General features: G+C 67.7%; 56 protein-coding genes, 4 tRNA genes and 1 pseudogene (2 of these 61 only partly in view). 27 read left to right on the top strand and 34 right to left on the bottom strand.

Annotation, left to right across the window (positions count from 1 at the left end):
* Together B161_RS19235 and B161_RS20080 are read left to right on the top strand one after the other, a co-directional pair.
* On the top strand, window positions 1-107 hold the 3' portion of the coding sequence (locus B161_RS19235; protein ID WP_018633319.1) for an aa3-type cytochrome c oxidase subunit IV. It extends 46 nt beyond the left edge of the window; 107 of the gene's 153 nt are visible here — the last part of the coding sequence; its start codon lies off the left edge, out of view; it ends in the stop codon at window positions 105-107.
* Window positions 108-116: 9 nt separating this feature from the next.
* Entirely contained in the window at window positions 117-896 is a 780-nt protein-coding gene (locus B161_RS20080; RefSeq protein WP_018633318.1) for a succinate dehydrogenase assembly factor 2, read from the top strand.
* A gap of 22 nt (window positions 897-918) precedes the next feature.
* Here B161_RS20080 and B161_RS0110315 read toward each other — a convergent pair.
* The 3 genes from B161_RS0110315 to B161_RS0110305 form a co-directional block, all read right to left on the bottom strand.
* Window positions 919-1,003, bottom strand: a tRNA-Leu gene (locus B161_RS0110315).
* A gap of 93 nt (window positions 1,004-1,096) precedes the next feature.
* Window positions 1,097-1,606: a PaaI family thioesterase gene (locus B161_RS0110310; protein ID WP_018633317.1), complete on the bottom strand. Its 510-nt coding sequence runs from the start codon at window positions 1,604-1,606 to the stop codon at window positions 1,097-1,099.
* The gene (locus B161_RS0110305) at window positions 1,603-2,049 is read right to left on the bottom strand and encodes a PaaI family thioesterase (protein ID WP_018633316.1); all 447 of its coding nucleotides are present in this window, start codon (window positions 2,047-2,049) and stop codon (window positions 1,603-1,605) included. The genes B161_RS0110310 and B161_RS0110305 overlap by 4 nt, the downstream gene beginning before the upstream one ends.
* A gap of 148 nt (window positions 2,050-2,197) precedes the next feature.
* Between B161_RS0110305 and B161_RS0110300 the strand changes: the two genes are divergently transcribed.
* Both B161_RS0110300 and B161_RS0110295 read left to right on the top strand, forming a co-directional pair.
* On the top strand, window positions 2,198-3,196 hold the full coding sequence (locus B161_RS0110300) for a P1 family peptidase (RefSeq protein WP_018633315.1): 999 nt from the start codon (window positions 2,198-2,200) through the stop codon (window positions 3,194-3,196).
* A 63-nt stretch (window positions 3,197-3,259) separates the two neighbouring features.
* Window positions 3,260-3,336 (top strand) — tRNA-Arg (locus B161_RS0110295).
* Between the two features lie 272 nt (window positions 3,337-3,608).
* Here B161_RS0110295 and B161_RS0110290 read toward each other — a convergent pair.
* The 5 genes from B161_RS0110290 to hemC form a co-directional block, all read right to left on the bottom strand.
* Window positions 3,609-3,684: transfer RNA gene (locus B161_RS0110290), tRNA-Thr, on the bottom strand.
* Window positions 3,685-3,856: 172 nt separating this feature from the next.
* Window positions 3,857-5,365, bottom strand: a complete 1,509-nt coding sequence (locus B161_RS0110285) for a heme biosynthesis protein HemY (protein ID WP_018633314.1) — start codon at window positions 5,363-5,365, stop codon at window positions 3,857-3,859.
* Between the two features lie 40 nt (window positions 5,366-5,405).
* Entirely contained in the window at window positions 5,406-7,349 is a 1,944-nt protein-coding gene (locus tag B161_RS20205) for a COG4223 family protein (RefSeq protein WP_018633313.1), read from the bottom strand.
* Window positions 7,350-7,479: 130 nt separating this feature from the next.
* Window positions 7,480-8,196, bottom strand: a complete 717-nt coding sequence (locus B161_RS0110275) for a uroporphyrinogen-III synthase (RefSeq protein ID WP_018633312.1) — start codon at window positions 8,194-8,196, stop codon at window positions 7,480-7,482.
* A 17-nt stretch (window positions 8,197-8,213) separates the two neighbouring features.
* Window positions 8,214-9,152, bottom strand: a complete 939-nt coding sequence (gene hemC, locus B161_RS0110270; protein WP_026310353.1) for a hydroxymethylbilane synthase — start codon at window positions 9,150-9,152, stop codon at window positions 8,214-8,216.
* Between the two features lie 103 nt (window positions 9,153-9,255).
* Here hemC and tsaD point away from each other — a divergent pair, with 103 nt between their 5' ends.
* Window positions 9,256-10,356 carry a tRNA (adenosine(37)-N6)-threonylcarbamoyltransferase complex transferase subunit TsaD gene (gene tsaD, locus B161_RS0110265; RefSeq protein ID WP_018633310.1) on the top strand — a complete coding sequence of 367 codons (1,101 nt, stop codon included), beginning with the start codon at window positions 9,256-9,258 and terminating at the stop codon, window positions 10,354-10,356.
* Between the two features lie 27 nt (window positions 10,357-10,383).
* Window positions 10,384-10,671 (top strand): YciI family protein, encoded by a 288-nt coding sequence (locus tag B161_RS0110260; RefSeq protein ID WP_018633309.1) that lies wholly within the window; start codon window positions 10,384-10,386, stop codon window positions 10,669-10,671.
* A 144-nt stretch (window positions 10,672-10,815) separates the two neighbouring features.
* Here B161_RS0110260 and B161_RS0110255 read toward each other — a convergent pair whose 3' ends face one another.
* Window positions 10,816-11,244 carry an H-type lectin domain-containing protein gene (locus B161_RS0110255; protein ID WP_157755605.1) on the bottom strand — a complete coding sequence of 143 codons (429 nt, stop codon included), beginning with the start codon at window positions 11,242-11,244 and terminating at the stop codon, window positions 10,816-10,818.
* Window positions 11,245-11,606: 362 nt separating this feature from the next.
* Here B161_RS0110255 and B161_RS0110245 point away from each other — a divergent pair, with 362 nt between their 5' ends.
* A complete protein-coding gene (locus tag B161_RS0110245; protein ID WP_018633306.1) occupies window positions 11,607-12,035 on the top strand; it encodes an Hsp20 family protein in 429 nt (142 codons plus the stop codon).
* A gap of 45 nt (window positions 12,036-12,080) precedes the next feature.
* On the top strand, window positions 12,081-12,332 hold the full coding sequence (locus tag B161_RS0110240; RefSeq protein ID WP_018633305.1) for a DUF1150 family protein: 252 nt from the start codon (window positions 12,081-12,083) through the stop codon (window positions 12,330-12,332).
* A gap of 334 nt (window positions 12,333-12,666) precedes the next feature.
* Here B161_RS0110240 and B161_RS0110235 read toward each other — a convergent pair whose 3' ends face one another.
* From B161_RS0110235 to B161_RS17775, 10 genes are all read right to left on the bottom strand, one after another.
* The gene (locus tag B161_RS0110235) at window positions 12,667-12,987 is read right to left on the bottom strand and encodes a 2Fe-2S iron-sulfur cluster-binding protein (RefSeq protein ID WP_018633304.1); all 321 of its coding nucleotides are present in this window, start codon (window positions 12,985-12,987) and stop codon (window positions 12,667-12,669) included.
* A gap of 89 nt (window positions 12,988-13,076) precedes the next feature.
* A complete protein-coding gene (locus B161_RS0110230; protein ID WP_018633303.1) occupies window positions 13,077-14,168 on the bottom strand; it encodes a LacI family DNA-binding transcriptional regulator in 1,092 nt (363 codons plus the stop codon).
* A 122-nt stretch (window positions 14,169-14,290) separates the two neighbouring features.
* The gene (locus B161_RS0110225; protein WP_018633302.1) at window positions 14,291-15,379 is read right to left on the bottom strand and encodes a 2'-deoxycytidine 5'-triphosphate deaminase; all 1,089 of its coding nucleotides are present in this window, start codon (window positions 15,377-15,379) and stop codon (window positions 14,291-14,293) included.
* A gap of 143 nt (window positions 15,380-15,522) precedes the next feature.
* Window positions 15,523-15,599 (bottom strand) — tRNA-Pro (locus B161_RS0110220).
* A gap of 403 nt (window positions 15,600-16,002) precedes the next feature.
* Window positions 16,003-16,671, bottom strand: a complete 669-nt coding sequence (locus B161_RS19225) for a MerR family transcriptional regulator (protein ID WP_018633300.1) — start codon at window positions 16,669-16,671, stop codon at window positions 16,003-16,005.
* Window positions 16,646-16,954 (bottom strand): integration host factor subunit alpha, encoded by a 309-nt coding sequence (gene ihfA, locus B161_RS0110205; RefSeq protein WP_018633299.1) that lies wholly within the window; start codon window positions 16,952-16,954, stop codon window positions 16,646-16,648. The genes B161_RS19225 and ihfA overlap by 26 nt, the downstream gene beginning before the upstream one ends.
* Before the next feature lie 107 nt (window positions 16,955-17,061).
* Window positions 17,062-18,048 (bottom strand): beta-ketoacyl-ACP synthase III, encoded by a 987-nt coding sequence (locus tag B161_RS0110200; RefSeq protein WP_018633298.1) that lies wholly within the window; start codon window positions 18,046-18,048, stop codon window positions 17,062-17,064.
* The gene (plsX, locus tag B161_RS17780; protein WP_018633297.1) at window positions 18,045-19,148 is read right to left on the bottom strand and encodes a phosphate acyltransferase PlsX; all 1,104 of its coding nucleotides are present in this window, start codon (window positions 19,146-19,148) and stop codon (window positions 18,045-18,047) included. Before plsX ends, B161_RS0110200 begins: the two co-directional genes overlap by 4 nt.
* A 168-nt stretch (window positions 19,149-19,316) precedes the next feature.
* Window positions 19,317-19,526: a 50S ribosomal protein L32 gene (gene rpmF / locus B161_RS0110190; protein ID WP_018633296.1), complete on the bottom strand. Its 210-nt coding sequence runs from the start codon at window positions 19,524-19,526 to the stop codon at window positions 19,317-19,319.
* A gap of 201 nt (window positions 19,527-19,727) precedes the next feature.
* Window positions 19,728-20,363, bottom strand: coding sequence for a YceD family protein (locus B161_RS17775; RefSeq protein WP_018633295.1), 636 nt, complete (start codon window positions 20,361-20,363; stop codon window positions 19,728-19,730).
* Between the two features lie 249 nt (window positions 20,364-20,612).
* Here B161_RS17775 and B161_RS18915 point away from each other — a divergent pair, with 249 nt between their 5' ends.
* Window positions 20,613-21,179 (top strand): outer membrane protein assembly factor BamE, encoded by a 567-nt coding sequence (locus tag B161_RS18915; RefSeq protein ID WP_157755604.1) that lies wholly within the window; start codon window positions 20,613-20,615, stop codon window positions 21,177-21,179.
* 108 nt (window positions 21,180-21,287) lie between these two features.
* On the opposite strand, the gene B161_RS0110175 is transcribed toward B161_RS18915, so the two are convergent.
* Window positions 21,288-21,557 (bottom strand): BolA family protein, encoded by a 270-nt coding sequence (locus tag B161_RS0110175; protein WP_018633293.1) that lies wholly within the window; start codon window positions 21,555-21,557, stop codon window positions 21,288-21,290.
* A 141-nt stretch (window positions 21,558-21,698) separates the two neighbouring features.
* Here B161_RS0110175 and B161_RS17760 point away from each other — a divergent pair, with 141 nt between their 5' ends.
* The 11 genes from B161_RS17760 (at window position 21,699) to B161_RS0110120 (ending at window position 33,407) form a co-directional block, all read left to right on the top strand.
* Entirely contained in the window at window positions 21,699-22,502 is an 804-nt protein-coding gene (locus B161_RS17760) for a J domain-containing protein (protein ID WP_018633292.1), read from the top strand.
* Window positions 22,503-22,630: 128 nt separating this feature from the next.
* Window positions 22,631-23,242, top strand: a complete 612-nt coding sequence (locus B161_RS0110165) for a GbsR/MarR family transcriptional regulator (RefSeq protein ID WP_018633291.1) — start codon at window positions 22,631-22,633, stop codon at window positions 23,240-23,242.
* A gap of 1 nt (window position 23,243) precedes the next feature.
* Entirely contained in the window at window positions 23,244-24,881 is a 1,638-nt protein-coding gene (gene cydD, locus B161_RS0110160; protein WP_018633290.1) for a thiol reductant ABC exporter subunit CydD, read from the top strand.
* Window positions 24,878-26,575, top strand: coding sequence for an amino acid ABC transporter ATP-binding/permease protein (locus B161_RS0110155; RefSeq protein WP_018633289.1), 1,698 nt, complete (start codon window positions 24,878-24,880; stop codon window positions 26,573-26,575). Before cydD ends, B161_RS0110155 begins: the two co-directional genes overlap by 4 nt.
* Before the next feature lie 90 nt (window positions 26,576-26,665).
* Window positions 26,666-28,276 carry a cytochrome ubiquinol oxidase subunit I gene (locus B161_RS0110150; RefSeq protein WP_018633288.1) on the top strand — a complete coding sequence of 537 codons (1,611 nt, stop codon included), beginning with the start codon at window positions 26,666-26,668 and terminating at the stop codon, window positions 28,274-28,276.
* A gap of 6 nt (window positions 28,277-28,282) precedes the next feature.
* Window positions 28,283-29,440, top strand: coding sequence for a cytochrome d ubiquinol oxidase subunit II (cydB, locus tag B161_RS0110145; RefSeq protein ID WP_018633287.1), 1,158 nt, complete (start codon window positions 28,283-28,285; stop codon window positions 29,438-29,440).
* Between the two features lie 66 nt (window positions 29,441-29,506).
* Window positions 29,507-29,656 (top strand): cytochrome bd-I oxidase subunit CydX, encoded by a 150-nt coding sequence (gene cydX / locus B161_RS0110140; RefSeq protein ID WP_018633286.1) that lies wholly within the window; start codon window positions 29,507-29,509, stop codon window positions 29,654-29,656.
* 64 nt (window positions 29,657-29,720) lie between these two features.
* Entirely contained in the window at window positions 29,721-30,299 is a 579-nt protein-coding gene (locus B161_RS0110135; protein WP_018633285.1) for a DUF2585 domain-containing protein, read from the top strand.
* Window positions 30,300-30,449: 150 nt separating this feature from the next.
* The gene (gene adh, locus B161_RS0110130) at window positions 30,450-31,970 is read left to right on the top strand and encodes an aldehyde dehydrogenase (RefSeq protein ID WP_018633284.1); all 1,521 of its coding nucleotides are present in this window, start codon (window positions 30,450-30,452) and stop codon (window positions 31,968-31,970) included.
* A 148-nt stretch (window positions 31,971-32,118) separates the two neighbouring features.
* Complete coding sequence (locus tag B161_RS0110125; protein WP_026310350.1) at window positions 32,119-32,481, top strand: DUF779 domain-containing protein; 363 nt, start codon at window positions 32,119-32,121, stop codon at window positions 32,479-32,481.
* Window positions 32,482-32,567: 86 nt separating this feature from the next.
* A complete protein-coding gene (locus tag B161_RS0110120) occupies window positions 32,568-33,407 on the top strand; it encodes an arginase family protein (protein ID WP_018633282.1) in 840 nt (279 codons plus the stop codon).
* Between the two features lie 9 nt (window positions 33,408-33,416).
* Here the strand turns inward: B161_RS0110120 and gltX are convergent, their stop codons facing one another.
* Window positions 33,417-34,745: a glutamate--tRNA ligase gene (gltX, locus tag B161_RS0110115; protein ID WP_018633281.1), complete on the bottom strand. Its 1,329-nt coding sequence runs from the start codon at window positions 34,743-34,745 to the stop codon at window positions 33,417-33,419.
* 208 nt (window positions 34,746-34,953) lie between these two features.
* On the opposite strand from gltX, the gene fumC reads away from it, so the two are divergent.
* Both fumC and B161_RS0110105 read left to right on the top strand, forming a co-directional pair.
* The gene (gene fumC, locus B161_RS0110110) at window positions 34,954-36,348 is read left to right on the top strand and encodes a class II fumarate hydratase (protein ID WP_018633280.1); all 1,395 of its coding nucleotides are present in this window, start codon (window positions 34,954-34,956) and stop codon (window positions 36,346-36,348) included.
* A gap of 4 nt (window positions 36,349-36,352) precedes the next feature.
* Window positions 36,353-36,553, top strand: a complete 201-nt coding sequence (locus B161_RS0110105) for a DUF4169 family protein (protein WP_018633279.1) — start codon at window positions 36,353-36,355, stop codon at window positions 36,551-36,553.
* Window positions 36,554-36,596: 43 nt separating this feature from the next.
* Here the strand turns inward: B161_RS0110105 and B161_RS20200 are convergent, their stop codons facing one another.
* Window positions 36,597-37,895: an SH3 domain-containing protein gene (locus B161_RS20200; RefSeq protein ID WP_018633278.1), complete on the bottom strand. Its 1,299-nt coding sequence runs from the start codon at window positions 37,893-37,895 to the stop codon at window positions 36,597-36,599.
* A gap of 180 nt (window positions 37,896-38,075) precedes the next feature.
* Here B161_RS20200 and xth point away from each other — a divergent pair, with 180 nt between their 5' ends.
* Together xth and B161_RS20290 are read left to right on the top strand one after the other, a co-directional pair.
* Window positions 38,076-38,858, top strand: coding sequence for an exodeoxyribonuclease III (gene xth, locus B161_RS0110095; protein ID WP_018633277.1), 783 nt, complete (start codon window positions 38,076-38,078; stop codon window positions 38,856-38,858).
* A pseudogene (locus tag B161_RS20290) lies at window positions 38,855-39,178 on the top strand (GFA family protein); the annotation flags it as partial. The gene xth and the pseudogene B161_RS20290, both read left to right, overlap by 4 nt.
* Window positions 39,179-39,289: 111 nt before the next feature.
* On the opposite strand, the gene B161_RS17755 reads toward B161_RS20290, so the two are convergent.
* The 3 genes from B161_RS17755 to lepA form a co-directional block, all read right to left on the bottom strand.
* On the bottom strand, window positions 39,290-40,408 hold the full coding sequence (locus B161_RS17755) for a glycosyltransferase family 4 protein (RefSeq protein ID WP_040789536.1): 1,119 nt from the start codon (window positions 40,406-40,408) through the stop codon (window positions 39,290-39,292).
* Window positions 40,409-40,580: 172 nt separating this feature from the next.
* Window positions 40,581-40,964 (bottom strand): lysozyme inhibitor LprI family protein, encoded by a 384-nt coding sequence (locus B161_RS0110085; RefSeq protein WP_018633275.1) that lies wholly within the window; start codon window positions 40,962-40,964, stop codon window positions 40,581-40,583.
* A gap of 331 nt (window positions 40,965-41,295) precedes the next feature.
* Complete coding sequence (lepA, locus tag B161_RS0110080; protein WP_026310349.1) at window positions 41,296-43,095, bottom strand: translation elongation factor 4; 1,800 nt, start codon at window positions 43,093-43,095, stop codon at window positions 41,296-41,298.
* 122 nt (window positions 43,096-43,217) lie between these two features.
* On the opposite strand from lepA, the gene B161_RS0110075 reads away from it, so the two are divergent.
* Window positions 43,218-43,667, top strand: coding sequence for a PaaI family thioesterase (locus B161_RS0110075; protein ID WP_018633273.1), 450 nt, complete (start codon window positions 43,218-43,220; stop codon window positions 43,665-43,667).
* Between the two features lie 95 nt (window positions 43,668-43,762).
* Here the strand turns inward: B161_RS0110075 and gpt are convergent, their stop codons facing one another.
* Window positions 43,763-44,254 carry a xanthine phosphoribosyltransferase gene (gpt, locus tag B161_RS0110070; protein ID WP_018633272.1) on the bottom strand — a complete coding sequence of 164 codons (492 nt, stop codon included), beginning with the start codon at window positions 44,252-44,254 and terminating at the stop codon, window positions 43,763-43,765.
* 403 nt (window positions 44,255-44,657) lie between these two features.
* On the opposite strand from gpt, the gene mscL reads away from it, so the two are divergent.
* Window positions 44,658-45,080, top strand: coding sequence for a large conductance mechanosensitive channel protein MscL (gene mscL, locus B161_RS0110065; RefSeq protein ID WP_018633271.1), 423 nt, complete (start codon window positions 44,658-44,660; stop codon window positions 45,078-45,080).
* A gap of 72 nt (window positions 45,081-45,152) precedes the next feature.
* On the opposite strand, the gene B161_RS17750 is transcribed toward mscL, so the two are convergent.
* The 3 genes from B161_RS17750 to B161_RS0110050 form a co-directional block, all read right to left on the bottom strand.
* Window positions 45,153-45,575, bottom strand: a complete 423-nt coding sequence (locus B161_RS17750; RefSeq protein ID WP_240471604.1) for a thioredoxin domain-containing protein — start codon at window positions 45,573-45,575, stop codon at window positions 45,153-45,155.
* 275 nt (window positions 45,576-45,850) lie between these two features.
* Window positions 45,851-46,411 (bottom strand): NADPH-dependent FMN reductase, encoded by a 561-nt coding sequence (locus B161_RS0110055; protein ID WP_018633269.1) that lies wholly within the window; start codon window positions 46,409-46,411, stop codon window positions 45,851-45,853.
* Between the two features lie 83 nt (window positions 46,412-46,494).
* Complete coding sequence (locus B161_RS0110050) at window positions 46,495-47,445, bottom strand: ring-cleaving dioxygenase (RefSeq protein WP_040789872.1); 951 nt, start codon at window positions 47,443-47,445, stop codon at window positions 46,495-46,497.
* Between the two features lie 231 nt (window positions 47,446-47,676).
* Here B161_RS0110050 and B161_RS0110045 point away from each other — a divergent pair, with 231 nt between their 5' ends.
* On the top strand, window positions 47,677-48,510 hold the full coding sequence (locus B161_RS0110045; protein ID WP_018633267.1) for an aldo/keto reductase: 834 nt from the start codon (window positions 47,677-47,679) through the stop codon (window positions 48,508-48,510).
* Window positions 48,511-48,544: 34 nt separating this feature from the next.
* On the opposite strand, the gene B161_RS0110040 is transcribed toward B161_RS0110045, so the two are convergent.
* From B161_RS0110040 to tolB, 5 genes are all read right to left on the bottom strand, one after another.
* Entirely contained in the window at window positions 48,545-48,907 is a 363-nt protein-coding gene (locus B161_RS0110040; protein ID WP_018633266.1) for a hypothetical protein, read from the bottom strand.
* Between the two features lie 25 nt (window positions 48,908-48,932).
* The gene (locus B161_RS0110035) at window positions 48,933-49,187 is read right to left on the bottom strand and encodes a DUF2312 domain-containing protein (protein WP_018633265.1); all 255 of its coding nucleotides are present in this window, start codon (window positions 49,185-49,187) and stop codon (window positions 48,933-48,935) included.
* A 114-nt stretch (window positions 49,188-49,301) separates the two neighbouring features.
* A complete protein-coding gene (locus tag B161_RS0110025) occupies window positions 49,302-51,560 on the bottom strand; it encodes an NADP-dependent malic enzyme (protein ID WP_018633263.1) in 2,259 nt (752 codons plus the stop codon).
* A 218-nt stretch (window positions 51,561-51,778) separates the two neighbouring features.
* Complete coding sequence (argC, locus tag B161_RS0110020; RefSeq protein ID WP_018633262.1) at window positions 51,779-52,810, bottom strand: N-acetyl-gamma-glutamyl-phosphate reductase; 1,032 nt, start codon at window positions 52,808-52,810, stop codon at window positions 51,779-51,781.
* 137 nt (window positions 52,811-52,947) lie between these two features.
* Window positions 52,948-54,082: the 3' portion of a Tol-Pal system beta propeller repeat protein TolB gene (gene tolB, locus B161_RS0110015; RefSeq protein WP_018633261.1), read on the bottom strand. Its footprint extends 191 nt past the window's final position; the window shows 1,135 of its 1,326 coding nt (coding positions 192-1,326); its start codon lies off the right edge, out of view; it ends in the stop codon at window positions 52,948-52,950.

Below are 54,082 nucleotides of genomic sequence, written 5' to 3'. Positions count from 1 at the left end.
AGATCGCCGAGCAGGAGCGCACTTATGGCGGCTTCGTGAAGGCCTGCGCCATCGTCATCGGGATTTCGTCCTTCATTCTGCTCTATCTGGCCGCCTGCGTGGCCTGAGGCCGCGCCATGGCCGAGGAAAGCCCCGCGCTGATTCCCGAATTGGACGTGAGCGATCTTGATCGGTCGCTCGCGGTTTATCTGGGCGCGCTGGGCTTTTCGCTGCGCTACGCCCGGCCCGAGGAGCGCTTCGCCTATCTGACGCGCGGCGCGGTCCATCTCATGCTCGAAGAGGCGGCGGGGCCGGGGCGACGCTTCCATGAGGCGCCTCTGGAGCGGCCTTTCGGGCGCGGGATGAATCTCCAGATCCGCGTCGAGGACGCGGCGGCGCTTTACGAAAGCGCCCGCGCGGCCGGTCTGGAGATCCGCCTGCCTCTGGAGGCGCGCTGGTATCGCCGGGGCGCGGAGGAGGCGGGGAATCTGCAATTCCTCCTCGCCGATCCCGACGGCTATCTTTTGCGTTTCTTCAGCGATCTGGGGAGCCGCCCGCTCGCCGCATCCTCCATTCAGGACTCCGCCATGCCTTCCGCCGGAATCACGCCCGAACTCGCGCCCGAAAGCTTCCCCGAGACCTCGCCTGAAGCGCGGGTCAAACGTCTGAAGATCCGGGCCTGGCGGCGCGGCATCCGCGAGATGGATCTGATCCTCGGCCCCTTCGTCGAGCAGGAGGGCGACGCGCTCTCGGCCGCCGAGCTGGACGCGCTGGAATCGCTGATGGAGATCCCGGATCTGCTGCTCTACGACTGGTTCAACGGGCGCCAGCCCCCCGAGCCGCCTCATGACGGGCCGCTTTTCCTGCGCATCCGCGCCTATATGGCGGCGGGCGGCGCGGAGATCTCGCGCGAATAAGGCTTCATCCGGAGGAAAAGCTTGGTGCGGGTGGTCGGGGTCGAACCGACACTCCTTTCGGAACCGGATTTTGAGTCCGGCGCGTCTACCAATTCCACCACACCCGCACAGGCGAGGCCGGGCCGCAGCCCCCTCGAAACGCCCGCGCATATTAGGGATTCGCAAGGCGCCGTCAATGCGAAAACGCCGCCTTCCTCGGGCTATTCGGCGGGCGGCGTGAGCAGAAAATGGCCATGGGCCGCCGCGATGGGATTCTCGCGCGTCTCCTGCCACGCCTCGACCCAGAAATTCGCCACCCGACGCCCCTGACGCAGAATCCGCGCGCGGGCGTAGGCGTCCACGGGGCGTCCGGGACGCAGATAATCGATGGAGAAGTCGATGGTCTTCGGCGCGAAGATCCGGGCGGAAGGCGGATCGCGGCCTTCCTGCTCGGCGGCGTCGAGCCGGGGCTGAAGCCGGCTCCACGTCACTTGCGTCATGGCGGCGATCTCCAGAAAGGCGCCGACCGCTCCGCCATGCAGAGCCTTCTTGATCGGATTGCCGATCAGGCTCGGGCGATAGGGCAGAACCGCCGTGAGTTCGTCGCCGCGCCGCTCGAAGCGCACGCCGAGAAAGACGATGTAAGGGATCTCCTGCGCCAGAGCCTGCAAGGCGGCTTCGCGGCGGGCCTCGCGGAGCTGAGCCTCCTCAAGGATCGGGGGGGCGGTCATGGGGCGGCTCCCTCAAGGATGAAGGCGGCGGTGGCCGTGGCGATGGGTTTGTCCTCGGCCTCGGGATGATAGGCCGTGGCCTGCACGAAGGCCACGCTGCGCGTGGCGCGATGGCAGCGCGCGCGGGCGACCACCTCGCGGCCCGGCGTGGCGGGGCGCATATAATCGATGCGCAGATCCAGCGTGGCGGCCGAGGCGGGGCGCGTCCGCGAGAGCATCGCCGCCAGACCGCAGCAGGTGTCGAGCAGCGTGGTGATGAGCCCGCCATGGATCACGCCGGTCTCCGGGTCTCCGACGAGCCGCGGATCATAGGGCGCGCGCATCACGGCGTGGTCGGTTTCGGCCTCCAGAACCTCAAGGCCCAATTCCGCCGCGTGAGGCAGAGCCGTGATCAGCCCGAGGGCGCCGTTGAAGGAATCCTTCAGATCGCTGGGTTCGGTCATGCGCCCATCTCCTTGCTTCGCGACGCAGCATAAGGGCCTTCAGGAGAGAGTGGCAATCCTGACGTGAGGCGGAGAAGGAAGGAAAGCTCTTTCCACTCCGCCGGGCGGGGCTTAGCCTTCCGGCGCCCTTTGAGGAAGGAGAGCGATCATGCGTCCCGGACCGCGCAATCTCATCACCGACGTGGCGGGCCTCAAGGTGGGCTCCGCCGAAGACGCCGCCCTGCGCAGCGGCGCGACCGTGCTGACGGCGGAGACGCCTTTCATCGCGGCGGTCCATGTGATGGGCGGCGCGCCGGGGACGCGGGAGACGGATCTCCTCGCGCCGGATAAGCTCGTGACCCATGCGGACGCTCTGGTTTTGTCGGGCGGCTCGGTCTTCGGGCTGGATGCGGCTTCGGGCGTCGTGGACGGCCTGCGCGCCATGGGCCGGGGCTTCGCGGTGGGACCGGTGCGGGCGCCCATCGTGCCGGGGGCGATTCTCTTCGACCTGCTCAACGGCGGCGATAAGGATTGGATCGAGAATCCTTATCGCGCTTTGGGCCGCGCCGCTCTGGAGCGGGCGGGCGAGGATTTCGCGCTCGGCTCGGCGGGGGCCGGATTCGGCGCGCTGACGGCGGATTTCAAGGGCGGGCTCGGCTCGGCCTCCTGCCTTCTGGAGAGCGGGCTTACGGTGGGGGCTCTGGTCGCGGTGAACAGCCTCGGCTCGACGGTGGTCGGCGAAGGGCCGGAGTTCTGGGCGGGGCCTTGGGAGATGGCGGGCGAATTCGGCGGGTTTCCTCCGGCGCGGCGCTTCGATCCGGGCTTCGAGCCCTCGCCGACGAAGCGCCAAGGCGAGGCGACGACCATCGCCGTGGTGGCGACGGACGCCGCCCTCACGCAGGCCGAGGCTCTGCGCATGGCGACCGCCGCCCATGACGGCATGGCGCGAGCGATCTCGCCGAGCCACACGCCTTTCGACGGAGACCTGATCTTCGCGGCCGCGACGGGCGCCCGCGCGCTGAAGGAGCCGGATCGGGACAGGTTTTTATTAGGCCATGCGGCGGCGGTTTGCCTGTCGCGGGCCGTGGCGCGGGCGATTCATGAGGCGCGGAGTTTTCCGGGCGATCTTCAACCCTCTTGGCGAAGCCGTTTTGAAGCGAATCCGTGAAAAAACGCGCCGCCTGACGCATTGCCAAGCCGCGCCGGATGCCCTATAGCTTCGCGCAGTCGCGCACCCATAGCTCAGCTGGATAGAGCGCTGCCCTCCGAAGGCAGAGGCCAGGGGTTCGAATCCCTTTGGGTGCGCCAATCTTTTCAAAGACTTGATAGCCCTCCCCAAAAATTCGCCCATGTTTCGCCCATGGTTGAGCGATTCAGCGGCTGGCCTTCAAGAAATCGGACGCCGATTCGGCCGCTCCGCGCAGATGATTGCGACTCCGAGAAGTCTCATCGCCGCATTCAAGATCATCTCCGCGCGGCTTCGCATCCTCAAAAACCGAGGCGCGAGGCTCTGAGCGGCGTGAAGAATTGAAAAGCGGAGGGGGTTTCAAATTCAGCCGAGATGCTGAAGCTTTGAAATCTGGTGCCGCAGAAGGGACTCGAACCCCCGACCCCATCATTACGAATGACGTGCTCTACCAGCTGAGCTACTGCGGCGCGGGGCGGACCATATGAGGAGCCCGCACGCCGCGCAAGCGAAAAAACGCCGCCCCCCGCGCCTCCGGCCTTTCGGTCGCGGAATTCCCGCAGGCCCTCCCGAAAAGACGAAGGGGAGCGGCCTGAACCGCTCCCCTCCCTTCGCTCACGGCCCTCGGCCGATGTCCGCGCCTCAGGCCGGTTTGGCCTCGGGGCCGCCCTCCGGTTTCGGAGGCACCGGCACCAATTCGCTTCCCGGCGCAGGGCGCTGCGGCGCAGCGTCCACGACCGTCGCCGAGCCCTGCGCGGGCGGAGCCGCGCCGCGACGGCCGCCTTCCTCCAGCAAAGGCGCCATGGCCGCCTCCAGAGCATGGGCGTCCGCCACCGGAGCCGCCGGAGGCCAAGTCCAGTGGAAGCTGTCGAAGCTTCCGCATTGCGGGCAGCAGCAGACCCAGCGCGGCGCCGTCAGGCCGCAGGATTCGCAGGTCCAAGCCGCGCGCGGCGCCTGAACCGCCCGCGCCAGCCATTGACGCAAATCGCTCTCCGGCGCGCCCTCGGCGCGGGCCACGGCGCCCATCAGCGCGAAGACCCGCGCCCCCGGATGATTGACCTCCATGCCCGCCAGAGCCTTGCGGGCGGCGGGCGCGTCTCCGGCGGCCAGCGCCAGCTCCGCCGAGAGCAGCCGCGATTCCGGATGCTCGGCGTAGCTCTTGATCAGCCGCTGAAGGCGCTTGCGGCGCGTGTCGGGCGGATCGTCCGGCGCGAGGGCGGCGTAGGCCTCCGCGAGATCCGGATGCGGCGATTGCGCCCAAGCCGCCTCGATATGGCGGGCGGCCTCGGTCTTCTCCTTCTCGCCGCCGTCGGCGAGGAGCCGCGCCGCCAGAGCCGCCGCCGGAGACAGCCCCGGCGCGATCTTCAAAGCCGCGCGGGATTCGCTCAGCGCGCGCGTCTTGTCGCCCGCGAGGTCGGCCTCGACGCCCTCGGCCAGATGCAGAGCCGCCTCGCGCCGCTTGCCGACCGCCTTCGGGACCGCGCCCGCGAGGACGCTCGCCGCGAGGCTCTGACGCGCCTCGCTCCATTCATGGGCCGCGACCTGCGTGTCGAAGGCCGCCGACAACACCGCCGGATCGCGCGGACGCAGCTCCACGGCGCGGCGCGTCAGCTGAAGCGCCTTGGCCGTGTCGCCCGAGGCCGCCGCCTGAGCCGTCAGCCCGCGCAGGCCCGCCAGCTCGGTGCCGGGCGACTCCAGCATGGCTTCGTAATATTGCCGGGCCTCGTCGGCGTTGCCGGCCAAGGTCTGGGCGCGGGCCTGCACGAGGCGGGCGAGGCTGCGGTCTTTGCGGTGATGCAGCAGCTTTTCGGCCTTGCGCGCCTCCTGAAGCGCGGATTTCGCGTCGCCGATCTCCATGGCCGCGAGGCCGCGCGTCACGGCCTCCACGCCCTTGGCCTCGCGCTGACGCTCCAGCGCCTGAGCCGCCAGACTCGGCCCGAAGAAGACGAGCCGCAGCAGACGCACCAGAACGTAAAAGCCGATCCCCCCGAGCAAAAGCCCGAGGATCAGCAAAGGCGCCTGAACGTCGAGGATCCGGTCGCCGACGGTGAGCGAAGCGCCGCTCACGTTCTGGCGGACCCAGAGATACCCCCAGCCCGCCGCCCCGGCGAGCGCGAAGATCAGAAGGATGCGGAAAATAAGGCGAGGCATGGCGGCTTCTTCCCTGAGGAATGTGGAGCGGAGCGGCTGATCATTGAGCGCTGGGAGCGCTGGAGGCGCCGGGAGCGGTCAGCAGGTTCCGGCGCAGACGCGCGAGGCTCTCCTCGACGTTGCGCCGCGCCTGCGCGCCCTGCAGCCATGAAGCCATGCCCTCGCGGGGCGCGGCCTGCAAGAGATCCAGCTCCGTCAAGGCGCTGTTCAGATCGCCCTCGCCCAGCCGCGCGCGGGCGCGGGCCAGAATGGAGGCCGTGTCCACGCCGGTCGATTCGGCGGTGCGCCGCACCGAAACCAGCGAAGAGAAGGCGCCGCCCAGCTTATCGCCCAGAGCCTCGGATTCGCGGGCGCGGGCGGCCTGTTCGGCGGCGAGCGCCGCGCGCTCGGCGGCGTCGTAGCTCGCGAGCAGCGTGGCCATGGTCGGCGCGCCCGTGCGGGCGTAGATCGCGAGGGCCGGATCAGGCTCCACGCCGGAGAGGCGCTGAAGATTGGCCAGCTGCGCCGCGAAGGGCGCCGAGCCCGCCGCCACGCTTTGCAGATCGGCGGCGGCCACCGCGGCGGCGGCCTCCACGCGCACCGCGTTGGCGGCGGAGGCGTCGGCCTCCACCTTGTCGAAGCGGGCGGCCAGCGCGTCGAGATCCTCGCGCGAGGCCAGCGTCTCCAGATCCGAACGATTGGCGAAGCCGAAGCCTTCGAGATCGGCGGCGGAGAGCGCGGGCGCCTCCGGCTCGGGCGCTTCGGCGGCGGCCTCCTGACGGGCGGCCAGCTCGTCGAGCCGGGCGCTCAGAGCAGCCAGCTCCTCGGGCGAGACCGAAGGCCGCGCCCCCACGGAGGCCTCGGCGGCCTCGACGCGGGCGCGGACCTCGGAGATGTCGTTTTGAAGGCTCGTCCTCAGGGCGGCGGGGTCGAATTCTCCCACCCGCGCCTCCAGCCGCTGGAGCCCCGCGACGGCCGCGGCGGCGTCGGAGGCGGCGCGCAGGCTTTCGGCGCTCGGGGCGGCGGGGGTCTCCTCGCCGTTTCCATTGGCGAGGGCCGCGGCGATCTCGCCGGTGAGGGCCTCCACGCGGGCCTCAAGGGCGCCGAGGCGGGAGCCCGCTTCGGCGGAGAGCTTCGGCTCCGCGAGGGCGGCGAGCTTCTCGTCCACCGCCGCGAAGCGCGCGGCGCCGCTTTCGCCGACCTGCGCGAGGCGCGTCTCCACCGCGTCCAGCCGCGCGGCGGCCTCTTCCGGGAGGGCCGCAGGCGCGGAGGAGGCGGCGTTGACGCTCTGGACCACGGCGGCCTGCTGCTCGGAGAGCGCCGAAAGCGCCTTCTCCAGAGAATCGAGCCGTTCGGTCAGGGCGGCGATTCGCGGCCCGGCCTCGTCGGTCTTGGGCAGGCCCGCCACGGAGCCCTCCAGCGCGCTGAGTCCGCCCGCCATGGATTCGACCCGCGCGTCGAGGGCGTCCACCCGTCCGGCGGCCTCGTTGAGGGCGTTGCTCTGCTGGTCGAAGAGCGCGACGCGCTGGCCCAGATCGTTCACCTTGCGCTCGGTCTCGGCGGCGCCGGTGAGCTTGGGCCCGACCCAGAAGGCCAGCAGCGCGCCCGCCACAAGGGCGCCGACCGCCGTCAGGGCGGTCTTCATCCCGCCCCCGCCGGAGGAGCCGGAGCCGGGCGAGGAGCCTGAAGAGGCGCCGCCGGAGGAGGCGGGGGAGGCGCCCGACGCGCCGCCCGAAGCGGAGGTTGAGGTCACAGGCTTCTCCGTCATGGGTTTTCCGGTCGTGGGCTGCGCGGACGCGGACTGCGCGGAGGCGGATTGCGCGGGGGCGGGCTTTTCAGGCCCGGAGCCGAGGGGCGGAGCGGGCTCCGCGGCCGCGTCGGCGGCCTCGGCGCTGGTTCCGGCGGCGTCCGCTTCGGTCACCCGATAAACTCCGTCCTGGCCGATGGACACGTCCTTGAAGGCTTCGGCTTTCGGCTTTTTGGGTTTGCCTTTGGGATCGGCCATATTTCACGCTCCGGTTGACGTCCGACTCTCATAGGGTGAACGCGCCTGAAGGGCGCGCATCAACCTAGACCAGCAAGGCCCTTGGGCCAAGATTTTTGCGCTTTCGGAGAGGGTCCGGAGACGGAGGGGCTCACCCCAAGGCCGCCAGAGCCCCGAGCATATGGGCTTCGTCGGGTCGGGCGGCGCAGACGAGCGCGCGAAAACCCAATCCCTCCAAAGGCTCCGCCGCCGCCGCGCTGATCGCCGCGGCGATCAGCCCCTCCAGCGCGCAGGGCGGCGGCCTGAGGGCCGCGAAGGCGCGGGCGGCGCTCGGAGCGTGGAAAAGCGCGGCGCGGAGCCCTTCGGCGCGCAAGGCCGATTCCGGAAAGCGCGTCAGAGGCCGGGTCCGGTAGAGCGGAATCCGGACCACCCGCAGCCCGAGACCCGCCAGAGCCCCCGGCAGATCCCCCGCCGGCGCCTCGGCGCCGAAATGCAGCGCCGGGCCCGCCTCAGGCCGCAGCCGCGCCGCCAGATGAAGCGCCAGACTCCGGACGTCTCCCCCGCCCTCCTCGACATGGGCGAAGCCCGCCGCCCGCGCCGCCGAGGCCGTCGCGGCCCCCACCGCATGGACGGGAAGCCCGCGGAATCCGCTTAAAGCCGCGAAGCGCCGCAGCCCCTCGGCGCTGGTGAAGATCAGGGCCTGAGCCGCCTCCAGATCCAGAGCGCCCGCGGCCAGTCCCGGATCCGGCAGAGCCTCGATGCGGGTGAGCGGGAGACGGATCCCCTCCCAGCCCAGCGCCTTCAGACGGCGCAGGCTGCGCTCGGCGGCGGCGCCTTCCGGGCGCGTGAGCAGGACGCGCCGCCTCATGAGAGGCTCATGGGGGCTCAAGGCGCGAAGAAATCCGGCCCGCCATGGGCCTTGAGGATCTCGCCCGCCCGGCGGCCCATGGCCTCGCCCTCGGAGGCGGCGCCCTCCAGCATGACGTGATGGCGGATCCGCCCGTCGGGAGTCAGGATCTCGCCCTCGAAGCGCAGGCGCTCGCGGCCCTCCTCGCCCCCGACCCGCGCCAGCCCCGCCAGAGGCGTGCGGCAGGAGCCGTCCAGAGCCGCGAGGAAGGCCCGCTCGGCGGCGACCTCCAGCCCCGTGCGGCGGCAATGCAGCGCGCGCATCAGCTCCGCGAGTTCGGCGTCCTCGGCGCGGATCTGAAGCCCCAAGGCGCCCTGCGCCACGGCGGGGAGCATCCCCTCGACGGGGCCGCGCGCCAGATGCGCCAGCCCCAGACGATTCAAGCCCGCCATGGCCAGATAAGTCGCGTCGGCGGCGCCTTCCTCCAGACGCTTCAGCCGCGTCTGGACGTTGCCCCGCAAAAGCGCCACCTTGAGATCCGGCCTCAGGCGCAAAGTCTGGGCCTGACGCCGCAGGGAGGCCGTGCCGACCGTGGCGCCCGGAGGCAGATCCGTCAGGCTGGCGGCCTTGGTCGAGACGAAGGCGTCGCGCACGTCCTCGCGCGGCGGATGGGCCGCGAAGACCAGGCCCGCAGGCGTCTCGGTGGGGGCGTCCTTCATGCTATGCACCGCGACGTCCGCGCGGCGCTCTAAAAGGGCCTCCTCGATCTCCTTGGTGAACAGCCCCTTCCCGCCCGCCGCGTTCAGCGAACGATCCTGAATGCGGTCGCCCGTGGTGGTGAGCGGCAGGATCGTCACCAGCTCGGCCGGAACCCCCGCCTGCGCGCGCAGACGCCGCGCCGTCTCCTCGGCCTGAGCCATGGCGAGCGGGCTGGCGCGCGTGGCCAAAACAAGCGGACGGGTCCAGAGGGCGGTCATGGGCGGGCCTTTAGCGAGATTCCGGATTGACGGCGGGGGCTTTCCTTGCGCCTTGCGCCGCTCTATCAGAGGCGGGGAAGCCTGACAATGAAAGGAGCCTTTCATGGCGCCCCTCACCGTTCTGGGGATCGAATCCAGCTGCGACGAAACCGCCGCCTCTCTGGTGCGCGGCGAAGTCCCGCAGGAGGGCGCGCCGAAAGCCGAAATCCTCTCCAGCGTGGTCTATGACCAGATGGACCTTCATGCGCTTTATGGCGGCGTGGTGCCCGAGATCGCCGCCCGCGCCCACGCCGAGAAGATCGACCGCGCCGTCGAGGAGGCTCTGCGCAAGGCGGGCCTCACGCTGAACGAGGTCGACGCTCTGGCCGTGACCGCCGGGCCGGGGCTGATCGGCGGGCTGATCGCCGGAGTCCTCGCGGCTCAGGGGATGGCGCTCGGGGCGGGCAAGCCTCTGGTGGCGGTGAACCATCTCGAAGGCCACGCCCTGACGGCGCGTCTGACCGACGGGGCGGCTTATCCTTATCTCTCGCTGCTGGTTTCGGGCGGACATTGCCTTTTGGGGATCGTGGATGGTCCGGGGGCCTTCACGCGGCTCGGCGCCAGCCTCGACGACGCCCCCGGCGAAGCCTTCGACAAAACGGCGAAAATGCTCGGGCTCGGGCATCCGGGCGGGCCCGCCGTGGAGCGCGCGGCGCAATCCGGCGATCCGGCGCGCTTTCCCATGCCGAGGCCGCTCATCGGGCGCCCCGGCTGCGACTTCTCCTTTTCGGGACTCAAGACCGCCGCCCGCATGGCCCGCGACTCGCTCGCGGGGGCGCCGAGCGAACAGGACAAAGCCGATCTCTGCGCCGCTTTCCAAGCCGCCGCCGCCGAGCATCTCGCGCGCCAGAGCGTCAAGGCCATGAAGCTTTTCGCGCAGAGGCGCCCCGCAGCGGCGCCCGCTCTGGCGATTTCGGGCGGCGTGGCGGCCAATGGCGTCGTGAGGGCGCATCTCCTCGAAGCCTGCGCCGCCCAGGGCTTCGCCTTTCACGCCGCGCCGCTGAGTCTCTGCGGCGACAACGGCGCGATGATCGCCTGGGTCGGGCTGGAGCGTCTGGCGGCGGGATTTCCGCCGTCTCTGGCGGCCAGACCCCGCGCCCGCTGGCCGCTCGACGAACAAGCGGCGCCTCTGGTGGGCGCCGGACGCAAAGGCGCCAAAGCCTGAAGTTTCATCATCAAGGAGGAAAATCCGATGCTCTACGCCGTGATCTGCAAGGATAAGCCGAACTCGACGCCCCTGCGCGACGCCACGCGCCCGACCCATCTCGACTATCTGCAGAAGGACGGGCTGAGCAAAGGCAGGCCGGTCTTCACCGGCCCCATGCTCGGCGCCGACGAGGCGACGCCCATCGGCAGCCTGATGGTCGTCGAGGCCGAAAGCCGCGCCGCCATCGAGGAATGGGCCGCCGGAGACCCCTACGCCAAGGCCGGGCTTTTCGAGAGCGTCGAGATCCGGCCCTTCCGCAAAGTCATCGGCTGAGGATGCAGCGGCGTCGGAGTTTTCGCGCAAGAGACGGGAAAGCTCCGACCCCGCGCCCCGCCGAACAGGCGGGGCGCCGCCTCAAGCCCATCTCTCCGCCGAACAGGCGGGGCGCCGCCTCACGCCCATCTCTCCGCCGGAGGCTCAATCCTCCAGAAGGGCGAGCCATGATCCGGAGGCGACGGCCAGCATCCCCTCGCAATAGGTGGCGAATCTATAATTGAATCCTTCCTGGTCCACGCTCAGAACCGCCAAATTCAAGAGCTTCCACTTTTCATTGATGCGCTTTTGAGGGTTCGCCGATTGAGAGCCGAGGGATTCGGAGCCCATGGCGAAGCTGTCGAGGGCGAGGAGCACCTTGGGAGGTCTGGGGAAAGGCTTGGAGAACGTCACGCGCTGATTGACGATCCCCCGATAGAGATCTTTCTCGCATTTAGCGTTCAGCATTTCAGGAATCTGCCCTGAATAGATCTGTAGAGCTCCGCTTTCGAAGCGCCGCTCCTCCAGAGCCGCGACTTTCGCCTCAAGCGCCTGCAGACGCTGGACGAGCCCCGCCCCCGCATCCTGCGCCAAGGAGGGCGCGCTCCCTGAGGCGACCGCCAAAAACCCCAGCAAAACCGACGCGCGCGCAGAATTCGGAAATCTTCTCTTCTTCAAAAGCATGATCGTCGTTCCTCGCCCGAAGATGGAGACTCCGCGAGCTTAAACGAACATAAGCGCGAAATCCACGCCGAACACATCCGGAAGGATCGCGCCGCAGCCGATCCGACGGCGTCCCGCGTCCCTCCTCGCCCTCCGGCGGCCGCAAACATCGGAGGCCCCCGCGCTTTCCTCTTGAAAGGAGACGCGCGCCCCCCACATGATCAACGCAGGGCGCCGCTCACGGGCCCTGCGCTTAAAGTCGCTTGCATCAAGGGCTTTGAAAGGACTCGCTTATGACGCGCACGACCTTCGCCCTCCATCCGTTCATGCTTGGTTTCGAGCAGGTCGAGCGGCTGGTGGAGCGGGCCGCGAAAGCCGGTTCGGACGGATACCCTCCGTTCAACATCGAGCAAACCGGCCCCAGATCCTACAGAGTGACCCTTGCGGTGGCGGGGTTCTCGCGGGAGAACCTCAACATCACCATCGAGGACAACGAACTCGTCGTGCGCGGAAGGCAGGAGGAGAACGCGGAGCCCCGCATCTTCCTGCACCGAGGCATCGCCGCCCGCCAGTTCCAGCGCAACTTCGTGCTGGCCGAGGGCGTCGAGGTCGCCGGGGCGAGCCTGATGGACGGACTCTTGCATATAGACCTTGCAAAGTCCGAGCCCGAAACCGTCGTCCGCACCGTGCCCATCGCGGGCCCCGTCGCGGATGAGGAGTGACGCGGCCGCCTCTGTCGAGGGACCGCATTGGAAAGGAGAATCGCCATGGCTAAGTTCGACCGCGAGAGCGTCCTTCCCGAAGCCGATCTGGAGGAGGCGCAGGGCGCCCAGCCTCTGGCTTACGTGCGCGAGATCCGCGCCGACGAGATCGGCCGCTTCGGCGCTCTGCCTCCGGGCGTGACGCATCTTTACGCCGTGCATGACGAAAACGGCCGTCGGCTGGCGGTCTTCGACGACCGCGCCGCCGCCTTCGCCATCGCCCGGCAAAACAGCTTCGCTCCCGTCAGCGCGCATTGAGCCTCGTCCGGCGAAGCTCAGAACGGCTTCGCCTCGCGACGATCCTCCGGACCTCCGCGCCCCCGGCTTCGCCGCCGAGGGCCTGAGGCGCCCCGGAAAGCCTCTCAGAGAGCGTTTTCGCCCTGCGCGAGAACGCTCTTTTTTCGTCTGAGCCCCCCGCAGCGGGCGTCCCCCGAACGGCCCCCTCTGCGGGACGCGACTCTTTTCGTGTCTTTTTATGAGAAATCTCAGGCCGTTAGACGGGATTCTTTAAGAATTCGGCCACCATATGCAAGAGGCGGAGCCTTCCGCGGCTCCGCCCTTCGGGCGCTCCGCCCGAAAAATCCGAGCGGTTTCAGATTTGGCGCTCGGGCGTCCGCACGACCAATCCGTCCAGATCGGCGGTGATCCGAATCTGACAGGAGAGCCGCGAGGTCGGGCCGGGCTCGAAGGCGAATTCGAGCATGTCCTGCTCCAGCGGATCCATGGGCGGCAGACGCTCCGCCCAATCCTCTGCGACATGCACATGACAGGTGGAGCAGGCGCAGGCGCCGCCGCAATCGGCGTCGATTCCCGGCACGTCGTTGCGGATCGCCGCCTCCATCACGCTCAACCCCTCCGGCGCCTCGACTTCGCGGGCGGTCCCCTCATGGTCGAGGAACGTGATTTTCGGCATGGCGGACTCCTGAAGACATCTGGCGCGGCTGGCTTCGCTTTAGCCGATCGCGCCGCAAGGCGCCAGAGCCGACCCGCCCGACTCCGGCCTCAACTCCGGGCGGGGCCCGTGGAGGCCCTGAGCACCAGATCCAGCGGCAGGATCTCCTGAAGCCGCTCGATGGGCGCGCCCTCCAGACGAGCGCAGAGCAGCTCGACGGCGCGGCGCCCCGCGTCGCGGATGGAGGCGCTGGTGGCGGTCAGCGGCGGGTCGAAGAATTCGCCGCGCAGATAGGGCGTGCGGTCGTCATGGGCGATCACCGAGAAATCCCGCGGCGCCTCCAGCCCGGCCTCGCGGGCGGCGCGCATCAGCCCCAGAGCCAAGAACACGCTGGAGACCAGAAAAGCCGTCGGCCGCTCGGAAGGCGCCCGCTGAAAACAGAGCCGCCCCGCCCGATAGCCTTCTTCCTCGGTCATGTTCACATGAAAGACGAAGGGCGGCGCGATGCGCAGGCCCCGCGCCTCCAGCGCGCCCAAAGCCCCGATCCGGCGCTCCACGGCGAATTGCGCCTCGGCCTTGCCGTTGACGAGCGCGAAACGCCGGTGTCCGAGATCCGTCAGCAGACGCGCCGCGCGGGCGAAGGCGTCGCGATTGTCGATGTCGCACCAGGCGTGCGGCCCGGCGCCCTGCGTGCGGCCGTGCAGCACGAAGGGGATGTCCTGAGCCGCCAGCTCCTTGGCCCGCAGATCGCGCGTCAGAGGCGAGGAGACCACGAAGCCGTCCACGCTGCGCTCGCTGGCGGCGCGGCGATAGGCGCCGATCTCGTCGGCGCGCTGGGCGGGGATGAGGGTGATCTCCATCTGAGCCTCGGCGGCGGCCTCGCCCAGACCCGCGAGAAACTCGATGTAGAGCGGATCATGCAGCGCCGTGGCCTCGGCGGGGAAGACCAGCCCCACCGCCCCCACCCGCCCCTGAGCCAAACGCCGCGCGTTGCGGTCGGGACGATAGCCGTAGAGCCGCGCCGCCTCGGCGACGCGCTGACGCGTCGCCGCGCTGACCTCGGGGAAGCCGTTGAGCGCCCGGCTCACGGTGGTGGGCGAGAGATTCAGCCGCCGCGAGAGATCCTTCAGACTGATCCGCTCCTGACGCCAAGCCCCTTCCTCCTGCGCGGCTGCTGCGGATTCGAGATCGCTGTCGGTCATGAGAGGGGCGGACCTTCCGGGGAGGACTTCAAAGGCGCGAGGCGCGAAGCTTCATCTTGCCGAAAACCCCGGACAGGCGCAAGGGCGCGGGGAAGGCGGAGGAAGGGCGCGAAGCCGCAGGCTCAGGCGAATTGCTTAGCCAGCTTCAGCCCCTGCCCCTGATAATGCGAGCCGACGCCTCCGGCGCCGTAGAGCTTGTCCGGGCGGGCGAGCATCCGCTCATAGACCAGACGCCCCATGACCTGCCCATGCTCCAGCACGAAGGGGATCTCATGGCAACGGACCTCCAGAACGGCCCGGGCGCCCTCGCCTCCCGCCTCGGCGCAGCCGAATCCGGGATCGAAGAAGCCCGCGTAATGCACGCGGAACTCGCCCACCCCCGCCGAGAAAGGCGTCATCTCGGCGGCGCAATCGGGCGGCGTGCGCAGATTCTCCCGCGAGGCCAGAATGTAAAAGGCGCCGGGGTCCAGAATCAGACGCCCCGAAGGCTCGACCGGCAGAGGCTCCCAGAAATCGCGGGCGACGTAGCCCCCCACGCGCTCAAGGTCGATCAGCCCCGTATGGCGCCGCGCCCGCCAGCCCGCCACGCCTCCCGCCCCTTCCGGGCGGAGATCCACGCTGAAGGCCCGGCCTTGGCGCGCGTCGCCGCGGCCTTCGGGGTCGAGCGCCTGAGCCTCGGCCTCGGTCAGCCGGGATTCGCCGCGCTTGAGCCGAATCTGATTCAGCCGCGCCCCCGAGCGCGCCAGAACGCTGAAGCTGCGCGGCGAAATCTCGGCGAAGAGCGGCCCGGCGTAGCCTTCCGGCGTTTTGTCGAATTCGGCGGCGCCGTCGGCGATGAGCCGCACGAAGAGATCCAGCCTGCCGCTGGTGCTCTTGGCGTTGGCGGCGGCGGAGACGTCGGGCGGCAAAGCCAGAGATTCCGCCAATTCGCAGAGATAGACGCAGCCGCGCTCGAAGACCGCGCCCTCGCTGAGATCCATTTCATGCATGGCGAAATCGGTCAGGCGCTCGGCGACCTGCGCGGCTCCGGCGGCTCCGGCGCCCGGCAGGAAGCTCGCGCGCAGACGCCAGGCGCGCCGCCCTAAGCGCAGATCAAGGCTGGCGGGCTGAATCTGCGGCTCGGAGATGGGGAGAATCGCCCGGATCGCGCCCTCGGAGATCAGGCGCCGCAAATCTTGTGAGGGCAGAACCCCCGTCCGGTCGCCGTTCATCGCCGTTTCCCTTCTTCGCCGCCGCAATCCGCGCGGAGCCTTCGTCCGGCCTGCGCCGGAAACCCGCTCGTCATATGAAGGGGCGGCCTGAAAACGCAGACGCCGCCAGCCGAGGTCTCGGCGGGCGGCGTCTCGTATGTCGGTGGTCGGGCCGGCGAGATTCGAACTCACGACCTCTTGCGCCCCATGCAAGCGCGCTACCAGGCTGCGCCACGGCCCGACACGGGGCGGGTTATAGCCGCCTCTTCGCAGGAGCGCAAATGCGAAAATGCGTTTTCTGAAAGGAATTTCGGGTTTTTTCGCCGCAGGCGCTCAGGCGGTCGCTCAGTTCAGGCCTTATAACCCGCAAACGCGAGGATTCCCGCCGTCACAAAGGAGTTGAGAGAGGCCTCGGCGGTGCGGAAGCCCGCTCCCAGAGAGCCGGAGCCCTCGCTCAAGATGACGCTTAGAATCGCGCCAAGCATGCATGAGGGCGTTTCTCAGCGCGGCCGATGCGCCCCGAAAACATTGAAAGCCGCCGATCCGCAAGATCGACGGCCCTCTGATGAGAAAGCGAACAACGGACGACCCTGAAAAGACCGCCCCCATCCGCGATTCCTGCGCGCGAATGGGACGCTTGATCTTCAGAACTCTTTGCGCGCCTCAAGGCGGGCGAGCAATTCGCGGGCTTCTTCGGCGGCTTTCAAAGCCGCCTCCAGCCGCGCGCGCAGCTCCGCCGAGACCCGCGCCAATTCGCGCGCCTCCGGCGTGGCGGAGGGATCGGGCCGAAAAGCCGAAGCAGGCGCCGGATCCGGCGCAGGCCCCTGCGGGACCGCTCCGCCGAAGGAGGCGGAGTCCAGATCGAAATCATCCTCGAAGAGCGCCGCGTTGTCGGCGGCTTCAGCTCCCCCGGCCTCGGAGCCCGGCTCCAGATCAAAGCCTTCGGCCGCATGAGGCTCCGCCATGCGCACCCGGGCGCGGCGTCCCTCGGGCTCGGCTCCGAGCGCCGCCACCGCCGCGACGCCCTGCTCGTTCAGCAGTTTTTGCGCGCCCTTGATGGAATAGCGCTCCACATGGAGCATCCGCCGCACGCCCTTCAGCAGGGCCACGTCGTCGGGACGATAATAGCGTCGTCCGCCGCCGCGCTTCACCGGCTTGATCTGAGGAAACTTCGTCTCCCAGAAGCGCAGCACATGCGCGGCCACGCCCAACTCCTCGGCGACTTCGCCGATGGTGCGGAAGGCGAGGTCCGATTTGGCCGGCGTTTCGACCCGCCGGACGCCGGCTTCACGCCGCTCCGTTGAGGCCTTCATTCATCCGGTCCTTGAGCACATGAGAGGGGCGGAAGGCGAGAACCCGGCGCGGATCGATGGGCGCTTCTTCGCCGGTCTTAGGATTGCGTCCGACCCGGCCCCGCTTCTCGCGCACTTCGAAGGTTCCGAAGGAGGAGATCTTGACTTTCTCGCCGCGCGCCAGCGCCTCGGCGATCTGCTCGAGGATCGCCTCGACGAGATCCGCGGATTCCGCGCGGGACAATCCCAACTCCCGATAGACCGCCTCGCTGAGGTCGGCCCGCGTCACGGTTCGCGAAGCCATGGCTTCCGTTCTCCCTCCTTAGTCCCTCTGAGGGCGTAGATTTGACCGCCCTCCGGGCAAAGTCAATCTCAAAGGCTTGGAGAATCATGAAAATCCTGCTTAAGCGCTCACCAGCGCAGCAAGGCGGCGCCCCAGGAGAGCCCGCCCCCCATGGCCTCCAGCAACAGGAGGTCGCCTTTGCGGATCTTGCCGCTTCTCACGCCCCAGTCAAGAGCGAGCGGCACCGAGGCGGCCGAAGTGTTGCCATGCTCGGCCACGGTGAGAATCACTTTATCCATGCTCGCGCCGATGCGGCGGGCGGTGCTGTCGATGATGCGCGAATTCGCCTGATGCGGGACGATCCAATCCACGTCCTCGCCCTTCAGGCCATGGCGCGCGAGCAGATCCTCGCCCACCGAAGACAGCTTCTCGACGGCGTGGCGGAAGACCTCGCGGCCCTTCATGCGCAGATGGCCGGTGGTCTGGGTGCTGGAGACTCCGCCGTCCACGTAGAGAATATCATAGAAATTTCCGTCCGAGCGCAGCAGCGTGCCGAAGATTCCCGGCTCGCCCGAGGCGGCCGTGGGCGCGCCGACGGCCTCGCGGCCCTCCAGCACCACGGCGCCCGCGCCGTCGCCGAAGAGCACGCAGGTCTCGCGCTCGGTCCAGTCCAGAATGCGGGAATAGGTCTCGGCGCCGATCACGAGGGCGCGCTTCGCCTGTCCGCGCGCGAGGAAGGCGTCCGCCACGGAGAGGGCGTAGAGGAAGCCCGAGCAGACCGACTGCACGTCGAAGGCGAAGCCCTTGGTCTTCAGAGCGGCCTGCACCCGCGTGGCGGTGGCGGGAAAGGTGTTGTCCGGGGTGGTGGTGGCCAGCACGATCAGATCGATGTCGGGGCCGGTCAGGCCCGAGGCCTCAAGCGCCCGCTCCGCCGCCTTGATCGCCAGATGCGAGGTGAATTCCCCCTCGGCGGCGATATGGCGCTTGCGGATGCCCGTGCGCTCGCGGATCCAGTCGTCGGTGGTGTCGACGATCTTGGACAATTCCTCGTTCGTGAGGATTTTCTCAGGCAGATAAGAGCCGCTCCCCAGCGCGACCACGCGACGCTCGGTCATGAGGAGCCTCCTTCTTCTCGGCGCGGGGGGATGATGAGGCCGGCCGGCGGCGCGCCGACGGCGGCCGGGGGCGACGAAGCCTTGCGCACGCCCGCCGCGATGCGCGAGCCCACGTCCTCGCGCGCCAGATCCGCCGCCAGAGCCACCGCGGCGGCGTAGGCGGTGGCGTCGGCGCCGCCGTGGCTTTTGATCACCAGACCGTTCAGCCCGAGGAACACGCCGCCGTTGGCCTGACGCGGGTCGATGCGCTTTTTGAAGCGCCGCAGCGAAGGATAGGCGAAAAAAGCGCCGAGACGGCTCAGCCAAGTATGGGCGAAGGCGGATTTCAGCGACTCGCCGACGAATTTCGCCGCGCCCTCGGCGCTTTTCAGCGCCGTATTGCCGGTGAATCCGTCGGTGACCACCACGTCCACCTCGCCGGAGAAGATGTCGTTGGCCTCGACGAAGCCGACGTATTCGAAAGCGAGGCTGGGATCTTCGGAGAGGCGGCGCAGCTCGGCGCCCGCCTCTTTGATCTCGGGGAGGCCCTTGGTCTCCTCCACGCCGACGTTGAGCAGCCCCACGCGCGGCCTCGGCGCCTGAAAGCGCACGCGGGCGTATTCGGCGCCCATCAGCGCGTAAAGCACGAGATCTTCGGCGTCGGCGCGCACGTCGGCGCCCATGTCGAGCGCCAGAGAATAGCCGGAGGCGTTGCGCGAGGGCCAAAGCGCCCCGATCGCCGGACGCTTCACGCCCGGCGCGGCCCTCAGGCAGAACAAGGCCATGGCCATGAGCGCGCCGGTGTTGCCCGCCGAAACGGCGGCGGAGGCCTCTCCGTCGCGGACGGCCTCAAGGGCCTTCCACATGCTGGTGGAGCGGCCCCGGCGCAGGACTTGGGAGGGTTTGGCGTCCATGGCCACCACGTCGGGGGCCGGACGCAGCTCGACGCTCGCGGCGAGCGGCGCGCCCTTTTTGAGCAGCGGCGCCAGCCGGGCCTCGTCGCCATGCAGGATGAAGCGCAGATCAGGCCGCTCGCGCAGCGCCTTCGCCAACCCGCCCAGAACGCTGGCGGGCGCGCGGTCGCCGCCCATCGCGTCTATCGAAAGGACGACGCCGCTCATGAGGCAGAGGACTCCCTATGGTTTCGGCCCGAATCCGCCCCGACGTCCGTCAAGCGCGGCGCTGGGGCCGTCGGAGCCTCCCTTGCCCGGCCCGCGCTTTTCACGGCGCGGCCCAAGCCTCACGCGGCCGATCCGAACGCGGCCTGAAATCTTGCGCGGTCCGAAATCTTACGCGGCTTCGTCGTCGATCTCTTCGACGGCGGCCTTAGGCGCCACGACTTCGCGGTCGCCGTAATGGCCGCAGGAGGCGCAGACATGATGCGGACGGCGCGGCTCGCCGCAATTGGCGCATTCGGCGTAGGAGGCGGCCGTCAGGAAGTCGTGCGCGCGACGCATGCCGCGCTTCGCCGGGGAGGTCTTCTTTCTCGGAACGGCCATTTCTGGACCCTCTTGCGCATCAGCGCCGAAAGCGCGCGCCCTCAGCAGGCCCGCCGCGCCGGTCAGCGCATGTTAGGATGAATTTCGCCCGCCTCGCGGAGGAGACGGGCGTTCGGGCGGGACAATAGCGGAAAGACCGCCGTCCGCAAGGGTTTTTTCGCCCCCTCGGCGATCCCGGAGCTTCTCCGTCCCTGAGAGGCTTCAGGGCTTGTCCGGCCCCTCGCCGCCCTCTTTCAGGGCCTTGAGCCGCGCGAAAGGATGGATCGTGGCTTCGGTCAGAGGCTCGGCGCCCGGCGGGGCGGCGGTGAAGACGGCGCCCTCCTCCTCCCGCCCCTCCTCCCGAAGGCCCGGCGCGCGCGGATAGGGGTCCAGCGCGAGGCCGAAGACCTCGGCGGCGACCTCGCCGAGGTCGATCTCCTCGCCGAGAAGCTCCGGCGGGTCGTCGAGCTCGGGGTCCATATAGACCTCGGTCTCGGAATCGGGCTTGGCCTTCGACTCGGGCAGAGCCCGCGCAGGCAGCCAGCCGCGCGCGAAGGATTCCTCGATGGTCTCCGGCGCGGGCTCCAGCGTGACGACGCAGGCCTGCGCCGCCTGAGCCCGCACCACGCCCTTCGCCCGCCATCCGCCGTCGCGCCAAGGGCGCAGCTCGGCCTCATAGCTCAGCGAATCCAGAGCGAGGATGTCGAAGCGCCGCGCCAGAGCCGCCCGCTCGGCCTCGGTCGCCTCGCCTTTCAGCAGGCGCGGCGCGCGGTCGGCCTCCGCCACGCGGATCGGGCGGCTGAATTCGGGGGCGGCGGAGGGAGGGGCCGCGGAGGAAGGTTCGGATCGGCGAGCCATGGCGCTCTCCTCCAATAGAGGTGGATCGGGCGAAAGGGTGGATCGGGCCGGAACATGGCCCGCGCTTGAAACTTTAGCAAGGACGCGCTACCCAAACTGCAGGCCGCCAACTCGCACGAAGCCCGCAGGGGGCTTACGCCGTCCGGACGATCTCCCGAGGATCTCCCCTTGGAGGATCTCCCGGAGATCCGGCGCGCTTCCTCCCTGCGCATTCGGCCCTTCGCCCTGACGGGCCATGGAGACGCCTCGATGACCGCATCCGCTCCCTCCCGCCCCGCCGCCGGAGCCCCGCAAGCCCGTTTCCGCCGCGGCGCGGGCGCCGCGCAAGCTTCATTCCGGCGCGGCGCGGGCGCCGCGCTTCTGGCCTGCGCCCTGATCGCGGGGCTGGCCGCCTGCGAGCCCGTCCGCCGCAGCCACGGCTACGCGCCCCGCCCTGATCAGGTGTCGCGCGTGGTGGTCGGCTCCGACACGCAGGCGCAGGTGGTCGAGAAGCTCGGCCGTCCGCCCATCGTCGGCGCCTTCGACGAAAACGTCTGGGTCTACGTCTTCCGCCAGACCGAGCGCACCGTCTTCTGGAACGAGCGCGTGCTCCAGCAACAGGCCGTGGTGGTCGAATTCGACGCCGCCGGAACCGTGCGGGGCGTGAATCATTACGGCCTCGAGGACGGCGTGGTGGTCGATCTCGTGACCCGCACCACGCCCACGCGCGGCAAGCGCCTCAACTTCCTCCAGCAGCTCTTCGGCAACATCGGCCGCTTCGAGGCGGGCGGATCGAACACGGGCGTGCTGCGCACGCCGGGCCGCAGCGGCTTCTAAAGGCCGGAGCCTCGCCGCCGCCCGAAAACGGGGCGGCGGCTTCGCGCCTCGCGCCTCAAAGGGTCTTTCGGTCGAGGCTTACGCCTCAAAGGGTCTTTCGGTCGAGGCTTACGCCTCTCCGGGGGCCTTCAGCTCCATGGAGAAGGCGTGCAGCCCCTCGGCGAACTCCGCCGCGAGGGCCGCGTTCACCAGCCGCTGACGCTGCACCCGCGAAAGACCCGCGAAGCGCGCCGAAACCACCCGCGCCAGATAATGAGTCTCGCCCCCCGGGCGAGATCCGGCGTGGCCGATGTGGCGGTGGCTGTCGTCCTGCACGTCGAGGCTCTCCGGCGCGAGGGCCTCCTCAAGCGCGGCGCGGATGCGGTCGAGGCGGGTCATGTCGGCTCCTTATTTTTCGCCTCGGGCTTTACGAAACGGCGTCCGAGGATCATGTATGGTGGCTCTTGAAGAACAGGAGCCGCGGCGCGCCGAACTTGGGCGCGGGCGGAAACTCTTGTCAAGCGGAGGGAGGAGAGGCGAGTGCGCCGGTCGCCGTTCGATTTCGACATCAGCGTCGCCGCAGACAAGAGGCGCCGGGAAGCGGCCTCCAATCGTCGGCGCCTGCTGGACGGCGGAATCTCCGCCGCCCTGGCGCAGCGCTGCGCCTGGCCGGGCTGCGCCGAGAAAGGCCGCTATCGGGCGCCCATCGCGCCGCAGGCCGAGGATTTCCATTGGTTCTGCCTCGAACATGTCCGGCGCTACAACGCCTCATGGGATTATTATAAAGGCCGCTCGCCCGAGGAGATCGAGGCCGCTCAGCGCGCCGCCGCCTTCTGGGACCGCCCCACATGGCGCACCACCGAAGATCCCAAGCGCTACGCCAATCATTACGGCCACGCCGACGGCGAGGCTTGGCGGCGCATGGGCTTCCGCGATCCGCTGGAGGCGCTCGGCAAAAAGGCGACGAAATCGCCGGGCGCGGGCGCCAAGGCCGCGACGCGGCGCAACGCCCTGCCCTCGACGGAGATCCGCGCCTTGCGCGTGCTGAATCTGCGGCCCGAGGTCTCGCGGCCGGAGATCCGGGCCCGCTATAAGGAGCTGGTCAAATCGCTGCATCCCGACCTCAACGGCGGCGACCGCGGCGAAGAGGCCAAATTGCGCGAAGTCCTCTGGGCTTGGGACCAATTGCGCAAGAGCCCGCATTTCCCCGACCTTCCGCCCGAATCCCGGCCGGAATCTCAGCCCCAATCCCGGCCCCAGTCCCGGCCCGCCTCTCCCAGCGAAGCCCGGGGCGAGCCTCAGAACGGCGCCAAGCCCGAATCCCGCGCCGCCGCCAGAGGCTGAAGATCCGCTCCTGAGCTTTCGTTTGCTGCGGCGCAACGCCGCCTTGGCCCTGCGCGCCTCGTTCTCTATCGTGATTTCAGAAACTTCTGAAATTTCAGATGAGACGTTTTTCAGGCGAGCCGACTCCCATGAATCTGCCTCCTCTCGTGCAATCCTTCGTGCTGCATTTCGGCGAAATGGGCGGCCGCTGGGGCGTCAACCGCACGGTGGGGCAGATCTACGCCCTGCTTTACGTCTCGCCGGAGCCGCTTTGCGCCGAGGAGATCGCCGAGGGCCTCGGGATCTCGCGCTCCAACGTCTCGATGAGCCTGCGCGAGCTTCAGGCGTGGAATCTCGTGCTGCTGCGGCATATCCCCGACGACCGGCGCGATTACTACACCACCCCGGACGACGTCTGGCTGATTCTGCGCGTCCTCGCGGAGGAGCGCAAAAAGCGCGAGATCGATCCGACGCTCTCGGTGCTGCGCGAATTGCTGCTCCAGACCCCCCGCGACGACGCCGACCGCCATGCTCAGGCGCGGCTCGCCGAGATGCACGACATGATCGAAAGCCTCACCAGCTGGTATGACGACGTCAAAAAGCTGGAGACGGAGAGGCTCGTGGCGCTTTTGTCGCTCGGGGCCAAGGTCACGCGCTTTCTGGAGGTCAAGGACCGCATCACGCGCTTCGGACGCCCGCGCAAGGAGCCGCTGCAAGACGTCTCCAAGGCTGAAGCCAAAACCGAAGAAGGCGGAGGCTGAGATGCGCGCCCGCCGCTCCCCCGGTTCCCGCTTCGATCTCCGCGATCCGCTGACCCGCGCCTCGCTGCTGCTGAGTCTCGCGGCCCTGCTCTGGATTCCTCAGGCGGGAGCTTTGGCTTGGGGAATCGGGCGGATCGCGGCGGGCGAAGGCGTTGCGGCGGTTTGGGCTCCGGCGGGAGCGGCCCTGCTCTTCGGAGCGCTCAAGGCGCTGCTGGAGGATCTCGGGGCGGGGATGGCCCATGGCGCCGCGCGGGCCGAGGCGCGGGATCTGCGTGAAAAGGCGGTCGCGGCTCTGGGGCGGCGCTCGCCCTTAGATAAAACGCAGGCCTCCTCCGGGCTGGCCGCGAGCCTGCTCGCCGAGCAAGCCGAGGCGCTGATTCCCTATCTCTCGCGCTGGCGGCCCGCGCGGTTCAAATCCATGATCCTGCCTCTGGCGATCTTCGCCTGCGTGCTCTGGTTCTCATGGGCGGCGGCTTTGGCTCTGGCCATGGCGGCGCCGCTGATTCCGGTCTTCATGGCTTTGGTCGGCTGGCGGGCTCAGGCGGTCAGCGAGGCCCATATGGCGCGCTTGGGCGAGATGAACGGCTATCTGCTGGATCGTCTGCGGGGCTTGGCGACCATCCGCGACCTCGGCGCCGTCGAGAGCGTGACTTCCCGCGTGCGGGCCGAAGCCCAAGACCTCAAGACCCGCGCCATGGCGGTTCTGCGGATCGCCTTTCTTTCCTCGGCGGTGCTGGAGTTCTTTTCGGCGCTGGGGGTGGCTCTGGCGGCGGTCTATGTCGGATTCCATCTGCTCGGCGAATTCTCATGGGGCGTCTGGGGCGAGAAGCTGACCCTCGCGGAGGGGCTTTTCGTGCTGATGCTCGCCCCGGCCTTCTTCGAGCCTCTGCGCGAGATCTCGGCGGTCTGGCATGACCGCGCCGCCGGGGAAGCCGCCCGCAAGGCCCTTTCGCGCCTTGACGATTCCGGCCCGCGGATCTCGCCGATTCCCTTCGCGCCCGCTTTGCTGCGGGCGCCGGGCTTGCGGATCGAGGCTCTGGATTTCGCGCCGGCCTTCGCGGGCTATGGGCTGGAGGCCGCGCCGGGCGAGCGAATCGCGCTGATGGGGCCGAGCGGCTCGGGGAAATCGACGCTGCTGGCGCTGATCGGCGGTCTGGCCGAGCCTCAGGCGGGGGTTCTGGAGTTTCCCGGCGCGCCCAAGGGCCTGCGTCCGCAAATCGCCTGGTTCGGCCAGACGCCCCATATTTTCGCCGGGAGCCTCGCGGCCAATGTCGCGCTCGGGCGGGAGCTGAATCCGGAGGCTCTGCGCGAGGCCCTGAGCTTCGCCCGTCTGGAGCGCGCGGCGGCTCTGCATGGGGCGGCGCCGCTCGGCGAAGGCGGGTTAGGGCTCTCCGGCGGCGAGGCCCATCGTCTGGCTCTGGCGCGGCTGAAGGCGCGGCCCGAGGCGCGGCTGATCCTCGCCGACGAACCGACCGCGCATCTCGATTCCGAGACCGCCGCCGAGATCCTCGAAGGTCTGCTCAAGCTCGCCGAGGGGCGGACGCTGCTCATCGCCACCCATGATCCCGCCGTGGCGCGGCGCATGGACCGCGTGATCCGGCTGGAGCCTCCCGCCGCCGATAAGGAGGCCGCCGCATGAGCCGCCCCGCTTCGCTCGCTTCTCTGCGCCCCGTGCTGAGGCTCTTTCGCGAGCAGGCCGGAGGCACGCTGCGGATCGGCGCTCTGCTGGCCGCTCTGACGGCGCTCTTCGGGCTGGGGCTTCTGGCGTTGTCGGGCTGGTTCGTCGCCGCGACGGCCATCGCCGGATTGAGCCTCGCGACGGCTTGGGCCTTCGACGTCTTCGCGCCCGGAGGCGGCATAAGGCTGCTGACCTTCCTGCGGGCGGCCTCGCGCTATGGCGAGCGGCTCACCTTGCATGACGCGACTCTCGGCGTCCTCGCGGATCTGCGGGGGCGAGTCTTCCGCAGCCACGCCGCCCCTGCGGCGGCGGGAGCGCTGATGAAGCGGCCTTCGGGCGCCTTGTTTCAGATCGGCGCCGACGTCGAGGCTCTGGAGGGGCTGCACGCCCGGGTGATCGCGCCCGGCGTGGCGGCTCTGGCGGCGGCGGTCCTGCTGGGGGTCATGCTGGCCTTCCTCGACTGGCGGCTCGGACTGGCGGCGGCTGGGCTTCTCGCGGGAGTCGGATTCGCTCTGACGCTCCGCAGCGCCCGCGCCGCCGAGCCTTGGGGGCGGCGCAAGGCGGCGGCTCAGGGGGCTTTGCGGGCGCGCATCGCGGATCTCTCCAAAGGCCGCGCCGATCTGCTCATGGCCGGGCGGCTGGAGGCTCAGGAGGACTCGATCCTCGCGGCGCAGGATCGGCTCTCGGCGGCGGACGGCGAGCTCAACCGCATTGAGCGCCGCATGGGCCTCGGGCTGGGGCTGCTGACGGCGCTCATGCTCGCGGGCCTGCTGCTCGCGACGGCGGCCCTCGCCGAGCGCGGGACCATCGGCGCGCCGGGGGCGGCTTTGGCTCTCTTGGCGGCGATCGGCGCCGTGGAGCCCTTCGGACTCCTGAGGCGCGGCGCGGCGGAGCTGGGCCGCATGGCGGGCGCCGCGCGGCGCATCGGGCCGCGTCTGGCCGAGCCCGCGCCGGAGGCTCACGCCAAGGCTCCGCCCGAGGGAATCGCCCTGCGGCTGACGGGCGCTTCGGCGCGGCCGCCGGGGGCGACGCGCCCGACGCTCAAGCCTCTGGATCTGACCATTCGCCAAGGCGAGCGCGTGGCGCTGATCGGGGCGAGCGGCGCGGGGAAATCCACGCTCTTGTCGCTGATGGCGGGCGAGCTTGCGCCGGAGACAGGCGAAGTCGAGCGGCTTGCGGCGGCGCGGCTGACCCAAAGGGCGGATCTCTTTCAAGAGACCCTCCGCGAGGCTCTGCGGCTCGGAGCGCCTGAAGCCTCCGAGGCGGAGATGCGCGCGGCTCTGGAGGCGGCGGGGCTCGGCGAGCTTCTGGCGGCTCTGCCCGATGGGCTGGAGACGCGCCTTGGCGAAGGCGGGCTCGGGCTTTCGGGCGGACAGGCGCGGCGTCTGGCTCTGGCGCGGCTGCTGCTGCGCGAGGCCCCGCTCTGGCTGCTCGACGAGCCCACCGAGGCTTTGGACGGCCCCATGGGCCGGGAGATTCTGACGCGCCTTTCGGCGCGTCTGGCGGGGCGCGCGCTGGTCGTCGCCACGCATCTGCGCCGGGAGGCCGAAATGGCGGACCGGCTCATCGTGATGTCGGCGGGCGCGCCGGTCGCGGATCTGCGTCGGGGCGAGGCCGCTTTCGCGGCGGCGCTCTCGGGGCTGCGCGGCGACTGAAGCGTCCGCCGAACTTAAGACCCGGAGCGTCGCGCGACCTTGGTCGGGCGAGGCTCCGAAAGAGGCTCCTCAGGGACAGGAGGCGGCTCAATGGAGCTGGACGTAGTGGCGCTCTCGCGCCTGCAATTCGCCGCGACGGCGTTGTATCATTTTCTTTTCGTGCCTTTGACTCTCGGCTTGTCGATCCTGCTGGCGGTCATGGAGACCGTCTATGTGATGACCGGCCGCGACGTCTGGCGACGCATGGTGGTCTTTTGGGGCACGCTCTTCGGCATCAACTTCGCCATGGGCGTGGCCACCGGAATCGTGATGGAGTTCCAGTTCGGCATGAACTGGAGCTATTACAGCCATTACGTCGGCGACATCTTCGGCGCGCCTCTGGCGCTTGAAGGGCTCATGGCCTTCTTCCTCGAAGCCACCTTCGTCGGGCTGTTCTTCTTCGGATGGGACAAGCTTTCGCGGGTGGGGCATCTCGCCGTGACCTGGCTGATGGCCATCGGCACGAATTTCTCGGCGCTCTGGATTCTGATCGCCAACGGCTGGATGCAGTTCCCCGTCGGCTCGGAGTTCAACCCCGAGACCATGCGCATGGAGATGGTCGATTTCTTCGCCGTCCTCATGAATCCCGTGGCTCAGGCGAAATTCGTCCATACGGTTTCGGCGGGCTACGTCACGGCTTCGGTCTTCGTGCTGGGCGTCTCGGCCTGGTATCTGCTCAAGGGGCGCTCGCCCGCCCTCGCCAAGCGCTCCATGACCATCGCGGCGAGCTTCGGCCTTTGCTCGGCGCTCTCCGTGGTCGTTCTGGGCGATGAAAGCGGCTATCTCTCGGGCGAGCATCAGAAGATGAAGCTCGCGGCCATCGAAGCCATGTGGGAGACCGAACCGGCGCCCGCGGCCTTCACGCTGGTCGGCTTCCCCGATCCCGAAGCCCGGGAGACCCATTACGCGATCCACATCCCCTATGTGATGGGCCTCATCGGCACGCGTTCGCTGACCACCGAGATCCCCGGCATCGCGGATCTGGTCCAGAACGCGGAGGGCCATATCCGCAAGGGCGCCCTCGCCTATGGCGCGCTTCAGGAGATCCGCGCGGCGGGCTCCAGCGCGGCGATTCCGCCCGCCGCCCGCGAAGCCTTCGAGGAGAACGGCCCTTGGCTGGGCTACGGCCTGCTGCTCAAGCGCTATGTGGACGATCCGACTCAGGCGACCCCCGAGCAGATCACGAAAGCCGCCTGGGACACCGTGCCCCATGTGCCGACGCTCTTTTGGGCCTTCCGCATCATGGTGGGGATCGGGCTGTTCCTGATCCTGCTGACGGGCGGGTTCTTCTGGCTCTCGGCGCGGCGCCGGCTGGAGAAACGGCGCTGGCCGCTTCAGCTCGCGGTTCTGGCGATTCCTCTGCCCTGGATCGCGGTGGAGATGGGTTGGATCGTCGCCGAGGTGGGGCGTCAGCCCTGGATCATCGAGGGCGTGCTGCCGACGGCGGTGGCGGTCTCCAATCTGGGCGCGGCCACGGTGCTGACCACCCTGCTCGGCTTCACGCTGATCTACACCGTGCTCTTCCTCGTCGAGATCAAGCTGATGCTCAAGGCCATCCGCAAAGGCCCGCAGCATCCGCTCGACGGCGGACCCGGGCATGGCCCCGAACCTCTCCGCGACGCCGCTCCGGGCGCCGCTCCCGCTTTCACCCCTGCGGAGTGAGCCGACATGGTCCTTCATGAACTCATCTCCTACGACGTCCTGCGCGTGATCTGGTGGCTGCTGCTCGGCGTGCTGCTGGTCGGCTTCGCGGTGATGGACGGCTTCGACCTCGGCGCTCAGGCGCTCTTGCCCTTCGTGGCGAAGACCGACCTCGAACGCCGTTCGGTGATCAACTCCATCGGTCCGGTCTGGGAAGGCAATCAGGTCTGGCTGATCCTCGGCGGCGGCGCGATCTTCGCCGCCTGGCCGCTGATCTACGCCGCCGCCTTCTCGGGCTTTTATCTGGCGATGTTCCTGCTGCTGGTGACCTTCATCCTGCGGCCGGTGGCCTTCAAATTCCGCTCCAAGCGCGAGGAGCCGAAATGGCGCGCGCGCTGGGACGTCGTCCTCTGCCTGTCGGGCGGTCTGGCGGCGATCCTCTTCGGCGCGGCGACCAGTTCGGCGCTGATGGGCTCGCTTTTCTCCTATGACCCCGCCTCGCTGGGCGTGACCTTCAAATGGACCAGCTTCTTCCGGCTGCTCCATCCTTTCGGACTGCTTTGCGGTCTGGTCTCTCTGGCGATGCTGCTGGCCCATGGCGCGGGCTGGCTGGCCTTCAAGCTCGAGGGCCCCGTGGCGGAGCGCGCGCGCTCCATCGGCTCCAAGGCGGCTCTGGCGGCGGCGGCGCTCTTCGTGGTCGGCGGCGTCTGGGTGGCCTTCCTCAACGGCCATCAGATCGTCAGCGTCGTCGATCCGGCGGCGGCCTCCAATCCGCTGCGCAAGAGCGTCGAGCTGGTCCAAGGCGGCTGGCTGAGCAATTACGCCGCCTTCCCCCCGGCGATTCTCGCGCCGGTCCTCGGGATTCTCGGCATGCTGGGAGCGGCCTGGGCGCTGCGGCGGAATCTGCCGCGTCGGGCGCTGCTGGCCAGCGGACTCGGGATCACGGGAATCGTCGCGACGGTCGGCGTCTCGATCTTCCCCTTCCTGCTGCCCTCGGCGCTGGATCCGCGCTCGGGCCTGACGGTCTGGGACGCCTCCTCCAGCCATTTCACGCTCTTCGTGATGCTGGGCTCGACGCTGATCTTCATGCCGCTGATCCTGCTCTACACGGCTTGGGTCTATCGGATCCTGCGCGGCAAGGTGGACGTGGCGGCCATCGCCAAGGGCGACACCCACGCTTACTGAGCGCAATCCGAAAAGCGGGAACCGGTTTTCGGATGAATTGCGCGACCAGAAAAAGGAGAACCTTTCATGTGGTATTTCGCTTGGATGCTCGGCCTTCCTCTGGCGGCGGCCTTCGCGGTGCTCAACGCCATGTGGTTCGAGCTGATGGAGGACGAAGCGGAGGGGCGTTTGACGCCCGTTCCGGCTCCGGCCCCTGAAACGCCTCCCGACGCCTGACGCGGCTTCGCGGACATGCTATCTCCGGGCCGAGGCTCTCCCGCCTCGGCCCGGAGTCTTTTGGATGACCCTCTCGCCCTCCCGCCGCGTCTCGACGCGGGCGCTCCTGCTGGTTCTGGCGATTCTCGTCGCGGCGGCCGCCGTTCTTTACGCCATGGGGCGCATCCCGATTTGCGAATGCGGGACGGTCAAGCTCTGGGTGAACGAGGCCGACGGGCCGGACAACTCCCAGCACATCGCCGATTGGTACACGCTCTCCCATGTGATCCACGGCTTCCTGTTCTACGGCGGGCTTTGGCTGATCGCGCGGCGCTGGTCCATGGGGAGCCGCCTCGTCGCGGCGACCTTGATCGAAGCCGCTTGGGAGATCCTCGAAAACACCCCCATGGTCATCGACCGCTACCGCACCGCGACCATGGCGCTCGGCTATACGGGCGACAGCATCCTGAATTCGGTCTCGGACATCCTCTTCATGATTCTGGGATTCGTCCTGGCGGCGCGGCTGCCGGTCCGGATCACGGTCGCCTTGGCGGTCTTCTTCGAGCTTCTGGCGCTTTATGTCATCCGCGACAATCTCACGCTGAACGTGGTGATGCTGCTCTATCCGCTCGATTCGATCCGGGTCTGGCAGGCCGGAGGCTGATCCCTCACGCAGTCTTGCCGTGCGCGTCGTGGAACCAAAGTCTAATATCCATCCGCATTCGGCATGCCCTAGTTTTCCTGCATGCCGTAGATCCGGCCGCGGACCGGAGCCTCGACGCTTCGCTCGCCAAGCGGCCAAGGGAGGAATTCAATGCTGCATCAAGCCATCCAGACGGTGAAGAGCAAGCTCGCCTGGCGCGACCGCTACGATAATTTCATCGGCGGCAAATGGGTCGCCCCGGTCGGCGGCCAGTATTTCACCAACGTCAGCCCGATCACCGGCAAGCCCATCGGCGAAATCGCCCGCAGTCAGGCCGCCGACGTCGAGCTGGCCCTCGACGCCGCCCATAAGGCGAAAGACGCCTGGGGCCGCGCCGCTCCGGCTCAGCGCGCGCTGGTGCTGAACCGCATCGCCGACCGCATCGAGGCCAACCTGCCCCTCCTCGCGCAGGTCGAGACCATCGACAACGGCAAGCCGATCCGCGAGACCACCCACGCCGATCTTCCGCTGGGCGTCGACCACTTCCGTTACTTCGCGGGCGTGCTGCGCGCTCAGGAAGGCGGCATCTCCGAGGTCGATCACGACACCGTCGCCTATCACTTCCATGAGCCCCTCGGCGTGGTCGGCCAGATCATCCCGTGGAACTTCCCGCTGCTCATGGCGATCTGGAAGCTGGCGCCGGCCCTCGCCGCGGGCAACTGCGTCGTGCTCAAGCCCGCCGAGCAGACCCCGCTCAGCATCATGGTGCTCACCGAGCTGATCGCCGACCTGCTGCCCGAGGGCGTGCTGAACGTCGTCAACGGCTTCGGCGTCGAGGCGGGCAAGCCCCTCGCGAGCAACAAGCGGATCTCGAAGATCGCCTTCACCGGCGAGACGACGACCGGCCGCCTGATCATGCAATACGCCTCCGAGAACCTGATCCCGGTGACGCTGGAGCTGGGCGGCAAATCGCCGAACGTCTTCTTCGCCGACGTGATGGACGAGGACGACGATTACTTCGACAAGGCCCTCGAAGGCTTCGCGCTCTTCGCGCTGAACCAAGGCGAGGTCTGCACCTGCCCCAGCCGCGTGCTGGTTCAGGAATCGATCTTCGACCGCTTCATCGAGCGCGCCGTCGCCCGCGTGAACAAGATCAAGCAGGGCCACCCGCTGGATCCCTCGACCATGATCGGCGCTCAGGCCTCCAACGACCAGCTCGAGAAGATCCTCTCCTACATCGACATCGGCCGCAAGGAAGGCGCGGAAGTGCTGACCGGCGGCGGACGCGCCAATCTCGAAGGCGAGCTCTCCACCGGCTATTACGTCCAGCCGACCGTGCTGCGCGGCCATAACAAGATGCGCGTCTTCCAGGAGGAGATCTTCGGGCCGGTCGTCTCGGTCACGACCTTCAAGGACTTCGACGACGCCATCTCCATCGCCAACGACACCCTTTACGGGCTCGGCGCGGGCGTCTGGAGCCGCAACGGAACTCAGGCTTACCGCGCGGGCCGCGCCATTCAGGCCGGCCGCGTCTGGACCAACTGCTATCACGCCTATCCGGCCCATGCGGCCTTCGGCGGCTATAAGCAGTCGGGCATCGGCCGCGAGAACCACAAGATGATGCTCGACCACTACCAGCAGACCAAGAACCTGCTCGTCAGCTACAGCCCGAAGGCCCTCGGCTTCTTCTGATCCGGCCTTTTCAGATCCGGCGCGGACGCGAGTCCGCGCCAAGCTTGAAACCCGGTCGGGCGCGCCCCGGCCGGGTTTCGGTCTTTGAAGAAGACGGCTCCCGCCCCATATGCGGGAGAAGAGCAATTCATTCCGGGAGGGAAGCCCCATGGTCGAACGGGTTCTGGCCGCAGAGGCCGCGCTCGCGCTGATCGACAAATTGCGCGCGATTCACGGCGATCTGATGTTTCATCAATCGGGCGGCTGCTGCGACGGCTCGGCGCCGATGTGCTATCCGAAGGGCGAATTCCGCATCGGCGGCAGCGACGTGAAGCTCGGCGAAATCGGCGGCTGCGAGTTCTTCATGAGCGAATCGCAGTTCGAATACTGGAAGCATACGCAGCTTCTCATCGACGTGGTGCCGGGCCGCGGCTCGGGATTCTCGCTCGAATCGCCCGAGGGCGTGCGCTTCCTGACCCGCAGCCGCGTCTTCACCGACGAAGAGGTCGCGGAGCTGGAGAAAGCCGCCTGAAATCCTTGAGGAATCCGCCCCGAAACCGGATCATTTCGCAGCGCGGCGCGCTTGCCTTCGGCTCGGGGCCGGATTAGCCTGATCTTATGGATTACGATCTGATCGTCTCGCAGGGCCGTCTCGCCGACCGGAGCCCCCACGCCTTGCTCGGCGCCCGCCTCGCCGGCGAGCGCTTCGCGCGCCGCTATGGTTTGCGGACGCGCAAGCTCGGCACGCCCTACCCGAACAGCGCCGACGGCTGGAGCCATGCGCTCGGCCAGTCGCGCGAGACGCTGACCGCTTTGCAGAACGCCGTCTCGCTGAGCCTCGAATCAGGGCGCAAGCCGCTGATGATCGCCAATAGCTGCGTGGCGAGTCTGGCCAGCCTGCCGGTGGTGGCGCGCAAGCGTCCGGCGGCGAAGATCCTCTGGTTCGACGCTCATGGCGACTTCAACACGCCCGAAATCACCCGCAGCGGCTATCTCGGCGGCATGGTGCTGGCGGGCGCCTGCGGCCTCTGGAAGACCGAAAGCGGCGGCGGCATCAGCCCCCGCAATCTGCTGATCGTCGGGGCGCGCGATCTGGACCCCGCCGAAGCCGAGCTTCTGACTCAGGCGGGCGTGACCGTCCTGCCGCCGCGCAGCGCCACGCCCGAAGCCGTGGCGCAATGGGCGGGCGGCGGGCCGCTCTGGGTGCACATCGACTGGGACGTGCTGGAGCCGGGGCATATCCCCGCGCCCTATAAGGTGAATCAGGGCCTCGCGCCGGATCGGCTCAAGGCGATTCTGGAGGCCATCCCCGCCAATCGCGTCGAGGGGCTGGAGCTGGCCGAATTCGAGGCCCCGGACGATCCCGAGGCCCGCGAAGCCGCCTTGCGCCTGATGATCAAGCTGACCGAGCCGCTGCTCGACCCTCAGACCGCCAGAACCGCCCCCGCCGCCGGCTGAAGCGGCGCCTCAGAGCGCAGGGGGCGCCGCCGTGAAGAAGGGCAGAAGCTCCGACATGTCCGGCCCATGGGCGCGGCCCGTCAGAGCCAGACGCAAAGGCATGAAAAGGGCTTTGCCCTTGCGGCCCGTCTGAGCCTTCACGGCTTCGGTCCAAGCCTTCCAAGTCCCGGAATCCCAAGGCAGCGGCGGCAAGGCGGCGAAAGCCTCGCGCGCGAAGGCGCGGTCTTCCCCGGTCATCTCCTCCGGCTCCGGGCGACGCCCCGCCAGAATCTCCAGCCAAGGCGCGACCTCCTCAAGCCTCTGAAGATTAGGCCGCAGCGCATGCCAGAGCCGCGGCTCCGTCAGGCCGAGCGCCCGCAAACGAGGCTCCGCCGCCTCAAAGGGCGTGGCGTGGAGGATCTTCGCGTTCAGAATATCCAGCTCCGCCGGGTCGAAATGGGCGGGGGCGCGGCCGAAACGACCGAGGTCGAAGCCTTCGGCCATCTCCGCGAGGCTCAGGCGCGGCTCGACCGGATCCGCCGAACCCAGCCGCGCCAGCAGCGACAGCACCGCCTGAGGCTCAAGCCCGGCCTCGCGCATCTCCTCGATGGAGAGCGAGCCCGTCCGCTTGGAGAGCTTCAGACCGCCCGCGCCCACCATCATGGCCATATGGGCGAAGGCGGGCGGCGCATAGCCCAGAGCCTCGGCGATCTGGATCTGCGGCGCGGTGTTGGTCACATGATCCTCGCCGCGGATGACGTGGGTCACGCCCATCTCGGCGTCGTCCACCACCGAGGCGAAGGTGTAAAGCGGCGCGCCGTCCTCCTTGAGCAGCACCGGGTCCGACAACGACCCCGTGTCGATCTCCACGGCGCCGCGCGAGAGATCCGCCCAGCCGGTGCGCTGACGATTCAGCAGGAAGCGCTCATGCGGCGCGCGGCCCTCGGCGCGGAGGGCCGCTTTCGCCTCCTCCGTCAGCTTCAGCGCGGCGCGGTCGTAGACGGGCGGCAGGCTCCGGGCGAGCAGGCTCTTGCGCTTGAGGTCCAGCTCGGCGGGAGTCTCGAAGGCTTCGTAGAGCTTGCCCTCCGCGCGCAGCTTTTCGGCGGCTTCGGCGTAGCGGTCGAGGCGCAGGGACTGGCGCTCATAGCGGTCCCAATCGAGGCCCAGCCATTCGAGATCCCGGCGGACGGCCTCCACATGCTCCTCGCGCGAGCGCTCCTTGTCGGTGTCGTCGATGCGGAGGATGAATTCGCCGCCCGCCTTGCGGGCGTAAAGCCAGTTCATCAGCGCCACGCGCAGATTGCCCACATGCAGACGCCCCGTCGGAGAAGGCGCGAAACGCAAAACGGGCTGAGACATGGCGAGGATTCCTTTCAGGGCCGCAAGGCCGCCAGAGATAGGCCCCCGGAGAGGCTTTCGCCAAGAGGATTCCCGCACGCAAGATCTTGCAAGAATTCCGGCTGAAATCGTTTCCCACTTGTCGGAAGCCGCTTTATACAGCCCCTATCCGGCTGAGGTTCTCCTGATCTGGGGGGCCCTCGGCCTTCGCTCAGGGAGTCTCCGATCCATGGCCGCCACGCGCACCGAAACCGACACCTTCGGCCCTATCGACGTCGACGCCGGCGTCTATTGGGGCGCGCAGACTCAACGCAGCCTGCAAAATTTCGAGATCGGTTGGGAGAAGCAGCCCATCGCCGTGGTGCGCGCCCTCGGGGTGATCAAAAAGGCCGCCGCTCAGGCCAATGAAGCCCTCGGAAATCTGGAGCCGGATCTCTCGAAGATCATCCAGCAGGCCGCTCAGGAAGTCATCGACGGCAAGCTCGACGCGCATTTCCCCTTGGCCGTCTGGCAGACCGGATCCGGCACCCAGACCAATATGAACGCCAATGAAGTGATCTCGAACCGCGCCATCGAGATGCTCGGCGGCGTGATGGGCTCCAAGAAGCCGGTCCATCCGAACGATCATGTGAACCGCTCGCAAAGCTCCAACGACACCTATCCGACGGCCATGCACATCGCCGCCGTGACCACCGCCCATGACGTGCTGCTGCCCGGCTTGCGCAAGCTGCTCGCGGCGCTGGAGGCCAAATCCGCCGAATTCGCCGACATCATCAAGATCGGCCGCACCCACACCCAGGACGCCACCCCCCTGACGCTCGGGCAGGAGTTCGGCGGCTACGCCTGGCAGGTGAAGCAGGGAATCGGCCGCATCGAGACGGCGCTCAAGAACCTTTATCCTCTGGCTCAGGGCGGCACCGCCGTCGGCACGGGGCTCAACGCCAAGCCGGGATTCGCCGAAGCCGTGGCCGAGCGCATCGCCGCTCTGACCGGCTATCCTTTCATCACGGCGCCCAATAAATTCGAGGCTCTGGCGGCCCATGACGCCATCGTCGAGATGTCGGGCGCGGTGACGGTGGTCGCGGCCTCGCTGTTCAAGATCGCCAACGACTTCAGGCTGCTCGGCTCCGGCCCGCGCTCGGGCCTCGGCGAGCTGCTGCTCCCCGAGAACGAGCCGGGAAGCTCGATCATGCCCGGCAAGGTCAACCCGACCCAATGCGAGGCTCTGACCATGGCCTGCTGTCAGGTGATCGGCAACAACACGGCCATCGCCATGGCGGGCAGCCAAGGCCATTTCGAGCTGAACGTCTATAATCCCGGCATGATCTACGCGCTGCTCCAGTCGATGACTCTGATGGGCGACGCCGCCCGCAGCTTCACCGATCATTGCGTCGTCGGCACCCAAGCCAATCGCGGCCGCATCGAGCAGCTCATGCGCGAGAGCCTCATGCTGGTGACGGCGCTCGCGCCGGTGATCGGCTATGATAATTGCGCCAAGCTCGCCAAGACGGCCCATAAGAACGGCACCAATCTGCGCGACGAAGCCATCCGCATGGGCCTCGTGGACGGCGAGACCTTCGACCGCGTGGTGCGTCCTGAGCTGATGATCTCGCCGGGCGACTGACATCATGGCGGAGATCGTCAATCTGCGGCGCGCCCGAAAAGATCGGGCGCGCAAAGAGGCCAAACGAACCGCCGATTCCAATGCGGCCCTCCATGGGCGCGGCAAGGCGGAGGCCGCGCTTGAAGAAGCCCGCGCCGCCAAGGCTCTGCGCGACCATGAGGCCCATAAACGCGAAGCGCCGCCCGAAGATTCGGACGGCGCCTGAAGCTTCAGAAGCCCCGGAGCCGCAGGCTCCGGGGTTTCGCGTCTCAGGAAGGCAGACGGCAGCAGCCGCCGAAGAGGCTCGGCGGCGGAGCGCCGGGGCCTTCCAGCGCGCGGATGAGGTCCACGCGCCAGCCATAAGTCGCTTCGCTCATGCCGTCGGAGCAATGCGCCGGGGCGATGATCGCCGTGAAGCGCTCGGCGCCCGCCGGAAGAGCGCTGAACAGGGTCGCGTCGCCGTTCGGAGAAGGCGAGACCGAGGAGAGCGCCAGCCGCGTTCCGGCCGGATTCTCCGGCGAGGAGAAGGAGAGCGTGCGCTCGTCTTCGATCTTCAGACCCCAAAAAGGCTCGGTCCCGGAGCATTGCAGCCCGATGGGCGCGCGCGAGCCGCGGATGCGGGCGGGCTCGACCGGCGAGAGATAGCGCGAGGAGACCCAAGCGTCGCCGCCCTGCCAGAGAATGCGGCTCCAGCTTTCATCGGCGTTGGTCTCCAGCACCTCGACGGTGTTGGACTCGGGGCGCAATTCGCCGAGCTGCCGCGCCTGAGCCCGGGGCTCGGCGCGGACCTTCAGCGTGTCGCCCGCCGCGACGCCGCTCACGCGGGCGTAGCGGGGGAAGCCGAAATATTCGCGGGCGGGCTCCATGACGGGGATCGGAGCGGGGACGGCGGGGCTCAAATAAGCCGGCTGAGGCGCAGGCTGCTGGGGCGCGGCCTGTTGCGGCGCCGGAAAGAGCGGCTGCTGGGCCTGGGGCGCGGGCCAGAGCGCCTGAGGCTGGGGCTGGGGCTGCTGGCCGAGAAGCTGGCCCACCGCTCCCGCCAGCGGCGAGGCGGGCTGCTGCGGCTGGCCGAAGAGCTGGCCGGGCGGAAGAAGCTGCTGCGGCTGACCCGTCGCTTGTCCGAGGCCCGTCGTCTGGCCGAGGCCCGTCGTCTGGCCCAGGAAGGCGCCCAGAGCCTGATCCGCCAAGGGCTGACCGGTCAGGGAGGCGCCTCCGAAGAGCTGCGCGGGCGGCGCGAGCTGCGGCTGCTGCTGGCCGAGCAGCTGCTCAAGCGGCGCGAGGCCGCCCTGAGGAGCCTGCGGCTGCTGGCCGAGCAGCTGGCTCACCGTCCCCGCCAGAGGCGAGGCGGGCTGCTGCTGCGGAAAGGCTTGTCCGGCGGCGGCGCCTAAGACCTGATCCAGCGTCGGGACCGGCGCCGGAGCGGGCGCAGGCTGGGGCGCGCCGGTCAGATGCGGGAATTGATTCAGCAAATTCTGCACGACGTTGGGATCGGGACGCTGCTGCGCGGCGGCGGGCGCGGCCAGAGCCGCGACGCAAAGCGCGGCGGCCAAAGGAAGACGAAGGGTCATGCGGCGGACTCCTGCATATGGTCTCTGCTCGGGCCTCTGAGAGCGCTTTCCGCGGCCATGGAGGTCTTGCAGCCTGCTTAGGGCCTGCTCTTTCGGGGGGCAACCCGTTTCTCCGCGCGCGGATTCTGCTATCTTGGGGGCCTTCGCGCCCGCAATCCGCCAGAGGAGATAATCCCTGCGATGAAGATCGCCACATGGAACGTCAATGGGATCAAGGCGCGCATCCACGCCCTGCCCGACTGGCTTCAGGCCGCCGCTCCCGACGCCCTCGCGCTGCAGGAGATCAAGACCCTCGACGAGGGATTCCCCCGCGCCGAGATCGAAGCTCTCGGCTATCACGTCGAGACCTTCGGGCAAAAGAGCTTCAACGGCGTGGCGATCCTCTCGAAAAAGCCCGTGACGCAGGTGGTTCGGGGGCTGCCGGGCGATCCCGAAGACGAGCAAGCCCGCTGGATCGAGGCCACCATCTCCGGCGAACGCGGGGAATTGCGCTTCTGCGCGCTGTATCTGCCGAACGGCGATCCCTCGCCGGGGCCGAAATACGACTATAAGCTGGCGTGGATGGAGCGTTTGCGCGCCCGCGCGGCGGATCTCTTGCGCGAGGAGCGCCCCGCCGCCCTGCTCGGCGATTTCAACGTCATCCCGCAGGATCTCGACGCCGCCCATCCCGAGGATTGGCGCGAAAGCGCGCTGGGGCGTCCCGAATCGCGGGCGGCCTTCCGGCGGGTGCTGAATCAGGGCTGGCTCGATTCCTGGCGGGCGGTCCATCCGCGCGAGCCGGAATATTCCTATTGGGATTTCCAGCGCCGCGCCTGGGAGAAAAACGACGGAATCCGCATCGACCATATCCTGCTGAGCCCTCAGGCCGCCGATAAGCTGCGGGGCGCGGGAATCGACCGCGACCTGCGCGACGGCGTCAAGCCTTCGGATCACGTCCCCGTCTGGGCCTATCTGGCGCTATGAGCGGGGAGCTTGAAGGCGGATGTCTGTGCGGCGCGATCCGCTATCGAATCCGGGCAGCGCCGGAAGACGCCGCCTTTTGCCATTGCCGGATCTGTCAGAAATCGAGCGGGGCGCCGGTTCTGCTCTGGGCGAGCCTGCCGGAGGCGGATCTTCAGATCCTGCGCGGCGCGCCGCAGGTCTTCGCCTCCTCCGCCGAAGGGCGACGGCTCTTTTGCGGCGCTTGCGGGACGCAGCTGTTTTTTCGTCACGCCCGCTGGCCGGATCAGATGGACCTCACCGCCGCCTCTCTGGACGATCCCGAGGCCATCCGCCCCAAGGGCCATATTCACGTCGGCGCCCGTCGCGCCTGCATGGAGGGGCTCGCGCCTGCATGGAGGGGCTCGCGCCGGATCTGCCGGATTTCGACGGGGAGCCGGAGAGCTTTTCCTGAGTCAGGCCCGCTTCCGGCGACGCCCCGGCGCGATCTCCTCGAAGATGCGCCGCCAGCGCCCCGCCATGGCCGAAACATCATATTCCGCCGCCACCCGGGCGGCGTTGGCGCCGCCGAGGCGCTCGCGCAATTCGGCGTCGCCCATCAGCGCCGCCAGACGCCGCGCCAGACCCGTCTCGTCGTCGGCGGAGGCGACATAGGGCCGGTTCCCCGGCGAGAGCATCGCCGAAACGTCGCCGACCTCGGTCGCCGCCGCCGGAAGCCCCGAAGCCATGGCCTCGATCAGAGCCAAAGGCGCTTGTTCGGTGTCGGAGGTCAGAGCGAAGGCGTCCATACGGGCGTAGAAGGGCGCGACCTCGCTTTGCGCTCCGGCGAACTCCACCAGCCGCGCGATTCCGAGCTTGGCCGCCAGAGCCTCCAGAGCCGCGCGCTCCGGGCCGTCGCCGACCAGCAAAAGCCGCAAGTCGTCGCGTTCCGCCGCCAGAGCCGAAAACACCCGCAAGAGCCGGTCGAAACGCTTCTCCGGCCGCAAAGCCCCCACCGAACCCACCACCAGAGGCCGATTCGCCGCCGGGCTGCGATCCGCGCCCGCTCTGGCGAAATGAGCCGTCTCCACGCCGTTGGGCGTGAAACGCAGCTTATGAGGCTTCACCAGCCAGACCTCGCGGGCCACGCGCTCCAGCTCGCGCGAGGGGACGAGAACCGCGTCCACCCGCCGAAAGGCCAGACGCCGCCCCCAGACCCGCCGCAAAGCCTGCCGATCCGCGCGCTCGTCCGGGCCGAATCCGTCCTCGCAATGCAGATGCCCCGCAGCCTCGCGCGCGGCGAAGGCCCATTCGACGGCGCCCCAATTGGTCGTGACGAGGACGTCCGGCCGCTCCTCGGCCAAAATGCGGGAGAATTCGGCCAGATTGGCCCGCGAGATCAGACGTCCCTTGCGCGCCCGAATCGGCCGCAGCCGGACCCAAGCCGAAGGCGGCACAAGAGCCTCCGCCTCATAGCGGTCGTCCATGGCGCTGACGACATGCTGCATGTCCGGCCCGAGCGCCCCCGCCAAAGCCGCGAAGCGCCTTTGCGCGCCGCCCACGCCGAAGCTCGAAAACACCCACAGAATCTTCATGCGCCCAAGGCCCGGGCCTCGCGCGCAGGCGGCGCATGCGGATTCGAAATCGGACGGGGGCGCCTCATGCGCTTCTCCTCGGCGGCTGCTCAAGGAGAGGCTAAGGCCAAGCGCTGAAGGAATCGTAAGCCCCCGAAGAGCTTAGAACCCTCTTCAGTCGAATCGCCCGCGCTTAGTCGAGCGAGGCCCGCAGTTCGACGAGACGGGCCTCGTAAAGCTCGGCGAGGCATTGCGTGAAGGCGAGGTCGAAATCCGTCGCCTCTTCGGCGCGTCCGGCGCAATCGTTCTGCGCGCGGGCCATCCATTGGACCTGATCCTTCTCCGCCGCGAAGGAATCGACGCCCTTACGGGCGCGCAATTCGCTCCGGCGCTCGGAGACGGCGGCGACCAAAGCCCGCTCGGAGTTCAAAAGCGCCGTCTGGACGCAGAGATTCGCGTCTCCGCCGAGGCAACGGCTCTCCCAAGTCTCCGCCGAGGCGGGAGACGCGCCCGGAGCCGCCAGAACCCCGAGGCTCAAGACGGCCATAGCCAGCTTGCGCAAAAATCCATCGCCCATGTCGGCCTCCCTTCCTGCTGCGGCTCGCCCGAGGGGCGCGGCCTTCCTCCATGAATTATGGTGGAATTATGGGGGCGATCCGCGCGGTTGAATAGTAGCCTCGCCGCTCCACAGGGCTTGTCAAGACGGAAAATCAGCCGATTCCGCTTGATTTTTTCCGACAAGCTTAGACGTTTTTCTGCGTAAGCCCGCCTCAGAGCCAAGGCGCCGCGACGCAACCGAATCGGGTGCGACGCAATATAGCTCGCCTGAAAAGACGCCGGAGACGAGAAAAGCGCCCGCAGGCGCTTTTCCGAATCTCCCTCTCGTCCCCCGACCGCGCGGAATCCGCTCAATCGTCGATCTTGAGCGCGTTGATGAAGGCTTCCTGCGGGATGTCGACCTTGCCGAACTGGCGCATCCGCTTTTTGCCTTCCTTTTGCTTATCGAGCAATTTGCGTTTGCGGGTGATGTCGCCGCCGTAGCATTTCGCCAGAACGTCCTTGCGGAGGGCGCGAATCGTCTCGCGGGCGATGATGCGTCCGCCGATGGCCGCCTGAACCGGCACTTGGAACATATGCGGCGGGATCAGCTCCTTGAGCTTCTCGCACATGCCGCGGCCCCGGCGCTCGGCCTGAGAGCGGTGGACGATCACCGAAAGGGCGTCCACGGGCTCGGCGTTGACGAGGATCTGCATTTTGACGAGATCCCCCTCCTCATAGCCGTCCATGCCGTAATCGAAGCTGGCGTAGCCCTTGGTGGCCGATTTCAGCTTATCGTAGAAATCGATCACCACCTCGGAGAGCGGCAGACGATAGGTCGCCATGGCCCGCGAGCCCGCATAGGTCAGATTGACCTGAACGCCGCGCCGGTCCTGACAAAGCTTCAGCACCGAGCCGAGATATTCGTCCGGCACCATGATGGTGGCCTTGATCCACGGCTCTTCGATGAATTCGATCTTCATGACGTCCGGCATGTCGGCCGGATTATGCATCTCGATGATCTCGCCGTCGCGCATATGGAGCTTATAGACCACCGAAGGCGCGGTGGTGATCAGATCGAGGTCGTATTCGCGCTCCAGCCGCTCGCGGATGATCTCCAGATGCAGCAGCCCGAGGAAGCCGCAGCGGAAGCCGAAGCCCAAAGCCGCCGAAGTCTCCATTTCATGGCTGAAGCTGGAATCGTTGAGCGAGAGCTTTTCGATGGCGTCGCGCATATGCTCGAAATCGGCGGCGTCCACGGGGAACATGCCGCAGAAGACCACCGGCAACGAAGGCTTGAAGCCCGACAAGGGCGCGGCCGCCGGACGGCGCTCCTCGGTGATGGTGTCGCCGACGCGGGTGTCGCGGACCAGCTTGATCGCGGCGGTGAAGAAGCCGATCTCGCCGGGGCCGAGCTCCTCCATCATCTCCATCTTGGGCCGGAAGACGCCCAGACGCTCGACATGGTAATTGGCGTTGGTCGAGATCAGCTTGATCTTCATGCCCTTGCGGATCACGCCGTCCATCACGCGGAAGAGCACCACCACGCCGAGATAGGCGTCATACCACGAATCGACCAGCAGAGCCTTCAGCGGCGCCTCGCGGTCGCCTTTGGGCGGCGGCAGACGCTCGACGATGGCTTCGAGCACCTGATCGATGTTCAGGCCCGTCTTGGCCGAAATGCCGATGGCCTGAGAGGCGTCGATGCCGATGACGTCCTCGATCTGCTCCTTGACGCGATCGGGCTCGGCGGCGGGCAGGTCGATCTTATTCAGCACCGGGACGATCTCATGTCCGGCGTCGATGGCCTGATAGACGTTGGCGAGGGTCTGGGCCTCGACGCCCTGACTGGCGTCCACGACCAGAAGCGAGCCCTCGACCGCCTTCATCGAGCGCGAGACCTCATAGGAGAAATCCACGTGGCCGGGCGTGTCGATGAGGTTGAGGACGTAATCCCTGCCGTCTTTCGCCTTATAATCGAGCCGCACGGTCTGGGCTTTGATGGTGATGCCCCGCTCGCGCTCGATGTCCATGTTGTCGAGCATCTGCTCCGACATGTCGCGCGCGGAGACCGCGCCGGTCAACTGAATGAGCCGGTCGGCGAGAGTCGACTTGCCATGGTCGATATGCGCGACGATGGAGAAATTGCGGATCTGCGAAAGCTCTGTCATGCGCGCGCTTATGCTGTGGCGCGCGAGCGCCGTCAAGCGGGCGTCTGAGGGGGCGCGAAGCTTCTTCGCAAGGCGCGGGTCCGGCGCTACGCTGACGGCGGTTTGAGAGAGAGGAGCCCGCCATGAAGCCGCAGATCGGAGACCCCGTCGCGCCCGAGATCGAAGCCGACCTCAAAGCCAGCTTCGGGCGTCAGGGGCTGATGCGCCACCTCGGGGCGGAGCTGATCGAGGCGCGTTACGGGCTGGCGCGGATCTCCCTGCCCTTCCGGCCCGAGCTGACTCAGCAGCATGGCTATTTCCATGCGGGCGGAACCTCGGCCGTCGCCGACAGCGCGGGCGGATACGCCGCCTTCACCACCTTCCCGGAAAACGCCTCGGTGCTGACGGTCGAGTTCAAGATCAATCTGATCAACCCGGCCCATGGCGAATCTCTGGAGGCCGTGGGCCGGGTGGTCAAGGCGGGGCGGACCCTCACCATCTGCCAGCTGGAGGTCTTCGCCCATGCGCAGGAGCGCCGGGAGTTGGTCGCCATAGGCCAGCAGACGCTCATCCGGGTGGAGGGGCGGGTTTAGAGCCTTCTCCGATCCGGACGGATCTTCAAAGGCTCTGATTTCGGATCGGGTCGCGCAATTGATCCGAAAAGTCTTTCAAACTTTTCGGATTGCGCTCAGTCGGCCCCGCGCAGCGGCTTGACGTATTGCGGAACGGTGTCCCAGGGGAAATAGATCCAGGTGTCCTGGCTGACCTCGGTGATGTAGGTGTCCACGAGGGGGCGGCCCTTGGGCTTGGCGTAGACGGTGGCGAAATGCGCCTTGGGATACATGCGCCGCGCCACCTCCAGAGTCTTGCCGGTGTCCACGAGGTCGTCGACGATCAGGATCCCCTCGCCGTCGCCCATGAGCTTGGCGTCCGGCGCCTTGAGCAGACGCACCTCGGAGCCTTGGCTCTGGTCGCTGTAGGACTTCAGCCCGATGGTGTCCACCACGCGCAGATTCAGCTCGCGCGCCAGGATGCAGGCGGGCACCAATCCGCCGCGCGTCACGGCCACGATGGCCCGCCATTCCGTCCCGTCGAGCCGCCAGGACAAGGCGCGGGAATCGCGGTGGATCTGGTCCCAAGAGACCATGAAGGCTTTTTGCGGATCATAGGGCGCGGACATGTCGGAATTCCCCCCGGAGGCTGGCTGTGGAAGCGGAGCGATGCGGATGGGGGGTTTTAGAGCATTTTCCAGCGAAGCCGGAAGGGCTTCGCGTCGCGAAAATGCGGCCAAACATAAACTGAGCTCCCTTCGCCTGAGCGCCGCAGCCGCAGGGCGCGCGGGAGGCTGAAACTCCTCCTCCCCCGGACGTCTCCCCCAAAAGGAGAGAATGCGGCTCAAAATGCGCCTTTCAGGTCGATTCCGACGGGAAATCAGGAGAAAACAAGCGGAAACCTGTCCCAAATCGCTCCGATGTGACGCCCTTCGGCGTTGAAGCGCCTCAGAGGGGCTTTTAAGATGCGTCGCTCTGACGAAGGGCGTCGAACGCGAAGCCCCCCGGCTTCGACCATCTAGGGAGTTCAGAATGGGAATCCTCAGCGAGTTCAGAGAATTCGCCGTCAAGGGCAATGTGATCGACATGGGCGTCGGCATCGTGATCGGCGCGGCCTTCACCTCGATCGTGAACAGCTTCGTCACCGACATCATCAATCCGATCATCGGTCTGGCGACCGGCGGAATCGACTTCTCGAACATCTTCATCAACCTCAGCGGCACGGAATATCCGAGCCTCAAGGCCGCTCAGGACGCCGGCGCCGCCACGCTGAACATCGGCCTGTTCATCAATGCGGTGATCTCCTTCCTGATCGTCGCCTGGGTGCTCTTCCTGATCATCAAGGGCGTGAACAAGCTGAAGCGTCAGGAGGCCGCCGCTCCGGCCGCCCCCGCCGCTCCGCCCGAGGACGTGGTGCTGCTGCGCGAGATCCGCGACCAGCTCGCCCGCCGCTGAGGCTTTCAGCCGCCGCTCATGCGAACGCCCCGCTTTCGGCGGGGCGTTTTCCGTTTCGGCCTCAGACCCGGTTCAGCGATAGACGGGCGGCGGATAGCCCATCGACTGAAGCTGAAAGGAGGAAGGCGGCAGGCGCTCCAGATTCCGCGCCAGCATGCCCCAGAAGAATTGCGGCCCCGGATAGCCGACGATCCGCCCGATCTCCTGTCCCCGCTCGACCAGAACGAAGGTCGGGGAATAGATGATCGGCCCCACGTTCAGCCCCGGCGGACGCGGCCCGCTTTTCGGCAAAAAGCGAATCGGCGCGATCTGGCCCTCGCGGGTGCGCGGATAGATCGGCCCGATCTCGCGGCGCCATTTCTCGCAATAGATGCAGCCCGGATCCTCGAACATGAGCAGTTCGGCCGCCTCGGCCTTTCCCGCGCCCAAAAGCGCCCCCGCGGCCAGAGCCGCGCCGAGCGCCAAAGCGCCGAGCCGTTTTCCGAATTTTCGCATCATCCCTCCGTCAGCGCCTTGCAGGCTCTCGATTTTCTTGCGGATACGCTCTGAATAAGGCGGTTGCGCGGCGAAGCCGCAATCCATCCCGACGCGCCTCGGACGGCGGCGCCTCCTGAGAGCCCGGCGCGACGAAATCCTAACGCGCAGATTAACCATATCTCAACCCTGAAGAGGCATAAAGAAGGCACCCCCAAAGTCGAGAATTGAAGGCCCCCTTCCGCAGCGCGCGGAGGGGGGCCTTCAGCCTTTCCAAGCGAGCTTCGCGGCCCGCCTCAGGCCCCCTTCATCTTCCCGACGAAGCCCGCGAAGCCCGCCAGAAACTGCGTCAGACGCTTGGCCGTCGCTTCGTCGGTCAGAGCCCCTTCGGCGTCGAAGAGGGTCTGCGCGCGCGGGACCACCACCTGTCCGCCGAACCACATCTGCGCCTCGACGCGCTTGAACACCGGCCGCCAGGCGTCTTGCGCCTGAAGCGTGCCGAAATTCCCCATGGAGGCGCCCATCACCGCCACGGGCTTGCCCGCGAAGGGCGAAGGATCCTCCGGATAGACGCGCGAGACCCAATCGGCGGCGTTCTTCATCACGCCGGGAATCGAGGCGTTGTATTCCGGCGAGACGATCAGCAGGCCGTCGGCGGCGCGGATTCCCTCGCGCAGAGCCTTCACGGCGGGCGGGAGCCCCAAAGCCTCCTCGTCGGCGTCGAAGAGCGGAATCCCCCGGATGGTCCCGAGGACCAGCTCCACGCCCTCCGGCGCCGCCTCGACCGCCGCCCGCAATAAAGCCGCGTTATAGGAGCCTTTCCTCAGGCTGCCCGCCACGCCTAAAATCCTCACCATGGCTTCTCCTCGCGTTTCAGGACCGAAAAGGCGCCGCCTCCGAAGGCCGGAGACGGCGCAGGATTCTCCCCGATTCGGGGAGGTCAGTCGATGGGTTTAAGCCGCGCCTCGATGGCCGCGCGGCGGTTCTCAAGGAAAGGCGGCAAAGACAGGTTCTCGCCGAGGCTCTCCAGAGGCTCGTCCACCGCGAAGCCGGGGCCGTCGGTGGCGATCTCGAAGAGATTGCCGCCCGGCTCGCGGAAATAGAGCGAGCGGAAATAATAGCGCTCCACCTCGCCGCTCGAAGGAATGCGCAATTCCCGCAGACGCGCCGCCCAAGCCTCCATGCCCTCGGCGTCGGGCGTGCGGAAGGCCACGTGATGCACGCCCCCCGCTCCCTGACGCGCCACGGGAAGGCCCGGCTGAACCGCCACATGCAATTCCTGCTCGGGACCAGCCGCTTCCCCCATGCCATAGACATGGACGCGGCCCGCGCCGTCCGGCGAGTCGTATTCGCGCAGCTTCGTCATGTTCATCGCGCGGGTGAGGACCAGTTCAGTGTTCTCCAGATCCGGCACGCTGATCGTGATCGCCCCAAGCCCGCGAATCTGATGCTCCGCCGGAACCGGGCTCTTCGCCCAAGCATGAGCGGGGACGCGGGCGCCGTCCACGGTCAGGCGGAAGCGCTGGCCCTCGGGATCCTCGAAGTCGAGGGACTGGCGGCCGTCGATCAGGCGCGCGCGCTCGGCCTTCACGCCGAGGTCCGCGAAACGGGTCGTCCACCAGCTCAAAGCCGCCTCGTCGGCGACGCGCAGGCCCGTCCGGCTGATGGAGCGAGTCCCCCGGCGCTCGGGCGGCGCGGGCCAGTCGAAGAAGGTCAGATCCGTGCCGGGGCTCGCCAGACCATCGGCGTAGAAGAGGTGATAGGCGCTGGTGTCGTCCTGATTCACGGTCTTCTTCACCAGCCGCAGCCCGAGGCTCTCCGTATAGAATTTCTTATTGGCGCGGGCGTTCGCGGTGATGGCGGTCAGATGATGGACGCCGGTCAATTGCAGGCTCATCGGGGGCTCCCTTGTCACGAAAACGTTTTCAACGCTGTTGAAAGCCATATCGGGCCTGAGGGGCCGGGGAATAAGCCCTCCGCGCCGAACGGATCGTTCCTCCGCAGGAGCCAATTCCAAAGGCGGCGGGAGTCTTAGGACTTGCGCCCCATCCCAAAGGCGTGGATTGAACAGAGGAGCGGGTTCATCCCGCCGCCCCCCAAAAATCTTTCAGGGAGAAGCCCCATGGACGACGTCCTCACTCGCGGCGCCCGGATTCCCGCGCTCGGCTTCGGCACCTTCCGCATGCCCGGCGCCGAGGTGCTGGAGATCCTGCCTCAGGCGCTCAAGACGGGTTTCCGCCATGTCGACACCGCGCAGATCTATCAGAACGAAGCCGAAGTGGGCGAAGTCCTCGCCGCCTCGGGGCTCGCGCGCGGCGAGATCTTCCTGACGACGAAAGTCTGGATCGATAATTTCCCGAAGGGCCGCTTCCGGCTCTCGGTCGAGGAGAGCCTGAAGAAGCTCAAGACGGATCATGTGGATTTATTGCTGCTCCATTGGCCGCGCTTCTCGGACGTGCCGCTGGCCGATCAGATCGGCTTCCTCAACGAGGTTCGGGCGGCGGGGCTGGCTAAAGACGTCGGCGTCTCGAATTATTCGAGCGAGCTCATGCGCAAAGCCGACGCGCTTTCGGCGGCGCCTCTGGTGACCAACCAGATCGAATATCACCCCTATCTCTCGCAAAAGGCGGTTCTGGATCAGGCGCGGGCGGGCGGAGGCTCGATCACCGCCTATTACGTCATGGCCGACGGCGCCGTCCCTCAAGATCCGGAATTGCGGGAGATCGGCGCGAAATACGGCAAGACCGCCGCTCAGATCGCCCTGCGCTGGATTCTCCAGCAGCCGCAGGCCATCGCCCTCAGCAAAACCGCCAAAGCCGAGCGGCTGGCGGAGAATTTCGCCCTTTTCGACTTCGCCCTGACCAAGGAGGAGATGGACCGCATCCACGCTCTGGCGCGGCCGGAGGGCCGGATCGTCAGCCCGCCGGGACTCGCGCCCGAATGGGACGCCGCCTGATCTGAAAGCGCGCCGCCCCCGCAGAGGGGCGGCGTCAGAGGCCGCGGCGGATCTCGCTCCTGAGGCGCCAGACGTCCCGCCTCCGGGGCGCGAGCAGAAAAGCCGTCCATCTGCGCCCGCCGAAGCGCGTCAGCAGCGCGGAGCCGAGCATGGCCGCCGCCGTCGCGATGCGGGAGGCGCGGGCGAAGGAGGCTTCCGGCTGAAGCGCCTCCGCCAAAGCCAGAAAGGCGAAGACCTGCGCGAAGAAGAGAACCAGCGCGCAGAAGATCGTCAGCGGCAGAAACCAGCGCTCGCCGAAGCCCGGCAGACGCTCCGCGCCGCAGCTCTGGCAGGAGACCGCTTCGGAAGGCGCCCCCCGGCCGCAAAAGGGGCATCGCGCGGAGCCGCCTCCGGTCATGGCGCGGCCTCGGCCGCCGCCCGGATCACATGCCCAGAGCGGATTTATACAGATCGAGGATCGCCTCTTCTTCGGCGCGCTCGTCGGGCTTCTTGGCCCGCAGACGCACGATGGTCCGAATGGCCTTGGTGTCGAAGCCCCGGCCTTTGGCCTCGGCGTAGACGTCCTTAATGTCGTCGGAGACGGCTTTCTTATCCTCCTCCAGACGCTCGATGCGCTCGACGAGCTGGGTCAGCTCCCCGGCGGCGACGCTGGACGTCTGGTCGATCAACTCCGCCATGGCGGCCTCCTTCGACGATCTGAATCTCAGAGGAGGAGCCGAGAGACTCCTCCATAATCCGAAGAAGGGGCCTTCCGGCCCCTTCCATGTCTTTCCTTAGCGAGGCGAACGAAACTAGTCCAGAGGGGAGGCCGCCAAAATCGCCATGTTGAGGATCTCCGAGACGGTCGCCGTCATGGAGGCGATCTGCGCCGAATGCTCCAGACCCACCAGAATCGGCCCGATCATCGTGCAGCCGCCGATCTCGCGGAGCATCTTCGCCGCGATGCTCGCGCCATGGCGATCGGGGGCGATCAGCACGTTCGCCGGACCCGTCAGGCGGCTGAAGGGATAGGCCGCCATGCCGGTCATGTTGAGAGCCACGTCCACGGCCATGTCGCCGTCCGCCTCGAAATCCACCTCGCGGGCGGCGAGGATCTCCGCCGCCTCGCGCATCCGCCGCGAAGGCTCGCCGTCGGGATAGCCGAAGGTGGATTGCGCCAGAAGCGCCACCCGGGGCTCAAGCCCCAGACGCCGCGCCAGCCAGGCCGCCGATTCCGAGATGTTCGCCAGATCCTCGGCGCTCGGGGCGTCATGGGTCACGGTGTCGGCGATGAGGACCGTGCGTCCGCGCGCCAGCAGAATCGAGACCCCCACCGGAGGCTTGCCGTGATAGCCGTCGATGGCTCGCTGAATGGCGTCGAGAGCCACGGCGGTCTTGCGGGTGAGGCCCGTGACCATGCCGTCGGCGTCGCCGAGCGCCACCATGGCCGCGCTGAAGATATTGCGGTCCTGCTGGATCATGCGCTGGCAATCGCGATGCAGGAAGCCTTTGCGCTGCAGGCGCTTATACAGATATTCGGTGTATTCGGGCACTTTGTCGGAGAGCGCCGCGTTGAGGATGGTGATCTCCTCCTCGGCGCCTTCGAGGCCGACTTTCGTCAGGGTCTCGCGCACGCGCTCCTCGCGGCCGATGAGGATCGCCTCGCCATAGCCGCCGCGCGCATAGGCGATGGCGGCGCGCATCACGCGCTCCTCCTCGCCCTCGGCGAAGACCATGCGCTTGGGATTCACCAGCACGCGCTCATAAAGCGCCTGAAGCATGGAGGTGGTGGGGTCGAGCCGCGCCTTGAGGCTCTTCTCATAGGCTTCGATGTCGATGATGGGCCGCCGCGCCACCCCCGACTCCATGGCCGCCACCGCCACCGCCAGAGGAATGCGGCTGATCAGACGGGGATCGAAAGGCGCGGGAATGATGTAGTCCGGGCCATATTGCAGACGGCGGCCATAGGCGGCGGCCACCTCGTCGGGCACGTCCTCGCGGGCGAGTTCGGCGAGGGCGTTGGCGGCGGCGATCTTCATCTCGTCGTTGATGCTGCGCGCCCGCACGTCCAGAGCGCCCCGGAAGATATAGGGAAAGCCGAGGACGTTGTTGACCTGATTGGGATAATCCGAGCGCCCCGTGGCCACGATGGCGTCGGGACGCACCTCATGGGCCTCCTCCGGGGTGATCTCCGGATCGGGGTTGGCCATGGCGAAGATGATCGGATTGCGCGCCATGGCCTTGAGCATCGCGCCGCTCAGGGCGCCCTTGGCCGAAACCCCGAGGAAGACGTCCGCGCCCTCCAGAGCGTCGGTCAGCGAGCGGGCGGAGGTCTCGACGGCGTGGGCGGACTTCCACTGGTTCATGCCTTCGAGGCGGCCCCGGTAGACCACGCCCTTGGTGTCGCAGATGATGCAGTTTTCGGGCTTGGCCCCCATGGCCTTGATCAGCTCGATGCAGGCCAGACCCGCCGCGCCCGCGCCGTTGAGGACGATCCGCACCTCGTCGATCTTCTTGCGGGCGATGTGCAGGGCGTTGATCAGACCCGCCGCGCAGATGATCGCCGTGCCATGCTGGTCGTCATGAAAGACGGGAATGTCCATGTCTTCGCGCAGACGCTGCTCGATGATGAAGCATTCCGGGGCCTTGATGTCCTCCAGATTGATCCCGCCGAAGGAGGGCCCCAAGACGCGGATGGCCCGGATCAGCTCCTCGGGATCATGGGCGTCGACTTCGAGGTCGATGGCGTCCACGTCGGCGAAGCGCTTGAAGAGCGCGCATTTGCCCTCCATCACCGGCTTGGAGGCCAAAGCCCCCAGATCGCCCAGACCCAAGATCGCCGTGCCGTTGGAGATCACCGCCACCAGATTGCCCTTGGCGGTGTAGTCGTAAGCGGCGTCGGGGTTCTCGGCGATGGCCCGCACCGGAGCCGCCACGCCGGGGCTATAGGCGAGCGCGAGGTCGCGCTGAGTGCCCATCGGCTTGGTGACCGTGATCTCCAGCTTGCCGGGGCGGCCCATGCTGTGAAAGGCCAGAGCCTCTTCGTCGCTGACGCGCGTGCGCTTCACCATATCCCAAATCCCCCGAAAGCCCCGGTCCGGCGCGCTGGAGGCTTTTCAGTTTTCTGCGAATTTCTGCGAAGCGCGCCGGAGGCGGCACCCTAGAAAGAAAGGATGCTTCGCGCAACGGGGTCCATACGAAATTTTCATCCTCATCAGGCCGGAAAAACGAAAGCCCCGCCGAAATCAAGCTTCGGCGGGGCTGCGCAGCCTGCAAAGAGGCCGGATGTTCAGGGAAAGAGCGGCGCCTGCTCCAGACCCATGGACTCGGGCAGGCCGAGCATGAGATTCGCGTTCTGGAGCGCTTGGCCCGAAGAGCCCTTCACGAGGTTGTCCAGCACCGAGATCACGATGCAGCGGCCCGGCAGGCGGTCGGGCGCGACGCCGATCTTCACGAAATTCGAGCCGCGCACATGGCGCGTCTGGGGGATCTGGCCCATGGGCAGGACATGGATGAAGAATTCATCCTTGTAAGCGGCTTTCAGAGCCGCATGGACCGCCGCCGCCTCGCCCTTGAGATAGATCGTCGCGAGGATGCCCCGGTTCTGCGGCAGAAGATGCGGCGTGAAGCTGGCGACGACCTTGCGGCCGACGGCTTTGCTCAGCTCCTGATCGATCTCGGCCATATGGCGATGCTTGCCCACGCCATAGGCGGCGAAGCCCTCGGAGACCTCCGTGAAGAGCGAGCCCTCGCGCAGAGCCCGGCCCGCGCCCGAAACGCCGGATTTCGCGTCGATGATCACGTCGTCGGGCGAGGCGGCGCCCGCCTTGAGGATCGGCACCAGCGGAATCAGCGCGGTCGCCACGTAACAGCCGGTGTTGGCGGTCAGACGGGCGGTCCTGATCTTCTCGCGATAGAACTCCGGCAGGCCGTAAACGGCCTCCTTCTGAAGCTCAAGCGCCTGATGCGGATGCCCATACCATTCCTCATAGGCGGCGGGATCCTCAAGCCGGAAATCGGCGGAGAGATCCACGATCTTCACCTGAGGCGGCAGGCCCTTCAGCACCTCCTGAGTGGTGGCGTGGGGGAGACAGCAAAAGACCATGTCCACGGCGCTGAAGTCGATGTCCTCGATCTTCGTCATGACCGGGAGATCGAGATGCGCCAGATGCGGAAAAGCCTCGGCGAGGGTCTGGCCCGCCTTTCGGTCGGCCGAGAGCGCCGTCACGCGCATGCGCGGATGCAGCGCCAGAAGACGGACCAGCTCCGCCCCCGTATAGCCGCTGGCGCCCAAAATCGCGACCCTGAACCGCTCCGACATCTCGATGCTCCTTCGTCAAGAATGGCGGGGGCGATGTAGGACGATTCCCCGCAAAACGAAAGCCCCCGCGCCGATCTTTCGGAGCAGGGGCCTTTTCAGGAAGCCTTATGAGCTTTTGGAGCTTCAGCGCCCCAAGCTCAACGCATCGGGGGGCCCCAAGCCGGGTCGGAGGCCGCGCCGGGAGTCGGCACCCGCGAGGCCTGCCCGCCGCGGATGTCCACCTGCCACAGCTGCGGCGGGGAGCCCGGCCCTTCCTGACGCGTGAACATCAGACGGCGGCCGTTCGGGGCCCAAGTCGGGCTCTCCTCAAGGAAGGAGCTGGTCAGAGTCCGCGCGCCCGAGCCGTCGGGGCGCATCACCCCGATGCTGAAGCGGCCGCCCTCCATGCGCGTGAAGGCGATGTAGTCGCCGCGCGGAGACCAGACCGGAGTCGCATGGCGCGCCGGGCCGTTCGAGATTCGGCGCGCGCCGCCGCCGTTGGCGTCCATCACGTAAATCTGCTGACCGCCCTCACGGTCGGATTCGAAGACGATCTGACGCCCGTCCGGCGAATAGCTCGGGGCGGTGTCGAGCCCGCGTCCGCTGGTCAGCTGACGCGTCCGGCGCGACCCCACCTCCATGTCGTGGATCTTGGTCTCGCCGTTCTGCGAGATGCTCATCACCACCTTGGAGCCGTCCGGCGAGAAGCGCGGCGCGAAGCTCATGCCCTTGAAGCTGCCCAAGACCTCCTGACGGCGCGTCTGGACGTTGAGCAGATAGACCCGGGGCGCGCCCTCGCGATAGGAGATGTAGGTCATGGCCTGCTCGCTCGGGGCGTAGCGGGGCGTGAGGACCAGCTCCGAGCCGGAGGTCAGATATTCGACGTTCGCGCCGTCGTAATCCATCACCGCGAGGCGCTTGGAGACCCGGGGCGCCCGGCCCGATTCCTCGACGAAGGCGATGCGGGTCTCGAAGTAACCGGGCTCGCCGGTCAGACGCTCATAGATGGAATCGGCCACGCGATGCGCCATGCGGCGGGTGGCGTTGGGGTCGGCGCGATATTGAAAGCCCGCCAGCTGCTCCTGAGACAGCACGTCCCAGAGCCGGAAGCGGATCGCCAGACGCCCGTCGCCCTCGTTGATCGCCTCGCCGGTCACCAAGGCGCGGGCGTCGGTGGAGGCGCGGATCTGCTCGAAGAGCGGCGGCGCGTTGAAATTGGGCGCCGCCGTGCGCCCGACGTTCGGATTCACCGGCTGGAACACGCCCGATCCGCCCAGATCCTGCGCCACGATC

The organism is Neomegalonema perideroedes DSM 15528, from assembly GCF_000374145.1.
In the GTDB taxonomy this organism is placed as follows: Bacteria; Pseudomonadota; Alphaproteobacteria; order Rhodobacterales; family Rhodobacteraceae; genus Neomegalonema; species Neomegalonema perideroedes.
This window is presented reverse-complemented; position numbering and strand designations above follow the sequence as displayed.

Bases quoted from the DNA above. Each gene is read 5' to 3' on its own strand.
- B161_RS0110240 (WP_018633305.1), top strand. From the start codon at position 12,081: ATGGCTAAGTTCGACCGCGAGAGCGTCCTTCCCGAAGCCGATCTGGAG.
- B161_RS0110230 (WP_018633303.1), bottom strand. From the start codon at position 14,168: ATGACCGACAGCGATCTCGAATCCGCAGCAGCCGCGCAGGAGGAAGGG.
- B161_RS17775 (WP_018633295.1), bottom strand. From the start codon at position 20,363: ATGGCTCGCCGATCCGAACCTTCCTCCGCGGCCCCTCCCTCCGCCGCC.
- rpmF (WP_018633296.1), bottom strand. From the start codon at position 19,526: ATGGCCGTTCCGAGAAAGAAGACCTCCCCGGCGAAGCGCGGCATGCGT.
- cydX (WP_018633286.1), top strand. From the start codon at position 29,507: ATGTGGTATTTCGCTTGGATGCTCGGCCTTCCTCTGGCGGCGGCCTTC.
- B161_RS0110045 (WP_018633267.1), top strand. From the start codon at position 47,677: ATGGACGACGTCCTCACTCGCGGCGCCCGGATTCCCGCGCTCGGCTTC.
- B161_RS18915 (WP_157755604.1), top strand. From the start codon at position 20,613: ATGACCGCATCCGCTCCCTCCCGCCCCGCCGCCGGAGCCCCGCAAGCC.
- B161_RS0110035 (WP_018633265.1), bottom strand. From the start codon at position 49,187: ATGGCGGAGTTGATCGACCAGACGTCCAGCGTCGCCGCCGGGGAGCTG.
- B161_RS0110075 (WP_018633273.1), top strand. From the start codon at position 43,218: ATGAAGCCGCAGATCGGAGACCCCGTCGCGCCCGAGATCGAAGCCGAC.
- plsX (WP_018633297.1), bottom strand. From the start codon at position 19,148: ATGAGCGGCGTCGTCCTTTCGATAGACGCGATGGGCGGCGACCGCGCG.
- B161_RS19225 (WP_018633300.1), bottom strand. From the start codon at position 16,671: ATGAAGGCCTCAACGGAGCGGCGTGAAGCCGGCGTCCGGCGGGTCGAA.
- B161_RS20200 (WP_018633278.1), bottom strand. From the start codon at position 37,895: ATGACCCTTCGTCTTCCTTTGGCCGCCGCGCTTTGCGTCGCGGCTCTG.
- B161_RS0110235 (WP_018633304.1), bottom strand. From the start codon at position 12,987: ATGCCGAAAATCACGTTCCTCGACCATGAGGGGACCGCCCGCGAAGTC.
- B161_RS17750 (WP_240471604.1), bottom strand. From the start codon at position 45,575: ATGCGAAAATTCGGAAAACGGCTCGGCGCTTTGGCGCTCGGCGCGGCT.
- B161_RS0110120 (WP_018633282.1), top strand. From the start codon at position 32,568: ATGGATTACGATCTGATCGTCTCGCAGGGCCGTCTCGCCGACCGGAGC.
- argC (WP_018633262.1), bottom strand. From the start codon at position 52,810: ATGTCGGAGCGGTTCAGGGTCGCGATTTTGGGCGCCAGCGGCTATACG.
- B161_RS0110305 (WP_018633316.1), bottom strand. From the start codon at position 2,049: ATGACCGAACCCAGCGATCTGAAGGATTCCTTCAACGGCGCCCTCGGG.
- B161_RS0110055 (WP_018633269.1), bottom strand. From the start codon at position 46,411: ATGGTGAGGATTTTAGGCGTGGCGGGCAGCCTGAGGAAAGGCTCCTAT.
- B161_RS0110085 (WP_018633275.1), bottom strand. From the start codon at position 40,964: ATGGGCGATGGATTTTTGCGCAAGCTGGCTATGGCCGTCTTGAGCCTC.
- B161_RS0110200 (WP_018633298.1), bottom strand. From the start codon at position 18,048: ATGACCGAGCGTCGCGTGGTCGCGCTGGGGAGCGGCTCTTATCTGCCT.
- B161_RS0110275 (WP_018633312.1), bottom strand. From the start codon at position 8,196: ATGAGGCGGCGCGTCCTGCTCACGCGCCCGGAAGGCGCCGCCGCCGAG.
- xth (WP_018633277.1), top strand. From the start codon at position 38,076: ATGAAGATCGCCACATGGAACGTCAATGGGATCAAGGCGCGCATCCAC.
- lepA (WP_026310349.1), bottom strand. From the start codon at position 43,095: ATGACAGAGCTTTCGCAGATCCGCAATTTCTCCATCGTCGCGCATATC.
- B161_RS0110105 (WP_018633279.1), top strand. From the start codon at position 36,353: ATGGCGGAGATCGTCAATCTGCGGCGCGCCCGAAAAGATCGGGCGCGC.
- B161_RS0110245 (WP_018633306.1), top strand. From the start codon at position 11,607: ATGACGCGCACGACCTTCGCCCTCCATCCGTTCATGCTTGGTTTCGAG.
- B161_RS0110135 (WP_018633285.1), top strand. From the start codon at position 29,721: ATGACCCTCTCGCCCTCCCGCCGCGTCTCGACGCGGGCGCTCCTGCTG.
- fumC (WP_018633280.1), top strand. From the start codon at position 34,954: ATGGCCGCCACGCGCACCGAAACCGACACCTTCGGCCCTATCGACGTC.
- B161_RS0110225 (WP_018633302.1), bottom strand. From the start codon at position 15,379: ATGAACGGCGACCGGACGGGGGTTCTGCCCTCACAAGATTTGCGGCGC.
- B161_RS0110155 (WP_018633289.1), top strand. From the start codon at position 24,878: ATGAGCCGCCCCGCTTCGCTCGCTTCTCTGCGCCCCGTGCTGAGGCTC.
- B161_RS0110285 (WP_018633314.1), bottom strand. From the start codon at position 5,365: ATGCCTCGCCTTATTTTCCGCATCCTTCTGATCTTCGCGCTCGCCGGG.
- ihfA (WP_018633299.1), bottom strand. From the start codon at position 16,954: ATGGCTTCGCGAACCGTGACGCGGGCCGACCTCAGCGAGGCGGTCTAT.
- mscL (WP_018633271.1), top strand. From the start codon at position 44,658: ATGGGAATCCTCAGCGAGTTCAGAGAATTCGCCGTCAAGGGCAATGTG.
- adh (WP_018633284.1), top strand. From the start codon at position 30,450: ATGCTGCATCAAGCCATCCAGACGGTGAAGAGCAAGCTCGCCTGGCGC.
- tsaD (WP_018633310.1), top strand. From the start codon at position 9,256: ATGGCGCCCCTCACCGTTCTGGGGATCGAATCCAGCTGCGACGAAACC.
- B161_RS0110125 (WP_026310350.1), top strand. From the start codon at position 32,119: ATGGTCGAACGGGTTCTGGCCGCAGAGGCCGCGCTCGCGCTGATCGAC.
- B161_RS0110175 (WP_018633293.1), bottom strand. From the start codon at position 21,557: ATGACCCGCCTCGACCGCATCCGCGCCGCGCTTGAGGAGGCCCTCGCG.
- B161_RS20205 (WP_018633313.1), bottom strand. From the start codon at position 7,349: ATGGCCGATCCCAAAGGCAAACCCAAAAAGCCGAAAGCCGAAGCCTTC.
- B161_RS0110150 (WP_018633288.1), top strand. From the start codon at position 26,666: ATGGAGCTGGACGTAGTGGCGCTCTCGCGCCTGCAATTCGCCGCGACG.
- gltX (WP_018633281.1), bottom strand. From the start codon at position 34,745: ATGTCTCAGCCCGTTTTGCGTTTCGCGCCTTCTCCGACGGGGCGTCTG.
- B161_RS0110040 (WP_018633266.1), bottom strand. From the start codon at position 48,907: ATGACCGGAGGCGGCTCCGCGCGATGCCCCTTTTGCGGCCGGGGGGCG.
- B161_RS0110310 (WP_018633317.1), bottom strand. From the start codon at position 1,606: ATGACCGCCCCCCCGATCCTTGAGGAGGCTCAGCTCCGCGAGGCCCGC.
- B161_RS0110025 (WP_018633263.1), bottom strand. From the start codon at position 51,560: ATGGTGAAGCGCACGCGCGTCAGCGACGAAGAGGCTCTGGCCTTTCAC.
- cydD (WP_018633290.1), top strand. From the start codon at position 23,244: ATGCGCGCCCGCCGCTCCCCCGGTTCCCGCTTCGATCTCCGCGATCCG.
- B161_RS0110260 (WP_018633309.1), top strand. From the start codon at position 10,384: ATGCTCTACGCCGTGATCTGCAAGGATAAGCCGAACTCGACGCCCCTG.
- B161_RS0110165 (WP_018633291.1), top strand. From the start codon at position 22,631: ATGAATCTGCCTCCTCTCGTGCAATCCTTCGTGCTGCATTTCGGCGAA.
- hemC (WP_026310353.1), bottom strand. From the start codon at position 9,152: ATGACCGCCCTCTGGACCCGTCCGCTTGTTTTGGCCACGCGCGCCAGC.
- B161_RS20080 (WP_018633318.1), top strand. From the start codon at position 117: ATGGCCGAGGAAAGCCCCGCGCTGATTCCCGAATTGGACGTGAGCGAT.
- B161_RS0110300 (WP_018633315.1), top strand. From the start codon at position 2,198: ATGCGTCCCGGACCGCGCAATCTCATCACCGACGTGGCGGGCCTCAAG.
- cydB (WP_018633287.1), top strand. From the start codon at position 28,283: ATGGTCCTTCATGAACTCATCTCCTACGACGTCCTGCGCGTGATCTGG.
- B161_RS17755 (WP_040789536.1), bottom strand. From the start codon at position 40,408: ATGAAGATTCTGTGGGTGTTTTCGAGCTTCGGCGTGGGCGGCGCGCAA.
- gpt (WP_018633272.1), bottom strand. From the start codon at position 44,254: ATGTCCGCGCCCTATGATCCGCAAAAAGCCTTCATGGTCTCTTGGGAC.